The organism is Dinoroseobacter sp. S375 (assembly GCF_049800775.1).
Lineage (GTDB): Bacteria > Pseudomonadota > Alphaproteobacteria > Rhodobacterales > Rhodobacteraceae > Dinoroseobacter.
Genome location: NZ_JBNAFR010000018.1, coordinates 1 through 55,966 on the forward strand (window position 1 = coordinate 1; position 55,966 = coordinate 55,966).

The 55,966-nt window shown below is 66.9% G+C and carries 53 protein-coding genes; 30 read left to right on the forward strand and 23 right to left on the reverse strand.

The features are described 5' to 3' along the window. Nucleotides 1-2 precede the first annotated feature (2 nt). Nucleotides 3-155: a PfkB family carbohydrate kinase gene (locus ACP150_RS21635; protein ID WP_424968858.1), complete on the forward strand. Its 153-nt coding sequence runs from the start codon at nucleotides 3-5 to the stop codon at nucleotides 153-155. A gap of 86 nt (nucleotides 156-241) precedes the next feature. Here ACP150_RS21635 and ACP150_RS21640 read toward each other — a convergent pair whose 3' ends face one another. Further along, nucleotides 242-2,605: a hypothetical protein gene (locus ACP150_RS21640; RefSeq protein ID WP_424968806.1), complete on the reverse strand. Its 2,364-nt coding sequence runs from the start codon at nucleotides 2,603-2,605 to the stop codon at nucleotides 242-244. A 365-nt stretch (nucleotides 2,606-2,970) separates the two neighbouring features. Here ACP150_RS21640 and ACP150_RS21645 point away from each other — a divergent pair, with 365 nt between their 5' ends. Genes ACP150_RS21645 through ACP150_RS21670 form a run of 6 tightly spaced genes read left to right on the forward strand, consistent with a single transcriptional unit; the run spans nucleotide 2,971 to nucleotide 8,915 of the window. Then, the gene (locus ACP150_RS21645; protein WP_424968807.1) at nucleotides 2,971-5,832 is read left to right on the forward strand and encodes a monovalent cation/H+ antiporter subunit A; all 2,862 of its coding nucleotides are present in this window, start codon (nucleotides 2,971-2,973) and stop codon (nucleotides 5,830-5,832) included. Nucleotide 5,833: 1 nt separating this feature from the next. After that, nucleotides 5,834-6,229 (forward strand): Na+/H+ antiporter subunit C, encoded by a 396-nt coding sequence (locus ACP150_RS21650; protein WP_424968808.1) that lies wholly within the window; start codon nucleotides 5,834-5,836, stop codon nucleotides 6,227-6,229. Further along, the gene (locus tag ACP150_RS21655) at nucleotides 6,226-7,764 is read left to right on the forward strand and encodes a monovalent cation/H+ antiporter subunit D (RefSeq protein WP_424968859.1); all 1,539 of its coding nucleotides are present in this window, start codon (nucleotides 6,226-6,228) and stop codon (nucleotides 7,762-7,764) included. The genes ACP150_RS21650 and ACP150_RS21655 overlap by 4 nt, the downstream gene beginning before the upstream one ends. A gap of 3 nt (nucleotides 7,765-7,767) precedes the next feature. Continuing rightward, nucleotides 7,768-8,259 carry a Na+/H+ antiporter subunit E gene (locus tag ACP150_RS21660; protein WP_424968809.1) on the forward strand — a complete coding sequence of 164 codons (492 nt, stop codon included), beginning with the start codon at nucleotides 7,768-7,770 and terminating at the stop codon, nucleotides 8,257-8,259. After that, on the forward strand, nucleotides 8,256-8,525 hold the full coding sequence (locus tag ACP150_RS21665) for a K+/H+ antiporter subunit F (RefSeq protein WP_424968810.1): 270 nt from the start codon (nucleotides 8,256-8,258) through the stop codon (nucleotides 8,523-8,525). Before ACP150_RS21660 ends, ACP150_RS21665 begins: the two co-directional genes overlap by 4 nt. A 9-nt stretch (nucleotides 8,526-8,534) precedes the next feature. Further along, the gene (locus ACP150_RS21670) at nucleotides 8,535-8,915 is read left to right on the forward strand and encodes a Na+/H+ antiporter subunit G (protein WP_424968811.1); all 381 of its coding nucleotides are present in this window, start codon (nucleotides 8,535-8,537) and stop codon (nucleotides 8,913-8,915) included. Here the strand turns inward: ACP150_RS21670 and ACP150_RS21675 are convergent. Then, entirely contained in the window at nucleotides 8,912-10,405 is a 1,494-nt protein-coding gene (locus ACP150_RS21675) for an NAD(P)-binding protein (protein ID WP_424968812.1), read from the reverse strand. The two genes, ACP150_RS21670 and ACP150_RS21675, sit on opposite strands and share 4 nt — an antisense overlap. Nucleotides 10,406-10,681: 276 nt before the next feature. Between ACP150_RS21675 and ACP150_RS21680 the strand changes: the two genes are divergently transcribed. The 7 genes from ACP150_RS21680 to ACP150_RS21710 all read left to right on the forward strand — a co-directional run bounded on the left by ACP150_RS21680 (nucleotide 10,682) and on the right by ACP150_RS21710 (nucleotide 18,675). Next, on the forward strand, nucleotides 10,682-12,523 hold the full coding sequence (locus ACP150_RS21680; protein WP_424968813.1) for a hypothetical protein: 1,842 nt from the start codon (nucleotides 10,682-10,684) through the stop codon (nucleotides 12,521-12,523). Nucleotides 12,524-12,571: 48 nt separating this feature from the next. Next, nucleotides 12,572-14,314 (forward strand): serine hydrolase, encoded by a 1,743-nt coding sequence (locus ACP150_RS21685; protein WP_424968815.1) that lies wholly within the window; start codon nucleotides 12,572-12,574, stop codon nucleotides 14,312-14,314. A 34-nt stretch (nucleotides 14,315-14,348) separates the two neighbouring features. After that, complete coding sequence (locus tag ACP150_RS21690; RefSeq protein ID WP_424968816.1) at nucleotides 14,349-14,720, forward strand: glycine zipper family protein; 372 nt, start codon at nucleotides 14,349-14,351, stop codon at nucleotides 14,718-14,720. Then, nucleotides 14,704-15,804, forward strand: coding sequence for a serine hydrolase domain-containing protein (locus ACP150_RS21695; RefSeq protein WP_424968817.1), 1,101 nt, complete (start codon nucleotides 14,704-14,706; stop codon nucleotides 15,802-15,804). The genes ACP150_RS21690 and ACP150_RS21695 overlap by 17 nt, the downstream gene beginning before the upstream one ends. After that, nucleotides 15,801-16,466, forward strand: coding sequence for a hypothetical protein (locus ACP150_RS21700; RefSeq protein WP_424968818.1), 666 nt, complete (start codon nucleotides 15,801-15,803; stop codon nucleotides 16,464-16,466). The genes ACP150_RS21695 and ACP150_RS21700 overlap by 4 nt, the downstream gene beginning before the upstream one ends. A gap of 22 nt (nucleotides 16,467-16,488) precedes the next feature. After that, nucleotides 16,489-17,727: a helix-turn-helix domain-containing protein gene (locus ACP150_RS21705; RefSeq protein WP_424968819.1), complete on the forward strand. Its 1,239-nt coding sequence runs from the start codon at nucleotides 16,489-16,491 to the stop codon at nucleotides 17,725-17,727. A gap of 147 nt (nucleotides 17,728-17,874) precedes the next feature. After that, nucleotides 17,875-18,675, forward strand: a complete 801-nt coding sequence (locus tag ACP150_RS21710) for an endonuclease/exonuclease/phosphatase family protein (protein WP_424968820.1) — start codon at nucleotides 17,875-17,877, stop codon at nucleotides 18,673-18,675. On the opposite strand, the gene queF is transcribed toward ACP150_RS21710, so the two are convergent. From queF to ACP150_RS21730, 4 genes are all read right to left on the reverse strand, one after another. Then, entirely contained in the window at nucleotides 18,672-19,133 is a 462-nt protein-coding gene (gene queF, locus ACP150_RS21715) for a preQ(1) synthase (RefSeq protein ID WP_424968821.1), read from the reverse strand. The two genes, ACP150_RS21710 and queF, sit on opposite strands and share 4 nt — an antisense overlap. An 82-nt stretch (nucleotides 19,134-19,215) precedes the next feature. Beyond that, nucleotides 19,216-21,432: a PAS-domain containing protein gene (locus tag ACP150_RS21720; protein ID WP_424968822.1), complete on the reverse strand. Its 2,217-nt coding sequence runs from the start codon at nucleotides 21,430-21,432 to the stop codon at nucleotides 19,216-19,218. 146 nt (nucleotides 21,433-21,578) lie between these two features. Beyond that, nucleotides 21,579-22,781 (reverse strand): winged helix-turn-helix domain-containing protein, encoded by a 1,203-nt coding sequence (locus ACP150_RS21725; RefSeq protein ID WP_424968823.1) that lies wholly within the window; start codon nucleotides 22,779-22,781, stop codon nucleotides 21,579-21,581. Nucleotides 22,782-22,856: 75 nt separating this feature from the next. Next, entirely contained in the window at nucleotides 22,857-23,642 is a 786-nt protein-coding gene (locus ACP150_RS21730) for a response regulator (RefSeq protein ID WP_424968824.1), read from the reverse strand. A 276-nt stretch (nucleotides 23,643-23,918) separates the two neighbouring features. Here ACP150_RS21730 and ACP150_RS21735 point away from each other — a divergent pair, with 276 nt between their 5' ends. Then, a complete protein-coding gene (locus tag ACP150_RS21735) occupies nucleotides 23,919-24,287 on the forward strand; it encodes a hypothetical protein (protein WP_424968825.1) in 369 nt (122 codons plus the stop codon). Between the two features lie 86 nt (nucleotides 24,288-24,373). Continuing rightward, a complete protein-coding gene (locus ACP150_RS21740) occupies nucleotides 24,374-25,087 on the forward strand; it encodes a hypothetical protein (RefSeq protein ID WP_424968826.1) in 714 nt (237 codons plus the stop codon). Nucleotides 25,088-25,459: 372 nt separating this feature from the next. Here ACP150_RS21740 and ACP150_RS21745 read toward each other — a convergent pair whose 3' ends face one another. From ACP150_RS21745 to ACP150_RS21755, 3 genes are all read right to left on the reverse strand, one after another. After that, nucleotides 25,460-25,846, reverse strand: a complete 387-nt coding sequence (locus ACP150_RS21745; protein WP_424968827.1) for a type II toxin-antitoxin system VapC family toxin — start codon at nucleotides 25,844-25,846, stop codon at nucleotides 25,460-25,462. Next, on the reverse strand, nucleotides 25,843-26,073 hold the full coding sequence (locus tag ACP150_RS21750; RefSeq protein ID WP_424968828.1) for a type II toxin-antitoxin system Phd/YefM family antitoxin: 231 nt from the start codon (nucleotides 26,071-26,073) through the stop codon (nucleotides 25,843-25,845). The genes ACP150_RS21745 and ACP150_RS21750 overlap by 4 nt, the downstream gene beginning before the upstream one ends. Before the next feature lie 141 nt (nucleotides 26,074-26,214). Next, nucleotides 26,215-26,916 carry a GntR family transcriptional regulator gene (locus tag ACP150_RS21755; protein ID WP_424968829.1) on the reverse strand — a complete coding sequence of 234 codons (702 nt, stop codon included), beginning with the start codon at nucleotides 26,914-26,916 and terminating at the stop codon, nucleotides 26,215-26,217. A gap of 344 nt (nucleotides 26,917-27,260) precedes the next feature. Here ACP150_RS21755 and ACP150_RS21760 point away from each other — a divergent pair, with 344 nt between their 5' ends. After that, complete coding sequence (locus ACP150_RS21760) at nucleotides 27,261-28,322, forward strand: hypothetical protein (protein WP_424968830.1); 1,062 nt, start codon at nucleotides 27,261-27,263, stop codon at nucleotides 28,320-28,322. Nucleotides 28,323-28,593: 271 nt separating this feature from the next. Here the strand turns inward: ACP150_RS21760 and ACP150_RS21765 are convergent, their stop codons facing one another. Continuing rightward, entirely contained in the window at nucleotides 28,594-29,706 is a 1,113-nt protein-coding gene (locus tag ACP150_RS21765; RefSeq protein ID WP_424968831.1) for a ParB/RepB/Spo0J family partition protein, read from the reverse strand. Next, nucleotides 29,703-31,007: an AAA family ATPase gene (locus tag ACP150_RS21770; RefSeq protein WP_424968832.1), complete on the reverse strand. Its 1,305-nt coding sequence runs from the start codon at nucleotides 31,005-31,007 to the stop codon at nucleotides 29,703-29,705. The genes ACP150_RS21765 and ACP150_RS21770 overlap by 4 nt, the downstream gene beginning before the upstream one ends. 468 nt (nucleotides 31,008-31,475) lie before the next feature. Between ACP150_RS21770 and ACP150_RS21775 the strand changes: the two genes are divergently transcribed. Beyond that, complete coding sequence (locus ACP150_RS21775) at nucleotides 31,476-32,156, forward strand: DnaA N-terminal domain-containing protein (protein ID WP_424968833.1); 681 nt, start codon at nucleotides 31,476-31,478, stop codon at nucleotides 32,154-32,156. Nucleotides 32,157-32,274: 118 nt separating this feature from the next. Then, complete coding sequence (locus tag ACP150_RS21780) at nucleotides 32,275-33,099, forward strand: VPLPA-CTERM sorting domain-containing protein (protein ID WP_424968834.1); 825 nt, start codon at nucleotides 32,275-32,277, stop codon at nucleotides 33,097-33,099. A 138-nt stretch (nucleotides 33,100-33,237) separates the two neighbouring features. Here the strand turns inward: ACP150_RS21780 and ACP150_RS21785 are convergent, their stop codons facing one another. The 5 genes from ACP150_RS21785 to ACP150_RS21805 all read right to left on the reverse strand — a co-directional run bounded on the left by ACP150_RS21785 (nucleotide 33,238) and on the right by ACP150_RS21805 (nucleotide 39,681). Further along, nucleotides 33,238-33,822 (reverse strand): ferric reductase-like transmembrane domain-containing protein, encoded by a 585-nt coding sequence (locus ACP150_RS21785; protein WP_424968835.1) that lies wholly within the window; start codon nucleotides 33,820-33,822, stop codon nucleotides 33,238-33,240. A gap of 6 nt (nucleotides 33,823-33,828) precedes the next feature. Next, nucleotides 33,829-34,317 carry a twin-arginine translocation pathway signal gene (locus ACP150_RS21790; RefSeq protein WP_424968836.1) on the reverse strand — a complete coding sequence of 163 codons (489 nt, stop codon included), beginning with the start codon at nucleotides 34,315-34,317 and terminating at the stop codon, nucleotides 33,829-33,831. A 274-nt stretch (nucleotides 34,318-34,591) separates the two neighbouring features. Then, nucleotides 34,592-35,881: an aspartate aminotransferase family protein gene (locus ACP150_RS21795; RefSeq protein ID WP_424968837.1), complete on the reverse strand. Its 1,290-nt coding sequence runs from the start codon at nucleotides 35,879-35,881 to the stop codon at nucleotides 34,592-34,594. Nucleotides 35,882-35,885: 4 nt separating this feature from the next. Further along, nucleotides 35,886-36,989 (reverse strand): mandelate racemase/muconate lactonizing enzyme family protein, encoded by a 1,104-nt coding sequence (locus ACP150_RS21800; protein WP_424968838.1) that lies wholly within the window; start codon nucleotides 36,987-36,989, stop codon nucleotides 35,886-35,888. 217 nt (nucleotides 36,990-37,206) lie between these two features. Continuing rightward, nucleotides 37,207-39,681, reverse strand: coding sequence for an FAD-dependent oxidoreductase (locus tag ACP150_RS21805; protein WP_424968839.1), 2,475 nt, complete (start codon nucleotides 39,679-39,681; stop codon nucleotides 37,207-37,209). Nucleotides 39,682-39,754: 73 nt separating this feature from the next. Between ACP150_RS21805 and ACP150_RS21810 the strand changes: the two genes are divergently transcribed. From ACP150_RS21810 to ACP150_RS21830, 5 genes are all read left to right on the forward strand, one after another. After that, nucleotides 39,755-40,645, forward strand: a complete 891-nt coding sequence (locus tag ACP150_RS21810; protein ID WP_424968840.1) for a MurR/RpiR family transcriptional regulator — start codon at nucleotides 39,755-39,757, stop codon at nucleotides 40,643-40,645. Next, complete coding sequence (locus tag ACP150_RS21815) at nucleotides 40,642-41,730, forward strand: aromatic ring-hydroxylating oxygenase subunit alpha (RefSeq protein WP_424968841.1); 1,089 nt, start codon at nucleotides 40,642-40,644, stop codon at nucleotides 41,728-41,730. Before ACP150_RS21810 ends, ACP150_RS21815 begins: the two co-directional genes overlap by 4 nt. Continuing rightward, a complete protein-coding gene (locus tag ACP150_RS21820) occupies nucleotides 41,723-43,180 on the forward strand; it encodes an aldehyde dehydrogenase family protein (protein ID WP_424968842.1) in 1,458 nt (485 codons plus the stop codon). The genes ACP150_RS21815 and ACP150_RS21820 overlap by 8 nt, the downstream gene beginning before the upstream one ends. A 40-nt stretch (nucleotides 43,181-43,220) precedes the next feature. Next, entirely contained in the window at nucleotides 43,221-43,607 is a 387-nt protein-coding gene (locus ACP150_RS21825; protein ID WP_424968843.1) for a carboxymuconolactone decarboxylase family protein, read from the forward strand. Nucleotides 43,608-43,671: 64 nt separating this feature from the next. After that, complete coding sequence (locus ACP150_RS21830) at nucleotides 43,672-44,199, forward strand: lysozyme inhibitor LprI family protein (RefSeq protein ID WP_424968844.1); 528 nt, start codon at nucleotides 43,672-43,674, stop codon at nucleotides 44,197-44,199. Nucleotides 44,200-44,213: 14 nt separating this feature from the next. On the opposite strand, the gene ACP150_RS21835 is transcribed toward ACP150_RS21830, so the two are convergent. From ACP150_RS21835 to ACP150_RS21855, 5 genes are all read right to left on the reverse strand, one after another. After that, entirely contained in the window at nucleotides 44,214-44,942 is a 729-nt protein-coding gene (locus tag ACP150_RS21835; RefSeq protein ID WP_424968845.1) for an amino acid ABC transporter ATP-binding protein, read from the reverse strand. Then, on the reverse strand, nucleotides 44,939-45,595 hold the full coding sequence (locus tag ACP150_RS21840) for an amino acid ABC transporter permease (protein WP_424968846.1): 657 nt from the start codon (nucleotides 45,593-45,595) through the stop codon (nucleotides 44,939-44,941). The genes ACP150_RS21835 and ACP150_RS21840 overlap by 4 nt, the downstream gene beginning before the upstream one ends. Nucleotides 45,596-45,598: 3 nt before the next feature. Next, the gene (locus ACP150_RS21845) at nucleotides 45,599-46,315 is read right to left on the reverse strand and encodes an amino acid ABC transporter permease (protein WP_424968847.1); all 717 of its coding nucleotides are present in this window, start codon (nucleotides 46,313-46,315) and stop codon (nucleotides 45,599-45,601) included. A 63-nt stretch (nucleotides 46,316-46,378) separates the two neighbouring features. Beyond that, the gene (locus tag ACP150_RS21850; RefSeq protein WP_424968848.1) at nucleotides 46,379-47,245 is read right to left on the reverse strand and encodes an amino acid ABC transporter substrate-binding protein; all 867 of its coding nucleotides are present in this window, start codon (nucleotides 47,243-47,245) and stop codon (nucleotides 46,379-46,381) included. 28 nt (nucleotides 47,246-47,273) lie between these two features. After that, nucleotides 47,274-48,221, reverse strand: coding sequence for a pyridoxal-phosphate dependent enzyme (locus ACP150_RS21855; protein WP_424968849.1), 948 nt, complete (start codon nucleotides 48,219-48,221; stop codon nucleotides 47,274-47,276). 100 nt (nucleotides 48,222-48,321) lie between these two features. Here ACP150_RS21855 and ACP150_RS21860 point away from each other — a divergent pair, with 100 nt between their 5' ends. Next, nucleotides 48,322-49,197, forward strand: a complete 876-nt coding sequence (locus tag ACP150_RS21860) for a LysR family transcriptional regulator (protein ID WP_424968850.1) — start codon at nucleotides 48,322-48,324, stop codon at nucleotides 49,195-49,197. A gap of 33 nt (nucleotides 49,198-49,230) precedes the next feature. On the opposite strand, the gene ACP150_RS21865 is transcribed toward ACP150_RS21860, so the two are convergent. Continuing rightward, complete coding sequence (locus tag ACP150_RS21865) at nucleotides 49,231-49,905, reverse strand: GntR family transcriptional regulator (RefSeq protein ID WP_424968851.1); 675 nt, start codon at nucleotides 49,903-49,905, stop codon at nucleotides 49,231-49,233. A gap of 192 nt (nucleotides 49,906-50,097) precedes the next feature. On the opposite strand from ACP150_RS21865, the gene ACP150_RS21870 reads away from it, so the two are divergent. The 4 genes from ACP150_RS21870 (at nucleotide 50,098) to ACP150_RS21885 (ending at nucleotide 54,163) form a co-directional block, all read left to right on the forward strand. Continuing rightward, nucleotides 50,098-51,174 carry a Gfo/Idh/MocA family protein gene (locus tag ACP150_RS21870; RefSeq protein ID WP_424968852.1) on the forward strand — a complete coding sequence of 359 codons (1,077 nt, stop codon included), beginning with the start codon at nucleotides 50,098-50,100 and terminating at the stop codon, nucleotides 51,172-51,174. Nucleotides 51,175-51,263: 89 nt separating this feature from the next. Next, complete coding sequence (gene dctP, locus ACP150_RS21875) at nucleotides 51,264-52,277, forward strand: TRAP transporter substrate-binding protein DctP (protein WP_424968853.1); 1,014 nt, start codon at nucleotides 51,264-51,266, stop codon at nucleotides 52,275-52,277. A 33-nt stretch (nucleotides 52,278-52,310) separates the two neighbouring features. Beyond that, a complete protein-coding gene (locus tag ACP150_RS21880; RefSeq protein ID WP_424968854.1) occupies nucleotides 52,311-52,871 on the forward strand; it encodes a TRAP transporter small permease in 561 nt (186 codons plus the stop codon). Further along, nucleotides 52,868-54,163, forward strand: a complete 1,296-nt coding sequence (locus ACP150_RS21885) for a TRAP transporter large permease (protein ID WP_424968855.1) — start codon at nucleotides 52,868-52,870, stop codon at nucleotides 54,161-54,163. The genes ACP150_RS21880 and ACP150_RS21885 overlap by 4 nt, the downstream gene beginning before the upstream one ends. A gap of 9 nt (nucleotides 54,164-54,172) precedes the next feature. Here ACP150_RS21885 and ACP150_RS21890 read toward each other — a convergent pair whose 3' ends face one another. Further along, nucleotides 54,173-55,084 carry an HpcH/HpaI aldolase family protein gene (locus ACP150_RS21890; protein WP_424968856.1) on the reverse strand — a complete coding sequence of 304 codons (912 nt, stop codon included), beginning with the start codon at nucleotides 55,082-55,084 and terminating at the stop codon, nucleotides 54,173-54,175. Here ACP150_RS21890 and ACP150_RS21895 point away from each other — a divergent pair. Further along, nucleotides 55,083-55,966, forward strand: an 884-nt coding sequence (locus ACP150_RS21895) for a sugar kinase (RefSeq protein WP_424968857.1), incomplete at its 3' end; no start/stop codon positions are given. The genes ACP150_RS21890 and ACP150_RS21895 overlap by 2 nt on opposite strands.

Here is a 55,966-nt window from a genome sequence, read left to right on the forward strand (position 1 = left end):
CGGTGGACAGCACCGGGGCTGGGGATTGCCTTGCGGGTACGTTCCTCGCCGGTCTGGTGGCCGGGGCGGATCCGCGCGCGGCGGCGGAGCAGGCGGTGCGGGCCGCCGCCGAGACGGTGCGCGCCTATGGCGCGACCGCCGGGCCCTTGGCATAGGGCGCCTCGGTACGGGGCGCGGGCCGGGGATCCGGACACTATATATATACATGCCAAACACGGCGATGCCCGCTCCGGGGGTCGGATCAGATCAGCGGGCCGCCGAGACTGCTCCAGGCGTCCTTGGGCGGGGGCCATTGGCTGGTCTCCCAGCGCATGTGGAAGGCATTACCGCTGATCCCGGTGCACACCACCTCGATATGGTCGCCATTCACGATGGCGGTAGGGCTGTCGATGACCTGCCCGCCCAGCGGGGCCCAGTCGCTCCAGGTCCCGCCAGTGCCCCGGATCGCGAAGACCCCGCCGGAAATCCCCGTGGCGAAGATCACCACGTGATCGCCCGTGCTGACGGCGCAGGGCGGGCCCATGATCTGGCCCCCGAGATCTGTCCAGCCCGTGGCCGAGGGGCGCCACCCCCCGCTGCCCAGGGTCTTGGCAAAGAGCTTGCCGCTGATCCCGCGGCCGCAGACGAGGATCCCGCCATCATGGGCGCAGCCATGGGGATCGGCGCTGAGCTGTCCGCCAAGCTCGGTCCAGCTCGGCTGGCTCTGGGTGAGGGCGTCCTTGGGGATCACGGCATGGACCGGCGTGCCCGCCGCCCGGCGCGTCACCACATGGAGCCCGTCGGGACCGGGGATACCATGGGGACGTCCCTCGAACGGGCCGCCCAGCCGGTGCCAGCCGAACAGGGACGGGGCCCAGCCTGTGCTGCGGCTCTGCTTGACGAAGATATCGCCGGAGATGCCCCGCACCAGCGCTTCGTTGAACGCGCCGCTCTTGCTGGGCGCGACCTCGCCGAGGATCTCGCCGCCCATGTTCTGCCAACTGGCGGGCGACCATGTGCCATCGGCGGCCATGCGCTTGTAAAAGGGCGCGCCGCTGACCCCGCGCACCCAAACCGACAGCTCGTCGCCCGCCTGGGCGACCGTGGGGCGCTCGGTGATCTCGCCCCCCATATCCCACCACTCGGTACGCGCAGGCAGCCAAGCGCTCCCGGTCCGGCGCTTGTGGAGGGGCGAACCATCGGCCTTGCGCGCAAAGACATGCAGATCGCCGCCGCTTACCCGCGCCACATCGAGCCGGGGCGCCCGGTTCCAGCTGATGCGGATCCGCGCCTCCTGCCCGGTGATGTCGAGCACCTCGATCTCCAGCCCGTTCTCATGCCCGCCGTAAAAGGCCGTGTCGCTGGCCTCCAGCTTCTGACCCGTCCGCAGGGAGCGCAGCTCGGTCGCCTCGCGCGACTGGCCCGAGATCAGGGTGACCTGCGGTTCCGCCTCGCCCGGCGCGCCGCCTTTGATGTCGGTGCCGTTCACGTGATAGACGAAGACCCCGTTTTCCAGCGGATTGCGCAGGTTGCGGTCGAACCGGATCGCGCTGCCATCGGGTGTGCGGCCATTCCGGGTGCGGTATTCGACGATGAAGAACTCGCCGGGGCGACGGTTCTTTTCGGGGCGGATCACCAGCGCATTGCCCGGCGCGCCATAGGTTGGGCGCAGCGTGATCTCGCGGCTGGCAAAGGTCGGCTCGACAAGCTGCGGGTCCGTCCAGTTGAGGAAGAACTTGAGAAACCCGTCGAAATGGGGGCTGTCGAAATGCAGGGCCATGATGCTGGCATCGCCGAGATAGCCGAGCGCATCCTCCTGCGTCACGCGCGTGCCATCCACCCGTCGGTTGTAATAGTCGCCGATCCCGAAGAAGAGATGCCCAAGCTCATGGGCATGGAGCTGCGCCGAGGACGCGCCCGGGCCTTGGGAGCTGAGCACGATCTCCTGAAAGGGCATGCCGGGGGCGAGTTCGGTGGCCACGGGCAGGGTGCGTTTGACCGCGCGGTTGACCTGGCTTGAGCAGACATAGACCGAACCGCCGCCCCCGGTCGGAAAGGCCCAGTCGGCGATCTCGGTCAGGCTTTCGGGGTCGTCCCAGTCATGGTCCGGCCCCGCCTCGATCTCGGTGATGAGATCCGCGATGATGTTGCGGCGATGGATGTTGCCATACTCACGCAGCACGGGATTGCCGTTCCCGGTGCCAAAGCGGGCCGGGTCGCGGCCATGGATCCGGAAGGCGGCATAGCCTGTGTAGCTCTCGGGGGACATGAAGTCCCCGGGATTCTCGAGCACCCCGCTCGCCGCGTTGTACCGCGGTTGGATCCCCTCGAGATTGCCGCGCCAGTCCCGCGGATTGGGCAGGATCCCCGAGCGGACGCGGTACTCGAAATCGAGGCGCTCAAAGCTGTTTTCGCGGTAGAAGGCCCGGGCCAGATCCATCGAGGCGCGGGTCGATTGCACCAGCGTGCGAAGCGCGGTCAGCCCGCCCATCCCGTCGGAATAGAGATAGGTCAGAACAGGCAGGCGGATGAGACGGGTTTGCCCCTGCTGTGACAGCCGGTTGCGGCTGCGGTCATGGGCTTCTTTCTTGGAAAATCCGGCAATATCGGACTCGATAAGGCGCATAAGGCTCACCTTTCAAATTGGTACATATTTAAAATCGGCTCTCGTCGGGATCCCGGAAATATCGGGCCCGTGGCGGGACAGTGCCCGGTCCCGCATGGCTTGGCAACTGTTTCTGTATGCATAACAAAACCGTGAAAACGGCGGGATCACATGCCGCTTGCACCGGGCCCCGGTGGGGCCTGCTGCGATCGGCCGCGGCGACCCAGGCACCCACCGCGCCGGGGGGATCCGCAGGCCCGGCGCGATCCCCGGACTGGGGCGAATTGTGCCATCTAAGGTCTCTCGCTAAGGGGGATGCTTTGCTGTATTGCTGATCGGAACGGCGCCACCCAAGGCGCAGACTGCAAGATCCGTAAGGGCATATTATGAGCCACGGGGGCCCTCTCCTTTTCATTATCGCATTGCTGCCATTCATTGGCGCCCTCATGCCCGGGGTGATGATCCGGGCCGGGCGAACCGCATGCGCCTCTTTCACGGCCGTTCCCACGGCGCTCGCCTTTCTCATGCTGCTATCGCTGGCGCCCCAGGTGCTCGACGGGCAGGTGATCCAGGCCGAGGTGCCATGGTTGCCCCAGCTGGGCCTGTCGGCGTCGTTCTTCCTTGACGGGCTGGGCCTGCTCTTTGCGCTGATGATCACGGGCGTGGGCCTGCTGATCATCCTCTACGCGCGGTTCTACCTGTCGGGCGACGACCCGATGGGGCAGTTCTACACCTATCTGCTGCTCTTTCAGGGCGCGATGCTGGGGATTGTCCTGTCGGATAACATCCTGCTCCTGCTGATCTTCTGGGAGCTGACCTCCCTGAGCTCCTTCCTGCTGATCGGCTATTGGAAACACCTCCCCGAAGGCCGGCAGGGCGCGCGCATGGCGCTGACCGTCACCGGCGCGGGCGGGCTCGCGATGATCGGGGGTATGCTGATCCTCGGGAATATCGTCGGCAGCTTCAACCTGACGGACATTCTCGCCGCCGGAGACCAGATCCGCGCGTCGGAATGGTATCTGCCCGCGCTGATCCTGATCCTGCTGGGGGCCTTCACGAAATCCGCGCAATTCCCCTTCCATTTCTGGCTGCCCCACGCCATGGCCGCGCCGACGCCGGTTTCGGCCTATCTGCACTCGGCAACCATGGTGAAGGCGGGCGTCTTCCTTATGGCGCGCATGTGGCCCGCGCTGGCGGGGACCGATGCGTGGTTCTACATCGTGTCCACCACCGGGCTGATCACCATGGTGCTGGGCGCGGGGATCGCGCTCTTTAAGGATGACCTCAAGGCGCTGCTGGCCTTCTCGACGGTCAGCCATCTGGGCCTTTTGACCATGCTTCTGGGCTTTGGCACCCAGGCCGCGGCGGTGGCGGCGGTGTTTCACATCATCAACCACCTGACCTTCAAGGCGGCACTCTTCATGACCGCGGGGATCGTGGATCACGAGACCCATACCCGCGATATCAAGCGGCTGGGCGGGCTCAGGCACCTGATGCCGATCACCTTTGTCATCGGCACGGTCGCGGCGCTCTCCATGGCGGGCATCCCGCTCTTCAACGGGTTCCTGTCCAAGGAGATGATGCTGGAGGAGGCCGCCCATACGGGCTGGGCCGGGAGCCATTACGCGGTGCCGGTGCTGGCGACGCTGGGCGCGCTGTTGTCGGTGGCGTATTCCTTCCGCTTTATTGCCCATGTCTTCCTCGGGCCGGTGCGGGACGACTACCCGCACAAGCCCCATGACCCGCCCTTTGGCATGTGGGCCTCGCCCGCGCTTTTGGTGGTGCTGGTGCTGGTGATCGGCATGGCGCCCTTCCTCGCCGAAGGCATCGTGACGGCGGCAGCCAATGCGGTGACCGGCGCGGATCTGTACCCGCATCTGAAAATCTGGCACGGGTTCACCCCGGCGCTCTGGATGTCCTTTGCCGCGACGCTCGGCGGTCTCGCTCTGCTCAGCCAGCATGGCAAGCTCGACCCGATCTGGCAGGCCGCGCGCCGCCCCGAGGCCAAGGCGATCTTCGACCGTCTCATGGCCGCGGTGCAGGGCGCCTCGGCCCGCCTGACGGAAGTGACCCATAACGGCGCCATCAGCCGCTATCTCGCGATCTTCACGCTGGCCTCGGTGACCATGGGCTGGATCGCCTATTCCGGCAGCGGCCTTTCGGCCCCCACGCGGGAGCTGTTGCCCGTGCCGCCGGTGATTGCCATCGGCTGGCTGATGCTGATCGTGGCCACGGCTTGCGTCGTGAGCATGCACCATTACCGGTTCCGCGCGCTGGTCCTGATCGGGATCATCGGGCTGTCGATCTCGGCGGGCTTTGTCTATCTCTCGGCCCCCGACCTCGCCCTGACGCAGATCTCGGTCGAGACAGTGACCATCATGCTTTTGCTGCTGGCGCTGCATTTCCTGCCGAAAGTGACCCCCAAAGAAAGCCCCACGGGCCTCAAGATCCGCGATGGCATCATCGCCGTGGCGGCCGGGCTCGGGGTCGGAGGTCTGGCCTTTGCCTTCCTGCAGCGGGACATCTCGACCATCTCGGATTACCACATCGCCAACAGCTATGAGGGCGGCGGCGGCACCAATGTGGTCAACGTGATCCTCGTGGATTTCCGGGGCTATGACACCTATGGCGAGATCATCGTGCTGGGGATTGCCGGGCTCGTGATCTATGCGCTGATGCATGCCCTGCTCAGCGGACCCGCCGCGCGGCGGCTGCGGAATGCCGACTATGATCAGGACCGCTCCCGCGATCGCCACCCGATGATGATGGTCGTGGTGACCCGGGTGCTGATGCCGATCGCGGTGGTGGTCGGGCTCTATATCTTCCTGCGCGGCCATAACCAGCCGGGCGGGGGCTTCGTCGCCGGTCTGGTCATCGCCATCGCGCTCTTGATGCAGTACATGGCCTCGGGCTTTGCCTGGACGCAGGAGCGCAAGCGGATCGAGTATCACACCATGATCGGCTTCGGCGTGGTGATTGCCGGTCTGACCGGGGCAGGGGCCTGGCTGGTGGGGCGGCCCTTCCTGACCAGCGCCTATACCTATGTCCACCTGCCGCCCATCGAGGAGTTCGAGCTGGCCACCGCCATGCTGTTCGATCTCGGCGTGTTCCTGACGGTGCTCGGGGCGGTGATGTTGATGCTCTACAGCCTCAGTCGGATCGCGCGTTTCGCGGGCGAGACGGTGAATGTGGAGCCCATGGATTACGACCCGGCGGACAATGCCGCCGAGAGCGAGGTGGAACGCTGAGATGGAAGTCATTGTCGCCAGCACGGTTGCGGTTCTGACGGCAGGCGGGGTCTACCTGCTGCTGCGGTTGCGCACCTTTCCGGTCATTCTGGGCCTCGCGCTGCTGTCTTACGCGGTGAACGTGTTTCTCTTTGCCAGCGGACGGCTGGCCATCGACCAGTCGCCGATCCTGTCGAAATACGGCGAGGCCACCTATACGGACCCGCTGCCGCAGGCGCTGGTCCTGACGGCCATCGTGATCTCCTTCGGGATGACGGCGGTGCTGGTGATGATCGGGCTCGCCGCCTATCTGGAGGCGGATTCGGACCGGATCGACATCCATGACGAGGCTGATGCCGCCGCCACCCCGGACCCCGGTGAGACGCCGGAATCCCTCGAAGCGGAGGGCCGGTTCTGATGCATTGGATTATCCTGCCCGTCATCCTTCCGGCGATGCTCGCGCCGCTGATCGCTTTCGTGATGCGCTATGACATGCCCTTGGCGCGCACGGCCTCCCTCGCCGGGACGGTGACCCTGCTCGCCGTGGCCCTGGGGCTGGCCGGCATGGCCGCCGATGGCACGACCCATGTCTACCGGCTGGGCGACTGGCCTGCGCCCTTCGGCATCGTACTGGTGCTGGACCGTCTTTCGGCGCTGATGGTGCTGCTGACGGCGGCGCTGGCGCTGATCGTGCTGATCCATGCGATCACCACCGGTTGGGACGCGAAGGGGCGGCATTTCCACGCCCTGTTCCAGTTCCAGCTGATGGGGATCTGCGGCGCCTTTCTGACCGGCGACATCTTCAACCTCTTCGTGTTCTTCGAGGTTCTCCTGATCGCCTCCTACGGGTTGATGATCCATTCCGGCGGCAAGGAGAGGATCCGCGCGGGCCTGCAATATGTGGTGATGAACCTCGCGGGCTCCACGCTGTTTTTGTTCGCGCTCGGCACGCTCTATGCCTCCACCGGGACCCTGAACATCGCCGATCTGGCCGTGCGCATCCCCGAGATCCCGGCCGAGGAGGCTGCGCTTGTCCGCGTGGCGACCATCCTGCTGCTGCTGGTCTTCGCGGTGAAGGCGGCGCTCTTTCCGGTGCAGTTCTGGCTGCCGGCGACCTATGCCAATGCGCCCGCCCCGGTTGCGGCCCTGTTCGCGATCATGACCAAGGTCGGGGCCTATGCGATCCTGCGGATCCACACCACCGCCTTCGGCCCGGGTAGCCCGGGGACCGAGGATCTGGCCGGGACATGGCTCTTTCCCGCGGCGATCGTGACCATCGCCATCGGCGCGTTCGGCGTGCTGGGGGCCAAGCGCCTGATGCCGCTGATCGCCTTCTCGGTGGTCGGCTCCATGGGCACGCTTCTGGTGGCGGTGGCCGCGTTTTCGCCCGGGGCGACCTTCGCAGCACTCTATTACATGGTGCACTCGACCTTTGCCGCGGCCTGTCTCTTCCTGATCGCTGATCTGGTGATCACCCGGCGCAGCCAGGACAGCCTGACACCGACAGCCCCCACCATGCAGAACGGCCTCTTTGCGGCGCTGTTCTTCGCGGCGGCCATCGGCATGGCCGGGATGCCCCCGCTCAGCGGGTTTCTAGGCAAGCTGCTGGTGCTGGACGCCCTGCGCGCGCCGGGGGTGATCGGCTGGGCCTGGACCGCGATCCTCGCGGGCTCGCTCCTGACGATTGTCGGCTTCGCCCGCGCCGGTAGCGTGATCTTCTGGAAATCCACGGCCATCCCGCTGCCCGAACCGATCGAAGGCGCCCCCCCGGTCGCGGTGCCGCCCCGCGCCACTGCCGGTGAGCTGGCCCCGACCATGATCGCGCTGGTCGCACTTGCCGGGCTTGCGATCTTTGCCGGGCCGGTCTCGAGCTATCTCGAGGCCACCACCACGCAACTGTTCGACCGGTCGGGCTATGTCGGCGCGGTGCTCGGCACCGGGGAGGAGGGTTAACCCATGCTTGCACGCCTGATCCCCCATCCCCTGCTGAGCATCACCCTGGCGCTGGTCTGGCTGGCGCTGGTCAACACCTTCACCCTGGGCAACCTGATCCTCGGCATCGCCTTCGGCATCATCATCCCCATGCTGACCGCCGCCTACTGGCCGGATCGCCCGCGCATCGGCAAACCGCTCAAGGTCATCGAGTATCTGCTGGTGGTCCTCTGGGATATCGTCGTGGCGAATGTGCAGGTGGCGATGATCATCCTGTTCAAGCGCGAGCGCGAGATCCGCTCCCACTGGATCCCGGTCCCGCTGGAACTGACCTCCGCCGAGGCGATCACCGTGCTGGCGGGCACCATCACCATGACCCCGGGGACGGTCTCGGCCACGCTGTCGGCGGATGGGGCCTGCATCCTCGTGCATTGCCTGCATTCCGACGACCCGGACGCGGTGCGGGACGAGATCAAGGCCCGCTACGAGGCGCGCCTCAAGGAGATTTTCGCATGATCGAATATGCTCTGCTCTTCGCGGCCCTGTGCTATGGCGCGGCACTTCTGCTGGACCTGTGGCGCATCGTGACGGGCCCCTCTTCCGCGGACCGGATCCTCGCGCTGGACACGATGGTGATCAACATCATCGCGCTGCTCGTGCTCTACGGGATCTGGCGCGGCACGGCGATCTATTTCGAGGCCGCCATGCTGATCGCCATGGTGGGCTTCGTCTCGACCGTGGCCTATTGCCGGTTCCTGCTCCGCGGCGACATCATCGAGTGAGGTAGACAGATGGATTTTCTCGCAGACCTCCTCATCGCCGCCGCCCTCGTGATCAGTGGCGTGTTCGGCTTCGTCGGCTCCTACGGGCTGATCAAGCTGAAGGACACGGTGCAGCGCCTGCATGCGCCGACCAAGGCAACGACCCTCGGGGTGGGCGGCGTGCTCGTGGCCTCGATGATCTATTTCGCCAAGACCGGCTATGTCTCGGTGCACGAACTGCTGATCACGCTGTTCCTGTTCCTGACCGCGCCAATCACCGCGAATTTCATCGCCAAGACCTATATGGCGCGCAATCTGCGCGAAAAAGAGCTCCCCGAGAGCACGGGCAGCTTTGGCTGGTCGGTCTATGACGACCCACCCGAGAGCAGACCGGACAACCCGACCTCCTAGATCGGGCCCGCGTCGATCCCGTAACGCGCCGTCACCAGCTCGAGCACCTTGCGGCAATGGGCGAGATCCGCCTTGGCCGTGGCCCGCATCTGCGCCAGCGCCAACAGACGCCGGGGCAGGGGATACCACCGGTCGAGATCCAGCCCGCAGCGATCCAGCAGCATCATCGGCAGGGTCTGCACCGCCAGCACCTGGTTGTGATAGGCCTGCGCCGCCGAAGCCCCGACCCAGGCCTTGCGATCGGCGCGAAACAGCCCCTCCAGATCGAGCGCGTAGAAGCCCGCCCCGCGCAGCTGGTCGCGATAGAGCAGATGCGCCCCGAAGAACCCGGCGACACTGGTCAGGAAGTGGAACGCATGGCGCGTGTTGATCGACAGGATCGCGCCCTGCGGGGACAGGACCGGCATCACGGGTGGCATCTCGGCATCGCGAAAGAAACTGCCCCCGCAATTGACAAAGATGCTGCCCGGCGGCACCGGCAGGGACGCGCCCTGCCGCAGGCGGATCTCGGGCCCGGTCGCCCCGTCCACCACATCCTCCAGGTAATCCGCATGGGTCGCGCTCAGCCCGGACTGGATGCGCGCCTGCTCCTCCTCCGATTGCAACCCGTAGAGGAACACCTCGTTGGGCGTCTCCGGGTCGGTCGAATGGGTCTTGCGGATATGGGCGATCAGCGCGTCGTCCTGCGTCCCGTCATAGGTCAGCGCCACATCCCGAAAGAGCCGCGAGACCAGCGCGCCGGAGGTCCAGCGCTTGATCCCCATGGGCAGGTAGCGTGTCCGGTTCAGGAAGTTCGTGCCCCGCCCCTTGTAGAGTGTGATCTGTCGCGCCGGGTCCGCCGCCAGCGTGGCCAGCACCGTGTCCATCCCGGTCTTGCCCCCGCCCACCACATGGACCGGCGCGCCGGGATGGGCGGCGAGGGTCGCGGCCAGCTCCTGCGGGATGATCGACACGACCTCCGCCGAGCGCAGCGCCAGAGGCTGGGCCAGACCGTAGTTCAGACCCGCCGCATGGATCGCCCGGGTGGCGCGGACCGTGACCTCCTGATCCGGCGCGCCCAGCGGGTGATAGCGGATCTCGGCCATCGGGCCCTGGGCCGTGCTGACCTCGGCACATGCGGTCGCCACGCAGCCAAAGGCGGTCTGCAAGCCGACCTGCGCCGCGATGGGGGTCAGGGCCTGACCCAGATGGGTCTGCACCTCGTCCCGCTTGGCGAGATAGCTGCGCGGTTTGCGCCAATCCCATGCCATGTCTCCCACGGCGAACATCGGGTGGGGCTGATGCAGGCGCACATAGTCATAGGCCGTGTTCCACATGCCCCCGGCATCGGGTTTTTCATCCACCAGCAGGACGCGCGCGCCCTTGGGCAGGTACTCCGTCGCCGCATAGAGCGCGTTCAGCCCGGCAATCCCGGCGCCGATCACCACAAGCGCATAGGTCTCCTGCGCGCTTGCCTCCGCACCCGGTGCGGGTGATGTCTGATCCAGCATTTTGTCCCCTCGACCGCCTCGCGTCTCAATTCCGCAAGGGCATCATGGCCGAAACGGGCGGCTGACAACAGGGGGGCATAGGGCGGGCACATCGCCCGCCGCTGGACGTACGGTCGGGTTTCACAACATAACCTTGCTTACCTGCTTCTCATGCGGCGCGCCGTGACCGTGCGGCTGCCTGCATCCTAAGCAAATCTCTATCTTTTGCGCGCAAGGATCCCTACCCATGACAGACCCCCGCGCCCCGTGCGTCTCAACCGATTGGATCCCTGCCCCGTGTTCTCTCTGCTTCGCTGCCTGACCCTCTGCCTCTGCGTTCAGTTCGCCTCCACCGCCTTGGCCGAGCCGGTCTTTGTCCAGATGCCCGATCCCGTGGCCTCGGCGACCCCCTTTGCGCCCCTGCGCGACGCGCCGTCCGCCCGTGGCAAGGTGGTCGCGAAGCTCTGGCCCCTGCAGGAGCTTCGGGCCCTGCGCAAGGTCGGTGACTGGACCGAGGTGCAGGCGGGCGCGCATATGCAGGGCTTTCTGCGCAGCGATCGGCTGGGCACCGAGGCGCCCGCGCCTCTGAGTGTGGTCGCCTTCACCCCGTTTGCCGGGCGCAAGACCTATCTGCGCGCGCAGCCGTCGGACAGTGCCCTGCCCGTGGCCGGGGATCCCCTGGCCGCGGACAGCGTGTTGCAGGTGCTTGCCCGCGACAAGGACTGGACCCTCGTGCGCAGCTCCCTTGGGGTGGTCGGCTGGGTGCCCATGGCGGTGGCGCAGGTCGCGGCGAACCCCGCGCGGTTCGCGCTGACGGGGCCGACCGAGTTTCACCCGCGCTTCGCGCCGCTCACCGTCCCCGGGCAGGTCTGGCTCGGCGCCTTTCGCGGCAAAACGGGTCCCCACGCCTCGCGCGACGAGATCCGCGCGGCCCTGGCCGCCGCGATCGCTGATGCGCCGGCACTGGCACCGCTGGGGGACCGGGATGTGCTTGTTCTGGCCGATGGCAAACGGGTCTATGGCCCGCTCCTGCCTGACGAAGCGCGCCAGATCCTCGCCCATCCGGCGTTTCGGGCCGCGTTCAAATCCCAGCCGCTGACCTATGAAGGGCCCGAGCTGGCCGCGCCGGTGCGCTATCAGGCCCGCAACCTCACCCGGTTCGGCACGCCCGAGGGGGTGGATCCGGCCTATCCGGTCTATGATTTCTCGGGCGGGTGCAGCTTTGCCTCCACCGCGCCGGAGGACGGCGCTTATCTCAACACCTTTACCGATGTGCTCTTCACCAAGGAGATCTCCGTCTCCTGGCAGGAGGCCCTGCGCCTCATCTGCGGATCCTTTGCGGCGGCGGGGCAGGACCTCGCCCATATCACCTTTCTCGATGCGGATCCGCAAACACCCCAGAGCGTGCTGATCCGCGAGAACCGGGTCGCGTTCCGGATCGCCCATGGGGACTGCACCTATGATTACGCGCTGGACATGACGCAGGTTCTGGCCCGGAGCCGTCAATCGGCCAGCGGCCCGGACTGCCCGGTGGTGCTGCGGGACCTGCGGCTGGCGCGGACGACCCGGCTGGTGACCGAGGCCCACCGGGCGCTGGAGGTCGTGTTGCGCGGCACACGGGAGGGCGGCGTCCGCTTCACCCGCCCCGAAGAGGTGCTGCGCGGGACCTATGCCTATGACAACCGGGTGGAGATGCGCGCGGCCGCGGGGCATGACACCAGCCTGGCCGCCGCCTGCAAGATCCGGATCTCCATCACGCGCGAGCCCCGCACGCGGACGACCAAGCTGTCGGACGAGATCACAGTGCGCAACAATGTCCATCACATCACCTATGACATCGATCTCCACGGGAATCTGGTGGTGGCCATGGTTGGGGCGGAGGAGTTTCAGCTCTTCGGGAGCTTGCAAAAGATGCGCCGGGGGTTTCGCAAGAACCGGGGCACCGGGCCGGAGGCCAGCTATCGCGAGCTGTCGAAGATCGCGTTTCCCTTTGACGACCGCCATGGCGCCGAGATCGCGAAGCAGGTCTGGACCCGGCTGGCGCGGCGCGGCCCCGCCGTGCCCAGGACCGACCGCGCGCGAAGTCCGACCCAATTGGCGCGGACGTCCGGACGCGCTGGATCCGTCGAGAACGCCTGAAAACACCGTCATGTGCTGCTCCAGACACTTTTTCTGGAAAGGCTTCCCATGACCGTCTTCAACCCCTCTGCCCTGACCGCCACACCCGACGCGGTGGCCCAGGCCCTCACCCTCAACGGCGCGCCCGCCGCCCTCGTCAGCGTCACCGATGGCGCGTTCAGCGCCCATGGTGTCAGCGGCCTGTCAAACGTCGAGACCGGCACCCCGGCCCAACCCGGCCAGACCTTCGAGATCGGCTCGCAGACCAAGATGATCACCTCCGCCGCACTGCTCAAGCTCGCCGAGGCGGGGCTGGTGGATCTCGACGCGCCGCTGGGCGACTACCTGCCCGCCGAGATGCTCGACGGGATCGCCAACGCGGCCGAGGCCACCCTGCGCGAGGCGCTCTCCATGCGCAGCGGCATTCCCAGCTACACCGATCTGGAGGATGAGGACGGCAACGAGCTCTTTGATCTGATCACCGCCGAGAACCCCGACACCGTGATCGGAACCGACGTGGCGCTGGATCTGGTGCGCGGGATCCCGGCCGATTTCGCCCCGGGCGCGGAGTATGCCTATTCGAACACCGCCTATGCCCTGCTCGGCAAGGTGATCGAGAGCGTGACGGGCGAAAGCCTCGGCGCGGCGCTGGAGGCGCTGGTCTTCGCCCCGCTCGGGATGGCGGACACCAAGCTCGACGATCACAGCACCGACGCCGCCCGCCTGTCGAGCTATCTCGAGGGCGACGCGGGCCCGATCGATGTCACCTATGTGCTGCAGAACCAGTATGCCGAGGGTGGCGTGATCTCGACCACCGCCGATATGACCACCTTTCTGCAGGCGCTTCTGGTGGATCAGACCCTGCTCTCGCCCGAGGCTCTGGGCCAGATGCTCACCTTCGGCGAGACCGACACGGACGGGATGGGTTTCGGGCTGGGCCTGATCGTGCTGCAGGACGCAGCATTCGGCACGCTGGTGGGCTTTGCCGGCGGCACCCTCGGCACCGACAGCGCCACCTTCCTGCATCTGGAGACCGGGCGCATCCTCTCCACCGCCGTGACCACCGTGGATCTGGATTTCGGCGCCCTCTCCGGCCTGACCGCCGCACTGGAGCTTGTGGCCGAGGACCCCGCCTGGGCGCCGTCGGACGCAGACGGCCCGCTTGAGGTCCAGGGCGTCTCCGCCGCGGATCTGCTTGTGACCGAGACCGAGGACGGAGCCGACATCGCCGCCGAGGGCGCCGCCCTGCACGTCGAGGCCCCGCTCGACGCTCTGAGCCGCGCGGATTTCGCCTTCGAGGACGGCTCGATCCTGCTCACCGGAACCGACGGGGCCGACCGGATCGCCCTGCGCAAGAGCGACGCGGCCTATAACGCCGACAACCAGCTTCTGGGGCTTGAGGGCAATGACCGCCTGCGCGCCGGGTCCGGCGATGACCGGCTGGTCGGAGGCCGCGGGGACGACCGGCTCAAGGGTCTGGACGGCGATGACCGGCTTGAGGGCGGCAGCGGCGATGACCGGCTCAAGGCCGGGGCGGGCGCGGATGTCCTGATCGGCGGCGCGGGCGATGACCGCATGGTCGGCGGTGCGGGCGCGGATGTCTTCGTCTTTGGCGACAGCACCGGAAATGGCCGCTTTGAAACCGACCGGATCCGGGATTTCGACGCCAGCGCAGACGCGCTCTTTCTCGGCGGCGCCGAGATCACCGAGATCCATGAACGGCAGACCCATGTGGTTTTCATCTTCGACGGCGATGGCGACGCGCTGATCGTGCAGGGCGTCTCCGATGCCGATGCCATCACCTTTCTCTGACCTCCCACACACACTCTCACACAGGACAAAAACCATGACATATCTCTCCTCCTCCCTCTGCGCCCTTCCCCTGCTTGGCCTTCTGGCGGCCTGTAGTGGCACCGGATCGGACTATGTCCCGCTCACCGATGGCGCGCCCGCGCCCGGGTTTGAGGTCGATCTCGCTGCATGCCAGGAGGTGGCACGCCAGAAATCGTTGGTCGATGCGGAAACCCGTGAGGACGCACTGATCGGCGCGACGATCGGGGCCCTTGCCGGGTTGGCGGATGAGGACGGTTCGGGGCTGGGCGGCGCGCTTGTGGGCGGGGCCGTGGGTGGCACCGCCGGCGCGCTGGAGCGCCATGACGACCGCGCCGAGATCGTCACTGCCTGCATGAAAGGGCGCGGCCATGCGGTTGTCGGTTGATCGGCGCATGGTCTGCGCCGGAGGTCTCACCTATCTGGCCGGGCTCTGGCCCGGCCGCCCCGCCGCCGGACGCGATCCGGTTGAGCGGGCCGTGACCCGGGCCGCCGCCGATCCGGCGGTGCCCGGGGTGATCCTGCGCCACGAGACCGCGCAGGGCGGACGCAGCTGGACCGCCGGGCGGCAACGCCGCGATGGCGGCCCGGCCCTGCGCCCGGCCACCCCGTTTCACATCGCCAGCATCGGCAAGCTCCTGACGGCCACGGCGGTGCTGCAACAGGCCGAGCGCGGCACGCTCGATCTCGAGGATCCGGTGATCGACCATCTGGGCGCGGCCAGCCTGCGCGGGCTGGCCGGGGACGCGGCCCCTGCCCTTACCCTGCGCCACCTGCTCGGCCATCGCAGCGGCCTGCCCGATCTCGACAACGACCCGGGGTTTCAAAACGCAGTCCTCCATGACCCGCAGCGGATCTGGACGCCGCAGGACCTGCTGGAGGTCGCGCGCGGCCTGCCCCCCACCGGACGCCCGGGCGCACAGACCAGCTACAGCTCGACCAATTACCACCTGCTCGGGCTGGTGCTGGAACGGGTGACGGGCACCGCCTATGCCAACCTGATCCGCCGCGACATCCTTGCGCCGCTCGGTCTCGGGCGGACATGGCACAGCGTGCAGCACTGGCCCGCCGCGCGCGCCGCACAGCTGCCCCCCTTGCACCACTATGCCGGGACGGTGGACCTGACGGAGCATCACCCGAGCTTCGAATTCGCCGATGGCGGCTTTGTCTCGACCGCGACGGATCTGACCCGCTTTGGCCGCCTGCTGGCCCAGGGCGCGCCCTTTGCCGATCCCGGCACATGGGCCCGGATGATCGAGGCCGAGACCCCGCGCCCGGACGGGCTGCACCAGGCGCTCGGCCCCATGGTCGCCTGGCAGGGCGGCGCACCCCGGGTCGCGCTCCATGGCGGGTTCTGGGGGCTGGGCCTCAAGCTGGATGTCGCGGGCGCATGGGCAACCGTCGCGGCCACCGGACAGGCAGAGGCCGACCCCTGGCCCCTCATGGCGCTGACACCGGAGGGGGTGGGATGAGCCCCCGTCAAACCGCCGGTCTGGGCGCGCTCTTCGTGGCGGGATGCTACCTGACCGGGATCGCCTTCGTGCTCGGCCCGCTGGCGCCATTGGGGCTTGGCACCGGGGCGATGGATGGCGCGGCCGTGCTGCAGCTGACCCGGCAGAGCCCCTGGCTCCTGCCGCTCTGGATGACGGTGATCTATGATCTGAGCGCCCTTGGCACCGCGCTGGCCGGGCTGGGGCTTGCACGGGCGCTGGCGCGCGACCTGCCCCATCTCGCCCTCGCCTCGGCGGCGACCGCGCTGATCTGGACCGGGCTGACCCTCGCCAGCGGCATGGTCGCCCGGGCCGGGCTGGCCGAGCTTGCAGCACTCGCCCCCCAGGACCTGCCCCGCGCGCTGGAGACCTGGCGGATCCTGCACCTGATCGAAACCGGGCTTTCCGGGCGGACCGAAGCGCTTGGCGGGCTCTGGATCGGGCTGGCGAGCCTCGCGGCACTGCGGATCGGCGCGCTTTCGGGGGTGGCGGGCCTTCTGGGGGCGGGCGTGGCGCTGGCCGGGCTCGCGACCTACCTGCCGCCCCTGTCGCAGGGCGGTGGGATGGTCTTTGGCCTCGGGGCTATCCTATGGTGTGGCTGGGCCGGGGTGGAATGGATCCTGCCGCGCCCCGCCGAGACCTGACCCCGCAGCCAACGGACCACCCGTGACCGACGCCGAGATTGCCGATCTGATGTGGAGCAGCGCCGCCCTGGGGGTGGCGTTCTTCGCGTTCTGCGCCGTGCTGGCCCGGCGGATCCGCACGGGCGGCCCGGCGCTCTATCTCGATGCGGTGGCGGTGTTTCTTGCGGTGCAGGTCACGGATATGGCCGATGATCTGGTCTTCGGGCCGCCGATCCACGCGCCGCTCTGGGCCTATGGCTGGCAGGATGCGCTGCTGCCGCTCTTCATGATCTCGCTGTGGTTCTTCGTGCGCGGGCTGACCGAGCCCGCATTGCGCCTGCGCCCGCGCGATGCCTGGCATCTGCTGCCCCTGGGGCTGGGGCTGGTCTTTCTGCTGCCCTTCTTGTCCCTGCCGGGTCCGGAGCGCGCCGGGCTTTATGTGGATACCGATCTGGGCGAGACGCGCGTGCTCTGGGCCGAGCTGGGCGTGCTCGCCTTCTGGGTCGGGTGGATCGGGCTCCTGATCGGCTACGGCTTTGCCTGCGCGCGCCGCCTGACCCGCCACAAGCGGACGATCCGGGCGCTGTTTTCCGATCTCAGCGGCAAGTCGCTCTGGTGGCTCGATGCGCTGGTGGCGATGATCCTCGGCCTTGCCTGGGTGGTGATCGCCGACGAGGTGCTGATCCTCGCCTTCGATGCCGGGTTCCTCGAAGGGGCCGCCGAAGGGGTGCATGAAATCCTGTTGGGGCTGATCTTTGGCCTCTTCGGGATCCAGGCCAAACCGCCCCTGCCCGACTGGTCCGCCGAGGTCGTCGCCAACGAGACCGCCCCGGCCCCACCGCCGCCCGCCACAGGGGACGAGACCGGGGCCGGAACCGGGGCCCCGCCGGGCCGCTATGCCCGCTCCGGCCTCGGGCCCGAGGACCTGACCCGGCTCGCCGCCCGGCTGCAGACCCGCATGGAGGCGTCCCGCCTGTGGGAGGATCCGATGCTCACCCTCAAAACCCTGTCCGAGGCCACGGCCATCCCGCCCATGCATCTTTCGGAGGTGCTCAATACTGAGATCGGTCAGAGCTTTTTCGACTATGTGAATGCCCACCGGATCGAGGCCGCCTGCAGCTTGCTGGCCGAAAGCGAGCTCGGCGTGCTCGAGATCAGCGAGGCGGTGGGCTACAATTCGAAATCCACCTTCAACGCGAATTTCAAGCGGATCACGGACAAGACCCCGACGGAATGGCGCCGCGCCCTGCGCGCCATGACCCGCCCGGCCGCGCGTCCCTGAGATCGGTGGCGTGGGTCCGCACGCGGACCCGCGCTGTCCGATCCCGGATAAACGGGCCCGGGGTCACGCCCCGCCGCACCCCGCCACCCCTTGCCGCCGCGCGCGGGACGCGCGACTGTCAGGCTCTGGGGAACAGGGGGTCGCGCGATGCGGATCATGTGTCTGAACGGCTGGGGCGGCACGCTCCACGAGGAGCTGCTGCCCTATCTGGCCCAGAGCGCGCCCGACATCCTGTGCTTGCAAGAGGTCGTCCACAGCCCCGCCACCGACAAGGACTGGCTGACCTATCGCGATGGCGACCATGTCCTGCCCCAGCGTGCCAATTTCTTTCGCGACATCTGCCGTGCCCTGCCGGACCATGTGGCGGTGTTCTGCCCCGCCGCCCAGGGCGTGCTCTGGGACGGCGACAGCGCGGTCCCGTCGCAATGGGGGCTCGCCACCTTCGTGCAGCGCAGCCTGCCGATCATCGGCCAGGTGCAGGGCTTCGTGCACAAGGACTACGCGCCGGATGGCTATGGCGACCATCCCCGCTCGCGCAGCGCCCATGGGGTGCGGGTCCATGACCCCGCCGCCGGCCGCGCCCTGAGCGTGACCCATATGCACGGGCTGCGCGACCTGCGCGGCAAGATGGACACGCCCGCCCGCGCCGTTCAGGCCGCGCGGCTCCGCAGCCTGTCCCACCAGGTCTCTCGCCGCGGGGAATTGCGGGTGATCTGCGGCGATTTCAACGTCGAGGCCGACAGCGCGACCCTGCGCCATCTGGCCGAGGACGGGTTGACCGAGCTCGTCACCGCGGGTGGCTTTCCCGGCACGCGCAGCAGCCATTACACCAAACCCGGGCGCTTTGCCGATTACATGCTGATCAGCGAACCGGAGGCCGTGCGGGACTTCGAGGTGGTCACCGACCCCGAGGTCTCGGACCACTGCCCGCTGGTACTGACCCTCTAGCCGCGCCCGCGATAGGGCGGCACGCCCTGATCCGGGACCCAGACATCCTGCGGCATGGCCCCGGTCTGCCAGAAGACATCAATCGGGATGCCGCCGCGCGGATACCAGTAGCCGCCGATCCGCAGCCATTGCGGGTCGAGGAAATCGACCAGACGGCGGGCAATCGAGATCGTGCAATCCTCGTGGAAGGCCCCGTGATTGCGGAACGCCCCGAGAAAGAGCTTGAGCGATTTCGATTCCACCAGATACGGGCCGGGCACATAATCGATCACCAGATGCGCGAAATCGGGCTGGCCGGTCATCGGGCAGAGCGAGGTGAATTCCGGCGCCGTGAAGCGCACGCAATAGGCCACATCCGCCTGGGGGTTCGCCACCCTCTCCAGCTCTGCATCTTCGGGGGAGGTCGGAAGTTTCGTGTCGCCACCCAGCTGGGTGAGGCCGCTGTAAATCGTTTCCACATCGCGCTCCATCGGTTTCGCCGCGCTGATACACGCCCGGTTTCCGCCGATGCAAGCCCGTTCGGGCGGTGCGGCGCCGGGGTCAGACCCCGGGCGGGGCGATCGGCAGGCGGATCTCGAATTGCGCCCCGCCCAGATCGCTGTCGGTGATGGTGATGCTGCCGCCATGGCTGGTCACGATCCGGTGGCACAGGGCCAGACCCATCCCCGTCCCCTCGCCCACCTCCTTGGTGGAAAAGAGCGGCTCGAAAACCCGGTTGCGCAGGGCCTCGGGAATGCCCGGCCCATTGTCGGAAATCTCGATCAACGCCGCACCCCCCTCGGCATCCGGACGGCTGCGCAGGCGCAGATGCCCTGGCCCCGGGACCGGCTGCACCGCGTGCTGGGCATTGATCAGGATGTTGTAGATCACCTGGATCAGGCTGTCGGGATCCCCAAGGATCGGGGCGAGATCCTCGGCCAGAAACACCTCCACCCGGGTCTCTGCCGACAGCCCGCTCTCGGCCACATCAAGCGCGCTCGCGACGATCTCGTTGACCGAGCAGGGCGTCTTTTCAAAGGGCCGCTCCTGCGCCATGTCGAGAAACATCTCGACGATCTTGGCACTGCGATTGGCGGCCTCGGCGATCCGGTCCACCCGGCGCTGCAGCACCGGGTCCGCGATCTGACCCTCCAGCATCTGGGCATAGCCCACAATGATCGAGAGCGGATTGTTCAGCTCATGGGCCACCCCGGCCAGAAGCTCGCCCAAGGCCGAGAGCCGCTCTTTCTGGTGGGTGATCTCGCGCTGGCGCGCCAGTTCGGCCTCGATCGCGCGCTGCTCGGTGATGTCGATGAACGACACCAGAAACCCGTCGAGCCGCGTCTTGTGACAGGACGCCACCACATGACGGCCATCGCTGAAGGCCACATGCACATCCTTGCGGTAGGTCAGCACCGTATCGCGCCAATAGGCGATGAACTCATCGACCGTCCGCCCCTCCGACAGCACGAAATGCCCCGCCGCCGCCTGCTTGCGCGTGGCCTCCAACACATGGTCCCCGACCCGGATCCGCGGCTCCCTGGTCGAGAACAGCTCCGCCCATTTCTCGTTGCCAAAGGTGATGCGGAGATCCTTGTCAAAGAGCACCACGGCGATATCGAGGGTCTGCACCGCGTCGGTCACCGCCGCCAGATTGCGGGTCTCGGCATCCTTGAGCGCGGTGATATCCGTCACCACCACCACGCAGCCGCCATTCTCGACGCGGCCCCGTTCCACGAGGAATTGCTGCCCGGATTTGAACCGCACCTCGAAGGGTTTCAGGGTCTCGCGCTGCTGCAGGATCGCGGCGCGAAAGGCCGCGCCCAGATCCTCGGCGCGGGCATCGTTATCCACCGAAACCAGCTGCGGCGAGAGATAGGCCATCCGCGCCTCGGGCGGCATGGCGATCAGTTCCGCAGCACTCAGGCCGTAGGGCGCGGCAAAAGCCTCGTTGCAATGGGTGAACTGGCCGCTGGCATCCTCGATCGCCACCCCCACGGGCAGGCGGCTCATGGCGCCCACGATCAGCTGCTCGGCCTGCCGGTCCTCGGTGACGTCCTGCATGGTCAGGACCCGCCCGCCCAGCTCGGTGTCATAGACATTCCCCAACAGGGCCGAGCCATGGTTGTTGGGCACCGGGAAATCCCGGGCATTGGTGTCGATCAGCTGATCCATCGCGTCCAGCAGATGCTCTTCGGCCATCCCCTCGGGCAGCGGGAAAAGCCCGGTGCGGATCGCATCCCTGTGGATCTGGCGCATGCTCCGCCCGGCAATCAAGAGCTCATCCCGGGGGTCGCCATGGGCGCGGAACTTCTTGTTGGCAAAGACCAGCCGCTGAGCCTCGTCGATCAGGGCGACACCGAAATTCACATTGTCGATCGCATCGGCAAAGAGCGCCCGCGCATCCCGCGTCTCGACCGACGGGGCCGGGGTCGCCGCCAGAACGAGCGTCGCACCGCCATCCGCCCGCGCATGGAGCTTGAGCGTCAGCTCCCCCTGCTCCGGCAGGGGCAGCTCTGCGATCAACCCGGTCTTTTGCCGGTCTTGCGCCTGCGCGAGGGTCTGGATCAGCCCGTCCCCCTCCGCCGCGCCGAGCAGCGCGGCCAGCGCCTCCGCCAAGGCCGCAGGCGTCGCCACGGCCTCGGCAAAGGGGGCGTTGGCCAGGGACAGCGCGCCCGCCGGGTCATAGACCGCCACGCCATGGTCAAGACAGTCGAGCGCCTCGGCCAAAGGGCCGTCCATCCCGGGGGCCGCGCGGGTGCTGTGCAGATCATCCATGACATGCCTCGATCCTGTTGGCGGCGGATCCCGCCCGGCGCCAAGCCAAGCACGGAACGGGCGCGCGGGGGACCGGGCTTTTTGTAACAATTGTGTCTGACACCCGGTGCCCTCCCCGTCCCCTCTGCAGTCTATCCCTATGCGATCTATGCCGCCGGCCGCAGCCAATCCTCGGCGCAGACCACCTCGGACAGCCCGGCCAGATGACGCACGCGGTTCAGCTCTGCCATCAGCCCCGCGATCCGGGCCCGCCCCATGCGCAGCCCCGCCTCGGGCCAGACCGCGCGCAGCTCCAGCACCTCGCCCACCCGCTTGGCCTCCAGCCGCCCGATCAGGCGATCCCCCTGCATCACCGGAAAGACGTAATAGCCATAACGCCGCTTGGCCTCGGGCACGAAAATCTCGATCCGGTAGTGAAACCCGAACAGCCGCTCGGCCCGCGCCCGGTCCCGCAGGGCCGGATCGAAGGGCGACAACAGGCGCACCCGCCCCGACGGCTCCGGCAGGTCGGCGGCCTGATCAAGGGCGGCCTCGGTGGTGAAGCTGCGCCGCCGCGCCCCGTCGGCCATCTCGATCTCCGCCTCGCGGATCCGGCCCGCCGCCAGCGCCTCGGCGCACCAGACCTTGGCCTCCTCCCGGGTGACGATCTCGAAAAACGCGGCCAGCTCACCGCTCGTGGCAAAGCCCAACCGCTCCAGAGCGGCAGCCATGGCCCATTCGACGGTCTCGTCCCGCGACAGGGTCACACCGCGCAGCTGCGACGGGATCACCCGTTCGGCCAGATCGTAGTATTTGCGAAACCCCTGCCGGTGACAGATCGCGAGCTTGCCGGACCGCCAGAGGAATTCCAGCGCGGTCTTGGACGGATGCCAATCCCACCAGCCCGTCGACCCCCGCGTCTCGCCCTCGCCCACATCGCGCGAACACAGCGCGCCGCGATCGGCCACATGGCGCAGGATCTGGTCCAACTCCTGGGTCCAGCCGGGCCGCCGCGCCTCGGACCAGCGGGCCTCCATCCGGGCGCTGTCGCGGGCGAATTTGAGCCGCCACATGGGGTAAAAGGCCATGGGGATGACCGAGGCATCGTGGGTCCAGTGCTCAAACGCCGTGCGATGCCGCGCCACCAGATCCTCCAGCGCGCGGGGCCGGTACTGGCCGCGCCGGGACCACAGGATCAGGTCATGGGCCCGGGCCAGCGTGTTCACGCTGTCCACCTGCACAAAGCCAAGCGCATCGAGCACCCCGTCCAGATCCGCGCCCCGCCCCGGGCCGGTCCCCGGGCGCAACAGCAGATGACGGTCGAGAAAGAGACGCCGGGCGCGGGTATTGTCGAGAACAGGTCGGGTCATGCCAACGGTCTAGCGCCTCGCGCCCCCGCAGGTCCACCGCATCGCGGCCCGATGCGCGGCCAACCCGGTGACGCGCTAGTCGAAGATATAGCCGATCCCCCGCACCGTGCGGATCGTCTTGGGCTTGGCAGGGTTGACCTCGATCTTGCGGCGCAGGCGCGACACCCGCAGGTCGATGGACCGGTCGAACGGCTCCCATCCGCGCTTATGCGCGCCTTCGAGGATCTGGTCCCGGCTGAGCGCCCGCCCCTTGTTGTCGAGAAACAGCTGCAGCAGATCGAATTCCATGGCCGTGATCGGGATCTCCTCCCCCTCCGGACCAAAGAGCCGCGCGCTCTCCAGATCGACCTGGCACTGCCCGAAGGGCACCATGCCCCCGGCCCGGGCGGTCGCGGCGGCGGTGACCGGGGCCTGCTGGCGACGCAGGGCGGCCTTGATCCGGGCCTCGAGCTCGCGCAGGTCCACCGGCTTGCCCAGATAGTCATCGGCCCCCATCTCGAGCCCGACAATCCGGTCCACCACATCCCGCGCCGCCGTCAGCATGATCACCGGCACCGAGGAATAGACCCGCATGTCGCGCAGCGCCGAGAGACCGTCCTGCCCCGGCATGTTGATATCCAGCAGCACCAGATCCGGATCGTCCCGCTTGAGGCTGGAGGTCATCTCGTTGGCATTGGCCGCCTGCAGGATGTCATAGCCCCGCTCCGTGAGGTATTCCGCCACCATCTCGCGCAGGCGCGGCTCGTCATCACAGAGCAGGATCTTGAGCGGGGCGTCGGTCATGCGCGCATCCCCCTCCTGCATGTCATCCTCAAGACCATCATCGTCATCACACCCTGCTTGCAGCTCCGGAACAGCCATCCGGATGCGGAATTGCCCCCCTCATGTCACACCCCCCAAGTGAACCATGGAACGCCCCGGGGCGAGAGGGCCTGATTTGTATCATTTGTGTCAAAGATAACGCCTTTGCGCGGAAACAGACACAACAGTTACCGGCCGCGAAATCAGAGAGATAAGCCCGACCGATAGATCAACGCCATGGCCAGATTGGGCCTGTGAACCTGCGGACCGTTTCTTCTCCGCGCGGCCTTCCGGCCGGGCGGGATCCCCGCAAACAGCCTTATAAAGGATAGTGACATGCCAGTGACCGGTTATATCAAGATCAAGGACATCCCCGGAGAGTCCCTCGGCGCGCGCGCCACCGGAACAGAGATCGACGCCCCCGAAGCACCGGGCCCGATGACGGCCGCGCTCCTGCTGCCTGCGGTGCAGCAACTCGCCCTCGACCATTTCGAGTTCAACGACACGTCGGAGAGCCCCTATTGCGTCGATCACGACCCGTCGCCGCCGAGCGGGGAAGACCTGCTGGCCAGCGCCGAGGACGAACCCTGTGACCCGTTCCTGTCCGAGTTGTCGGCCGGCACCGCCGAGCCCTGCGAGCCCTTCATTGCCGAGCTGACCTTCGGCACATGCGAGCCGCTCATCATGGAAGACGCGCTCTTCTGATCCCGCGCGCCGCGCCCCTGCCCGGTCGCGGCCTCTCCCAGTTCCGCCCTGCCCTCGCGCAGCGGCCCAACCCCAAAGGACATGCCATGAAACCCCTTCCCCTGATCGGAGCACTGCTCCTTGGCCTGCTGCCCCTCGCGGCCCAGGCCGCCCCGGTCTTTTACAGCGACCGGACGAGCTTCACGAATGACGCAAACCCCAATGGCAGCGAGAATTTCGAAGGCGAAACCGCCGGGACAAGCTTCGAGAACACGCCCCTCAATACCGGTTTCATGACCCTGACCGGCGGGCCGATCCCGATCTATCCCGATCAGGGCGAAGCGAATATCATCGCGCCCGGCGGCTCCTGCTCGGACAATTCCGACCCCAATGGCAGCAACTATGTCTGCGCCTATGCCGATGTGTTTTCCAGCATGCGCGTCGATTTCGTGGCCCCGGTCACCGCCTGGGGCGCGGATTTCCGCGATATCGGCGATGGCAGCCGCAGCACCACCGTGGATTTCCTCGACAGCGACGACGCGGTGATCGCCAGCTATGAGTTCACCAACAAGGGTGAGGGGCAAGCCTTCTTCTTTGGCGCGGTGCTGGAGGATGACGCGGCCATGAGCCTTGTCTTTCGCGCCACTGCTCCGAAGCAGCAGACGACCGACCTCTACGGGTTCGACAATGTGCTCTTCACGGTGCCGCGCGACGTGCCGCCGGTCCCGCCGGTGCCCCTGCCCGCCTCCTTCATGCTCTTGCTGAGCGCGCTTGCGGGCGGCGCCGGTTTCTCGCGCCTGCGCCGCGCCAGAACTGCCTGACACGGGGCCTTGGGCGGGCATCACCAGCGGCCCGGTCGCCATCCGGACCCGGGCCCCTCCTGTTTGAGAGCCCAGTAACGGGTGTCGGTGGCGCGGTCCGAGACCTCGGACCGCGCGGACCCGAGCCGCGGCGCACGTCGTTCAAGGAAGGGCAGGTCGCGCTCCGCAGACCCGTCCTCCGGTCCCTCGATCAGCGCAGCGGCGACACATCCAAACTAAGCGGTTTGGGCCAGGGGGAGCTGCATTTCCCCTGTAAAAGATCCGCTTTTGGCTCAGAAGCCCAACTTTGAAGCCACCTCTGGTGGCGCAGCATCACGAATGGCACGGTCCCAGTACCCCCAAAGCCGCCATGACACCCGTCTCAGGCCCCGCTCAGACCAGCACGGCTGGTCCGCCATAGGCCGCGACCTGTTTGTCCGCCGTCAGCAGGATCATCCCCTCCGCCGTGGCCTGCAGGACGAGCATCCGGTCGAACGGATCGCCATGGAGCGTTGGCAACGTGCCCAGCCCAAGGCAGTGCCGCCCATCCATGGGCAGCTCCTGATAGCCATTGGCCAGCAGGCCCGCGCGTAGCGGGCCGGGGTCGAGGGTGAAATCCGGACGGCCAAGACCGCGCTTGATCGCGACCTCCCAGATCGAGACCGCGCTGAACCAGAGCGTATTGGCCGGGTCCTTGACGATGCGGTCGGCCTTGGCCGACATCATGTCCTCGCGCAGGGCCGCCCAGATCAGCAGATGCGTGTCGAGCAGGTAGTTCACCCTTCGAACATCTTGCGGATCTCTTCCGCGCCCATGGTGTCGAAATCCTCGGGGATCTCTGCATGACCGGCCATGAAGCCCGTGCGGCGGGACCCCTGCCCCTCCAGCGCCGTGACCTTGACCAGCGGCGTGCCAGCCCGCGCGATGACGAAGGGCTCTCCGCTGCGCGCGGCCTCCACGAGGCGCGACAGGTTGGATTTCGCATCATGCATGTTCACGGTCTTCATCGGGACCTCCAAGGTTAGCCCACTAAACTTAGTCCACTGGGCTGACCGGGTCAATGGAGGGCGCAGACATGGGACGAGCGAGGGGCGTCGCATAGGTGGGCTTGGATTGGGCATCACCAGCGAGGCCCCCGGATCGCCGCATTACGCCGTAAAGAGCCCGGTGGTCTCCATCAGCGCGTCCCGAGACCAGTTGATATGCTCGGTCAGCGTGGCACGGAACAACGGCAGGTCATCCTGCCGCAACGCCTCGACAATCGCTTCGTGGTGGCGTGTTGCGGTGTCCCAGACCCAGTCGGCCTGCGGGAACCGGCTGCGCGCCGCCATCGCACAGACCTCGACCGGGTGATACATCTTGATCAATTGCGCATTGCCCGCCGCTTGCACCAGCAGCCGGTGGAAGACCGTGTCCCCGTCATGGCGCGACTCGAACTCTTCGGGCGCGCTGGCCGGGGCGCGCATCCGGGAAAGCTCCCGGTCGAGATCCTGCACAAGGGTCGCGCGCTGATAGGCATTCGCCATCTCCACGCCGCCGGTCTCGAGCAGAAGCCGCACGGCGAAGATCTCGCGCAGTTTGGCCTTGGTGAAGCTGGTCACGAATGTCCCGTGCTTCGGACGGACCGTGACGAGATCGAGCGACATCAGCATCATCAGCGCTTCACGCACGGGCGTCCGGCTCACGCCGCAAGCCTCGGCATAGGCGCTCTCGGAGATGCGGTCGCCGAACCCAAGAATACCTCGGGTGATATCCAGCCGGATCTTCTCGGCAATCATCTCGCGATCCGCCGAGCGACGTGGCTCAGGGGGAGGCGTACCGACCTGGGGTTGGGGCGTCTTCAGGGGCATAGGGCAGCCTATGCCGAAGCGGATCACTGATTCCATCCCCAATCCCCCAAACCGGCGCCCTGTTGCCGCCCTAGAGCGAAACAATAACGCCATTTTCTTTGTTTTGTTGTCACTTATAAGCCCGAAACCAGACTTGTCGCCTACGTAGTGAGCTCTTACACGCAATCTATGCTTTCTTATATACATCATAAAATTCGTTAAATATATATTAACAGCCCGCGCAGTCAGCACGGGCTCGGCGGAGCTGGTCGAACCTTCCCCGCCGCGGTGATCCGGAGCGCCGCCATTCTGCCGCGCTCCCAGTAAGGTTCCGTGCCTGGGTGGCACGGGCGTGGAGGATGGAATTGTCTAGCGAATTGAAGATCAAAGAGGTTGGCGTCAACAAGGTCAGCGCCGCAAGCGGGAATACCGGCGTCGTGGATCTCGGCGACCGGGGCAAGGAATACCATATCGATCTGGAGAGCCTCGACGCGCTCAACGTGCTCGACCACAAGCACAATGCCGATCTGCAAGCCGTCATGACCCTTGGCCAGGACGGCAAGAACTTCCAGAAGAAACAGATCGGCCTGACCGACAACGAGACCGGGGAACTTGACCCGGAGTTCGTCGCGCTGATCACCCTCGCGGCCAGCGGTGAGAGCGAGATGATCCGCTTTCTCGATGCGGGCGACGGCTTTGTCAGCATCGAGGTGGATGGCGATTGGTCCACGGATGTCTTCCGCTTCGAAGGCGACCAGATCAACAAGCTCCTCGCCGACCTGTCGGATTTCGAAGACGTTTGCGACGCGCTCGACAAGGGGCTCGACCTCAAGAACAAGACATCCGAGATCGGCGTCTACCTCTATGAGGATGACAAGGATCGAGCCTTTCACGGCAATGACGCCGATGTGGACAGCGCCGCCGTCAAGGCGATCCTCGGGGGCAGCTCCCTCGACCTGGACGAGGCGGTCGCCCTGACCGAATACGCCCTGAGCGAGGCGGGCCAGGCCGATGACGGCATCCGCATCGACTATACCGGCTCCAGCGTCATCCTGGAGATCGAAGCCAGCCGCGACACGGTGGACACGCTGGTCCTCAAGGGCGACGCCTTCTTCGAGGCGTTCAACACCACGGTCAATCTCAAGAACAACGCCTCGCAGATCGGGGTCTTTGACTACGACAATGGCAATGGCTTCTTCTCGGGCGATGACGGCAATGTGGACAGTTCCGCCGCCAAGGCGATCATCGGTGGCTCCAAGATCGACGCTGAAGAGGCGGATGAACTGGTGGCCCTTGCCCTGTCCGGAAGCGATCCGGATGTGCGCTATCTGGGCGGCGATGACGACTCCGCCATCATCGCCATCGAGGCCTCTGGCGACACCGTGGACACGATCCTGATCTCGGGCGACGCCTTCGATTTCGCCTGAGCATCAGCCACCACTCACATTGGCAGGGCGGTCCCCGTGCCCGCCCTGCCCCACTCCGCACGGGTGCAGCGCACGGCCCTGCCCCTGACCCCGAACCGTTCACAGAGCGCGCCCGGGGCGCAAACCTTCCCCGCGGGGAAGGTCCCGCCCTGCCCCGCGCCCCCCCCACTCCAACAAAAAACCTTCCCCGTGGGGAAGGTTTCAATGGGTCGTCTCGCGATCAATCCGAACCGGAGGCGTCTTGGCCAGACCTTCCCCGCGGGGAAGGTTTTCAGTCGAGTTGATCCAGGAAGCTCTGTACCGCCTGCTCCAACTTGCGCCGGTCCACCGCCGAGAAGTCACGCGCCATGCGGATCTCGACCCGCCCGTTGGCGGCCGTGCATTTGGCACGGCCATGGGGCCGGGTCATCTGGAAGGTCGTCTTGGCCTTGGTGCCCTGCGCCGCAGGCGCGCGCGGCGCGGTGACGGGCCGCGCCACCGTGCCCCCGTCCCCACCGGCAAAGCGGCGCAGCACGGCCAGTTCCTCGACGATGGAACGGTTCTCCCACGTCTTCAGCTCGGCCCGGATCGCCCCCGGCGTGCCCTCCATCTCGTCGAAGCGCGCAGCCAGCTGCACCCCCAGCGCCCGCGGGATCTCGGCCGCGAACTGCAGGTCCTCGCCCAGCTCGCGCATGACCCGGATGAAGCTGCGGATATAGCTGCGCTTGGAGTAGCTGGCCGAGCGGAACAACTCGGCCACGGCCTTGTTCGGATCCATCTCGGCGGTCCCGGGATCGGCGGCATAGTTCAGGGCGAGCTGGGCCATCTCGGCAAAGGAGATGTCCTTGCGCACGAGGTTCTCATCCACCATCCGGCGATAGAGCGCCTCCAACGCGTCGCCGGTGGCCACGATCCCCGCCGGGATCGCGCCCCAGCGCTCGGCATCGCCGGTCTCGTCCAGCAGCGCGCGATAGGCCTGCACCCGGCGAAAGCCCTGGATCAGCTCGAACCGGCCATCCTCGCGCGGCTCGACCCGGATCGGGTTGGACAGACCCAGATCCCGGATCGAGGCGATCAGCTCCGGCAGGGTCTCATCCGCGCCGGGCAAACGGTCGCGCACCAGCTTGTAGGTCTCGATCTGGTCGAGCCGGATCCGATCAACCACCAGACCGGCCTTCTTGAGGCGCACGAACTCATGGGCCAGCGCGTCATTCTCGGCCCGGATTTCCGCCTCGAGCGCGGCGCGATCCCGGGCACTGTCCGAGGATTCCGCGATGGCCGAGGCCATAGGCCCCCGGCGCGCGGGTGCGCTCGGTTCGGAAACCTTCCCCGCGGGGAAGGTCGGCTCCGCTGTGGGGGCCTCTTCGGGCATGTCGATGTCGAACATCCGGCGCTTCTTGCTCATGACCTATCCTCCAGGTTCTCCCAGGCTGCCAGCATATGGCCGCGAAACTCCGTATAGGCGGCGTCGAAGGTCGCCCGGGCCCGGCGCCATGTGCCCCGGGTCATCTCGCGGTAATCGATCTCGTACACCGATGAGAGGAAGCGCCCGGATTGTTCCACTGCGCGGGTCATCTCGATCGGGCTCTCGGCGACCCGGTCGCCGAACACCTTGCGGAAGGCGTCGAACATGGCCCGGTGCAGCTCGTTCCCGGGCTCGTAGCGGGTCATCAGGAAGCGGATATCCTGAAACACTTTCGGAAGGGTGACCTGACCGTGCGCAAAGCTGTCGGCGCCATGGGCGAGATCCTCCAGCGCCTCGGCGAGCTGGCCGATGAAGGAGGTCGTGCTGTCATATTCCCAGTAGCCCGGGCCCGAGGGGATATAGAGCATGTCGGCGGCGAAGACCGCGTTCATGGACTGGTAGCCGATGGCGGGCGGGCAGTCGAAGAGGATCATGTCATAGCTGTCATCGGGGATCTGGTCGAGGAAGCGCGAGACGGCGGCGAAGAAGGACCATTCGGGGTTCAGGTGGCGGTACTGGGCCGAGGCGAACTCCACGAAGGCGGCATTGGCGCAGGAGGGGATGATGTCGATGGTCGGCCAGGCCGTGGGCTGGATGAAGTCGCCCATGCGCAGGGCGTCGAGGCCGAGGTCGCGAATCGCCGCCGGGATCTGGCGGCGGGGCAGGGCGGTGCCGCTCTCGGCCCCGGCGACGCTGGCATTCATCCGGTCGGTTTCGTGGATCAGGTCGCGGGCCATGATGCCCCAGACCGTGTGGTCCTCGACCACGTCGCTCAGCCCCATGGAGTGGCTGAGGGTCGCCTGAGGGTCAAAGTCGACCGCCAGCACCCGGTAGCCGTCCAGTGCAGCGGCATGGGCGAAGTGGAGCGCCACGGTGGACTTGCCCGCGCCGCCCTTGAAGTTCGCGATGGCCACGCGGATCGCGCGCTTGTTCGCCGGGCGCGGGGGCAGGAGGGTCTTGCGGTTGATCTTCATCCGGCGGCGCAGCTCGTTGATCTCGGCAAGGCTGAACCAGCGCTGGCGGCCATCCTCCTCGACTTCCCCGGAGGGAAGGTTGGGGTCCGCGGCGAGGCGGCCCCGGAAGGTCGACTGGTTGACCTTGAAGATGAGCTCCGAGACCTCCCAGCTGGAAAACCGGCGCAGGGTCTTGGTGTTCTCGGGCGAGAAGGTTTGCCGTCGGATCCAGCTCTGCATCTTCAGTGATTGCGCCTGGAGCCGGGCGAGATCCTCATGGGTATACATGGTGCGACACTCCGCGGACGTAGATTTTTGGCTTTTCCTCTTTTACGCCGAATTTGCAGAAGAGCAAAACACTTCCTACGCTGTTCTCAGGTTTTGGCGCGGATCCGGGTTTTGCGAGGCGAAACAGGGGACCCGGCGCGAATCGGGGGCAGGGAGCCGAGGGACGGGTCTCTTGATCTCGGGACCAGATTTAGGGGGACATGGCGCGTGGCTCCCCCGCCTATTGGGGGACATACGAGCCCGATTGGGGGACAGACAGTATGTCCCCCAATACCATTGATACCAATATTCTCTTTCAGAATGGGGAAGGGGTGGCGCGGTGCAGGACAAATCGGTTGACAGAATCGAAGTTGCGGACGCAAATAAGCCAAGCTGACGGAAAAGCGTTGAGATAAGCGGACCGCAGCCCCCGAGAGGCGTGAGCAGTCTTCGTCTCAGCATAGCAACGCCACCCCAAAGGAGGGTGCGATGTCCCTGAAGGCTCCGGTCGGGCGCGCGGCGTCGGCCAGGAAATATGATCTGCTGTCTGCGATGATGGCGTTCGGTTTGTCGGCGGGCAAGCATGAACGCCTTTTGGTCATGCGACTGATGGCGTTGATCACCACGCGCTACAATTGGCAGCGGGACGAGCTGGCCGTGGGGCAACGGGAGATTGCCCGGCTCTGGTGTGTGGACGAACGCACCGTAAAACGCGAGATGGCCAAGCTGCGCGCGCGGGACTGGGTCGTGGTGAAACGGCACGGGGCCCGAGGCCGGGTGACGGTGCATGGGCTCGACCTCGCGCAGATCCTGCGGGACACGCGCCCGGCATGGCCCCATATTGGCCCGGATTTCGAGGCCCGGATGAACGAGGGCACAGCCCCGGTGCCCCAGAGCAATGTCGTCCCCCTCCATGGTCTGCCGGAGATCACCGCTGGCGGAGAGGTCTGGCCCGCGATCCAAACCCAGTTGCGCGAGAGCCATCCCGCGCTCTTTGCGGCCTGGTTCAGCAAGCTTGACGAGGTGGAGCGGACGGGGGACTGCCTCACGCTCGCGGCGGCCTCGCCCTTTGTCGCGACGACCGTAGCGCGCGATTATGGGGAACACCTGTTGCGTGCTGCCCAGAGCGTGGACCGCGCCATCCGCCGGGTGGAGATTGCCCGGAGCTGAGCGCGACCCGCGAAAACAGGCTCTGCACAAGGGGCTTTGCGACACTTGGCGGACTGCGCCGCGCGGCGGGTTCATGGTAAACTCAACCCGTCAGTTTTTGATGTGCGGAGGAGTTTCCATGAGACGTTTTTCGACAATTTCACTCGGTCTGGCCTGTGCAGGGCTCTGCATGGCGAGCGCGCCCGCGCTGGCGGCGACCACCCTGACCGTGACTTTCTCCTCCCTTTATAACGAGGTGGCAGACCAATGTGTCTCCAGCGGGACGGAAGGCGGGATCGCCTATCAGAATCCCGGGACCTGCGCGGCTGCGGATCACGCGGTTCTGGGCGGCGGCAAGACCGATTTCCCGGGGCTCGTGCTTGAGGCCACGGGGCCGGTGGCCTCGTTTGACCTGCTGGCGATCGAGATCATCAATTCCTTTCCCGAGGTTCTGGGCGTGCCCAGGACGGTTCTGCCGAGCGGCGTCGATCCGACCACGGCGGCGGGATATGACTATGTCTGGAACAACAACCTTTGGAGTCCGGTGGCGGTCGACAATCTCCATATGCGCGGGCTGCGGGAGGGCACGGTGGTGGCGGAGGCGTCCTATTTCATTCCCGATACCTGTTTGCCCGGTCCTGGTGGCTGTCCATCGGTGACGTTGCCCAATGGCGACGGGCCGATTGCCGGCGTGTTCGAAGAGATCGACCGGTTGGAAATCGCGGTTTTGCCCGGTTTTGGCCCGGCGACGGAGTTCGGGATCCTTGGGGATGACACCTATTGGTACACCTGCCTTGGACCCTGCGGCCGGCTTGTGCTCGACAATGTGGCGTTGCGGATCACGCCCGTGGATGGCGGCGGGCCGGTGGATCCCGGGCCCACCCCGATCCCGCTGCCGGCAGGCGGTTGGTTGATCCTCGCCGGGTTGGGCGCCCTGCGCGCGGTGGGCCGATCCCGGGACTGATCCTAAGACTTGACCGGGTGCTGTGGCCGTCGGGGACTGCACGAAACAGGCTCTAACAGGGCGTTTAGGCGCGTTTGCCCTGTGGTCTGGGTGTGATCCTTTGGCGGCTCGGGCTGTCGCGTCCGGCGCGTGCCATGGTCAGCGGCGCGCGCCCCAGCGGGCGACAAGGGCTCGGGCCACGGTCAGCCCCACCAGCAGGCAGAGGCCGAGCTTGGTGAAAAGCTCCATCGTGCCGTCGATCAGCAGGGCATGGGCGATGGTGCCGCCCGCGATCAGCGCGGCGAGGGCGAGATGCGCGCGCCGCCAGAGCCGGGGATGCAGGTGCAGCCGCCGCCAGCTTGCGGCGAGCAGGGCGGTGGCAAAGATCCCCCACATGGCGAGCACCCCCCAGATCGAGAAGGGCGTCGGCGAGGTGAAGGTCAGCGCGTCGATCACATCGGGCGGTGAGGTGATCCAGAGCCCGACCACATGCAAGATCACCGCCGCCACGAGGCTGGCCCCGGTCCAGCCATGGATCCGCCGGGCATGGGGCGCGCTCAGCCCGGGCAGCAGCCCCAGCGCCAGCAGCGGTTGCACCAGCAGCAGGCCGAGCCCGATCACCCCGGCGAAGCCCGCCGCGATATAGACCGGCTCGCGCCAGGCGAGCAGCGGGCTGAGGGCGGCTGCGCCGAGGGGCAGGGCGAGGGCGAGCCCCAGCCCGCCCCAGATCAGCGCCGCGCGCATGGGGGCTCAGGCAGGGGTGAGGACGAAATGCGCCTCGAGCGTGGTGGCGTCCCGGCGCGACATGACCGGGCGCAGGAAGACGGTTTTGAACTCGGGGCTGTCATAGGCGAGATGGCCGTGGGGCTGGCCGAAGGCGGGGACGATTTGCGGCATCTCGAGGCGGAAGACCCCGTTGGCATCGGTCAGGGTGGCGCCGTGGCTGTGCCAGTCGCGTTCGTGTCCCTCGGTGGTATGGGCCCAGATCTGGATCCGTTGGCCTTCGAGCGGGGCGCCATCGCCGGCGCGGCGGACCGTGCCGGTCATCCAGAAGCCGCCGCCGCCGATCCGGTCGACGATGGGGGCGCCGGGGCGGTAATTGTTGGATCCCCCGCGCATGGAGCGGGTGGGGGCAAGGCCGCTGGCCCGGGCCGGGCTGCGCAGACCGGTGGTGCTCGTGGCGAGGGTCGCGCCGGCGGCGGCGATGAGGGTGCGGCGGGTGAAGGGGGTGTGGGTCATGGCGGGTCTCCTGTCGCGGCTGCGGGTCGGGGGCCTGTGTTTGTGCAATGGTAGCCTGTTTCGCGTCGAAGGCCAAAGGGTTGGGACGGCGGATCGGCAGGCGGGTGCCCACATCTTCGTGAGGGCGAGGCAGGGGGTGGCATGGCGCGCGCGTTGCGCGCGCGGACGCGCCGGTGGCATCGAGGGGCCTGCGCCCCCGCGGGGTTTGCGCGGGTGGCCCGGGCGCCCAGCGGGTCCGCGCCCCTGCATGCAGGGGCGCCTGGTATGCCCGTGGTCAGGCGGTGCCTGCCGCCTGTGCGGTGGCCTCGGCGGCGCGGGTGATGGCGGTGAGCGTCCTGGACAGGTCGAGATCGCTCAGGGCGAGGCAGGGATACATCTTGCCGGGGGACTTGAAGACACCATTCTCGCGCAGCACCCGATTATAGGTGACGTTCCGGTTCGGATCCCCGTGGCGCGCGGAGCGGTAATCGAGCGGCTCGGCCTCGGTGAAGAGCACATCGAACAGGGTCGGATCCCCGCAAATCCGGTGCGCCAGCCCGACGGCCTGCAGGGCGGTGCTCTGCATCTCCTGCAAGCAGGTGCCGAGGGCGCGCAGCCGGTCATACTGACCGGGTCGGCGCAGCACCTCCATGGTCTTCAGCCCCGCCGCGGCGGCCACCGGGTTGCCCGAGAGCGTGCCCAGCTGCATCAGCCAGTTCTCGGCTCCCACGGCCTCCTTGTCGAAATGGGACATCACCTCGGCCGAGCCGCCGAGGGCTGCAAGCGGGAAGCCGCCGCCGATGATCTTGCCCAGGGTGCAGATATCGGGCGTCACCCCGTAGCGGCCCTGCGCGCCGCCATAGGCCAGGCGGAAGCCGGTGACGATCTCGTCGAAGATCAGCAGCACCCCGTGGCGGTCGCAGAGCGCCCTGAGCCCGCGCAGGAAATCCGGCCGGGGCGGGATGATGCGTTGCAGGGGTTCGACAATGATCGCGGCGATATCGCCGTGCTCGTCCATCAGCGAGGCCACCGCCTCGAGGTCGTTGAACGGCGCGATCAGCATCTCTTCGGCGACCGAGACGGGGATGCCCGCGCTGTCGGGCACGGCCTGGGGGAAGTTGACCTCGCGGGCGGGGGCGAGGCTCATCTGTGCTTCGGCGGACATGCCGTGATAGCCGCCTTCGAATTTCAGGATCTTGCTGCGTCCGGTATAGGCACGCGCGAGGCGCAGGGCGTACATGTCCGCCTCACCGCCGGAGGTCACGAAGCGCACCTGCTCGCAGCAGGGCACCGCGTTGCAGATCGCATCGGCCAGTTCGATCCCGCGGGCGTTGTTGGCAAAGAAGGTCATGCCCCGGGGGAGCTGTTCGAGCACGGCCTCCATCACCTCCGGATGGCCATGGCCGAGCAGCATCGGTCCCGAGCCGATTAGGTAATCCACGTAGTCGCGGCCATCCTCGTCCCAGACCCGGGCCCCGTCGCCCCGGGCGATCACGATGCCCGGGTCGAAATTGCCAAACCCGGCGGCGGGCAGAACCTCGCGCGCGCGGGCAATCCAGTCGGCTTGGGAATGGGTGCGGTGCATGGGATCACTCCAGGATGAGGTCGGGGGCGCCGAGCAGGTCGGGATCGGGGGCAAGGCCGAGGCCCGGCCCCTCGGGCGGCGCGATGCGCCCGGCGGCCCGCGCGGGCCCTGCCGGGGCGAGGCGCGGGGCCACATAGCCCGAGAGGTCGCAGACATTGAGCAGCCGCGCCGGGTCGGTCGCCGCGGCCAGATGCAGGGCGGCGGCCATGGCGATGTCGCTGCCCCAGGTGTCCTCGATGCACATGACCGGGCCGAGATGCAGGCAGAGATCCCGCGCCCGGCGCAGGGCCGAAAGCCCGCCGAATTTCGACAGTTTCAGGGCCACGGCGTCCAGAAGGCCAAGCTGATGCGCCGCCAGAAGAGACCCGGTATCCCAGGCCAGCTCGTCGAGCTTCATGGGCAGGCCGGTGCCATCCCGGACCCGGGCGCATTCGTCGAGGGTTTCGCAAGGCTGTTCGAGCATCACGTCGAGATCGGCCACCGCCCGCCCGACCCGGGTCGCGCTCAGGCTGGTGGTGCCGCAATTCCAATCCCCATAGAGCACCGGGCCCGGCCCGATGGCGGCACGCACGGCGCGCAGGCGGGCAACATCCTCGGCCCAGTCGCCCCCGGCGCCGAGCTTGGCCTGAAACTGGGTGATCCCTTGGGCCTGCGCTTCCTGGGCGATCCGAGCCATCTCGTCCGGATCGGTGCAGGTGATGGAGTGATAGAGCGGCAGGTCCGCCTGCTGCCGCCCGCCGAGCAGGGCGTAAAGCGGCAGCCCCGCCGCCTGCCCCGTGAGGTCCCAGAAGGCGATGTCCAGCGCCGAACGGGCATAGAGATGCCCGGGCAGCCAGCGTGCCACCTGCGCGGTCAGGGCCTCGGCCCCCAGCGGGTCGGCGCCGATCAAAACGGGCGCAAGCTCGGCCAGCGCGGGCCCGACGCCGCGCGCATAGGCGGGCAGGTAATGGGGGATCGGACAGACCTCGCCCCAACCCGTACGGCCGTCATCCGTGTCAACGCCGAGCACCACGGTCTCCACGGTCGCACAGCTTTTACCCGCCGCCATGTAATAGGTTTCATGGGAGGTGAGCGGCACATGCCAGAGGCGGATCCGGGTGATCTTCATCGCGGGACGGGGCAGGGCAGGGCCACGCGGCCTTTTGCGAGACGGGCGGCGGGACGGACGCGGCGGCAAAGGCGTTGCATCGGGCGGCTTGGGGGCCATCCCTCGGGGCCAAACCGCAGTCGGAGGTGGGCATGGGGGAGGGTGCGCCCACCCGGTGTGTACCCGTGCGCCCGAACTGGTCCGGGGGCAGCCGGGGCGAGGAACAGGCGCGGGGCGCTCATTCGGCGGCCTCCAGCGCGGCATCCGTGCGGGGCAGGCGGCTGTCGGGGTCATAGGCGGGCGCATCCAGCACCCGCGCGGCGCGGGGCGTGCCGTGGATCACCACCTCAAGCGCGGTGCCCGGCGCGGCGGCCTCGGGGGTGAGATAGGCGAAGGCGAGGATCTTGCCCACAGTCGGACCATAGGCGACCGAGGCCGTGGCGCCCACCACGCGGCCATCCCGCAGCACCGCCTCACCGCCATGGCCGTCGATCTGGCCATCTGGATCGATCTCCAGATAGGCGCAGCGCCAGCGGACGGTGTCGCGGTTCAGGGTCTTGTCGCGCCCGAGATAGTCCTTGTCCGTCCGGGCAAAGCGCAGCACATCCGTCTCGGCCAGGGTCACTTCGTTGGTCAGCTCGCCCGCGCCCTTGAAGCCCTTTTCCATGCGCATGGCGTTCATGGCAAAGCTGCCGTAATCGGCGATGCCATGGGGTGTTCCGGCCTGCCACAGAGCCTCATAGACCTGTAAAAGAGCCGCTTTGGGCATGTGCAGCTCCCATCCCAGCTCGCCCGCATAGGACATGCGCAGGGCCCAGAGCCGCTGGCCCGCCACCGCGATCTGCTGGGCCGAGAGCCAGCGGAAGGACGCATTGTCGAGCGGCGCATCGGTGCAGGCGGCGAGCACATCGCGCGCCCGGGGGCCGTTCAGCGCCAGCGCGCCCCAGTCTTCGGACAGGGAGGTGATCGTCACCTCCGCCCCGTCGCGATGCTGGTCCAGATGGTCGATCAGGCGTTGCTCGAAAAATGCGGCGCAGACGAGGTAGAATCGATCCTCCGCAAGGCGGACGAGGGTGGTTTCGAGCTCGATGGTCCCGGCGCGGTTGAGCATATGGGTCAGGGTGATCGAGCCGGTTTTCCGGGGCATTCGGTTGGCGGTCAGCCGGTCGAGCAGGGCCTCTGCATCGGGGCCCGCGACCTCCAGCTTGGTGAAGGCGGTGACATCCATGATCCCGACGCGCTCACGGACGGCGCGGACCTCTTCGGCGACGATCTCGTCCACCTGAGTGCGGCGGAAGCTGTAGTGATCCACCGCCGGGACGTCGCCGCGCGCGAACCAGCGGGGGCGCTCAAACCCGTAGACCTCTTCATGGACGGCGCCCTTGGCGGCGAGGGTTGCGTGCAGGGGGGAGGGTTTGACGGGCCGTCCGGCGAGACGGTTGAAATGGGGAAAGGGGATCTCGTGGCGCAGGCAGTAATCCTCGCGCGCCTTGATCACCTGCCATTCCTTGGTGGCGTAGGGGCCGAAGCGGCGCGGGTCATAATCCCGCATCGAGATCCCGGCGGCCCCATGGACCATCCAGCGGGCCAGTTCGCGGGTCAGGCCCGGGCCCCAACCGATGCCGATCTGGGTGCCGCAGCAACACCAGTAGTTGCGCACCCCCGGGGCCGGTCCGATCAGCGGGTTGCCGTCGGGCGGGTGGCTGATCGCGCCATGGACATCGCGGGTGATGCCGAGCTCGGCAAAGATCGGCATCCGGTTCAGGCTTTCCTCGAGATAGGGCATGACCCGGTCGTAATCGGCCTCGAACAGCCAGTTTTCATACTCCCACGGGCAGTGATCGTGCCAGACAGAGTTCGGATTTTCCTTTTCGTAGATCCCGATCAGGCCCTTGTTCTGCTCCATCCGGATATAACCCGAGACCTTCTTGTCATCGCGGATCACCGGCAGTTCGCGGTCGAGATCGCGGAACTGGGGCACCTCGTCGGTGACAAAGTAATGGTGGGTCATGGAGGTCATGGGCAGTTGCAGCCCGGACCATTCGCCCATCTGGCGGGCATAGGTGCCGCCCGCATTGACCACATGCTCGCAGCGGATCGTGCCGCGGGGCGTCTCGACCAGCCAGGATCCGTCCCGGTCCTGGGTGATGTTGGTGGCCCGGCATTGGCGGATGATCCGGACACCCTTGGCGCGCGCGCCGGCGGCCATGGCCATGGTGACATTGGTCGGGTCCACATGGCCGTCATCGGGGGTGTGCAGCGCGCCGCGCACCCCGTCGAGATTGTAGAACGGGTGCAGCGCGGCCACGCGATCCGGCCCGACAAGCTCGATATTGAACCCCAGGGCACGCCCGACCGAAAGCGTGTGGCGCAGCCAGTCCATCTCGTCCTCGGTATAGGCCAGCCGGAACGATCCGCAGCCATGCCAGGTCACGGCCTGACCGGTTTCAGCCTCCAGCGCGCCGGAATAGAGCCCGATATTGTAATCCACGCAGGTGCCGAGGCTGAAACTGCTGGTGGAGTGGGTGATCTGCCCCGCCGCGTGCCATGTGGAGCCCGAGGTCAGCTCGGCCTTTTCCAAGAGCACGGTCTCGGCGCCCCAGCCCTCATGGCCCAGGTGATAGGCGAGGCCGACGCCCATGACGCCCCCTCCGACGATGACCACGCGGGCGTGGGTGGGGAAGACCTGTGTGGGGAAGGCGGTCTCACTCATGGTCGCGTCCTTTTTCCGGCGCTCTGGCGAATTTCCTCGACAGGGCTAGAGAACATATGTACCAGAGTCAATCATGAATGGGACAGATGTATCATCCAGCGTGCTGGACCGCCTTTCCGCCGAATGGGACGCCCTGACGCCCGAAGCGCAGAAGGCCGCACGCTACGTGCTTGAGAACCCCGCCGATGTCGGGGTCTCGACCGTGCGCGAGATCGCCGAGGCGGCGAAGGTGAAACCGAACACCGTGGTGCGCATGGCGCGGCAGGTCGGATTCGAGGGCTACGAGGATTTCCGCGCCCCGTTCCGCGATGCGATCCGGCAGGGGGCGGTCAGCTTCCCCGACCGGGCGCGCTGGCTGCAGGAGATCCGCAAATCCGGGGATCTGGGCGGGCTCTATGCGGATATGGTCGAGGGGACGATGCGCAACCTCGAAGAGACCTTTGCCGGGATCCGGGCCGAGGATCTGAACCGCGCCGCAGAAGAGATCTGGAACTCGCGGCAGGTCTTCACCCTCGGGGTGGGCGTGAACAACGCCAATGCGCGCAACTTCACCTATCTCGCCTCCACGGGGATGACCGATTTCCACGCGATCCCGCGCCCGGGTTCGACCGCGGTCGATGATCTGGCCTGGGCCAACGGGCGCGACGTGTTGATCGCCATGACCTGCCGCCCCTACCGCACCGAGGTGATCGAGGCCGTGCGCATCGCCAAGGATCAGGGCGTGCGGGTCATCGCCCTGTCGGACAGCCCCGCCAGCCCGATCATCCGCGCCGCCGATCATGGCTTCGTGGTGGCGGCGGACACGCCGCAGTTTTTCCCGTCCTCGGTCTCGGCCATCGCCCTGCTCGAAACCTTGCTGAGCTTCGTGATTGCCGTGGCCAGCGACGAGATCGTGGACCGGGTCGACCAGTTCCACCGCCGCCGCCACGAGCTGGGCATCTATGACGGGGAGGGGCCCGCATGACGCACGGCCCGGGGCCGACACGCTCGCTGGAAGCGCGGTATTACACGGATCCGGCCGTGTTCGAGCAGGAAAAGACCGGGGTTCTGGCCCGCACATGGCAGTTTGCGGGCCATGCCAGCCAGCTGGAGGCGGTCGGGGATTACTTCACCTTCGAGATGGCCGATGAGAGCCTGTTCTGCATCAAGGGGCGGGATGGGCAGATCCGGACCTTCTACAATGTCTGTCAGCATCGCGCGCATCAGCTGGTGCAGGGCGCAGGCCGCACGCGGGTGGTCGTCTGCCCCTATCACGCCTGGACCTACGAGCTGACCGGGGCCCTGCGCGCCGCCCCGAACGCGAAATCCGTGCCCGGCTTCGACGCCAGCAAGATCTGCCTGACCGAGATCCGCACGGAGGTCTTTCTCGGCTTCATCTTCGTCAATCTCGACCCCGAGGCCGCGCCCATGGAGGACTGGTTCCCCGGCGCGCGGGTCGAGCTGGAGGCGTTCATCCCCCATTGGGCGACCCTCAAGCCGCTGGAATGGGTCGAGATCCCGGAGAACTGCAATTGGAAGGTCTCGGTCGAGAATTACTCGGAATGCTACCATTGCAGCCTGAACCACCCGACCTTTGCCACCGGTGTGATCAAGCCCGAGACCTATGACATCCAGCCCCAGGGCCACTGCCTGCGCCACCGGACGGAATGCACTTCGCTCGACCAGCTGAGCTACGATATCGAGAGCGGCCACCCCAACCATGACAAGTATTCGAGCTGGTTCCTCTGGCCGATGTTCTCGTTCCAGGTCTATCCGGGGAACCTTTTGAACACCTACCACTGGCGGGCCTTGGGGCCGGAGCGGGTGGTGGTCTGGCGCGGATGGTACTCGGTCGAGGGGCGCGATGATGAAACCGTGCGGCGCATGGCTCAGCAGGACCGCGCCACCACGGTCGAAGAGGATATCCATCTGGTCGAGAGCGTGCAGCGCGGGCTGAAATCCCGCGGCTATGTGCCGGGGCCGCTGGTGGTCGACCCGGCCTCGGGGGTCAATTCCGAGCATTCGATCCTGCATCTGCAACGCTGGATGCGGGAGGCGGTGGATGGCTGATCCGCAACTGGCGCCGCTCTGGGACAACTTCATCGACGGGCGCTGGTCGCCGGGCGGGGCAGGCCGGATCGTGGTCAGCGATCCGGCCACCGGTGCGCCCCTCGCCGAGCAGGCGCTGGCCGATGCGGGGGATGTGGACCGCGCGGTGCAGGCCGCGCGCCGGGTCCATCTGTCCCGTGCCCTGAGCGATCTGCGCCCGATCGCGCGCGGGCGCATGGTGCAGGCCATCGGTCGCTTCCTGCTCGCCCATCGCGATGAGATCGCCCGGGCTCTGACCCTCGAGCAGGGCAAACCCCTGTGGGAGGCCCGGATCGAGGTCGAGAGCGCGGCGCTCTATTTCGAGTATTACGGCAATCAGGCCAGCACGGTGGAGGGCCGCTCGGTCCCTCTCGGGGGCGGCTATTACGACTGGACCGAGATGGAGCCTTACGGCGTCTCCGCCCAGATCATCCCGTGGAACTACCCGCTCGAGATGGCGGCACGCTCGCTCTCGGCGGCGCTGGCCACGGGCAATGCCTGCGTGGTCAAGACACCGGAGCTCACCCCGCTCTGCGCCACCTATCTCGCCCGCGCCGCCGAGGATGCGGACCTGCCCCCCGGGGCGGTGAACATCCTTTGCGGGCGCGGGGCCGAGGCGGGGGCTGCGCTGGCGGCGCATCCTCGGGTCAACCAGATCGTTTTCACCGGCTCGGTGCCCACGGGCATCGCCATTGCCCGCGCGGCGGCGGAGAACGTGGTGCCCTGCGTGCTGGAGCTGGGCGGGAAATCCGCCGCCATCGTTCACGCGGATCACGACCTCGCGGCGTTTGAGACCGATCTGCGCTGGGGCATCTATTTCAATGCCGGTCAGGTCTGTTCCGCCATGAGCCGGGTGATCGTCCATGAAAGCCGCGCCGATGAGCTGATTGCGCGGGCCGAGGCGGTGGCGCAGTCGCTGTCCACCGGGCCGGGGATCGACCGGGCGGAGGCGGGGCCGAGCATGGGGGCCATGGTGTCCGAGCCCCAGTGCGACCGCGCCGTGGCCATGGTCGAAACCGCCCAGACCGAGGGCGCGCGGGTCGTCACGGGCGGGCGGCCCCTGAACCGGCCCGGGGCCTTCATGGCGCCCACGGTGCTGGCGGATGTCCGCTCGGAGATGGAGATCGCGCAATCCGAGGTGTTCGGCCCGGTCCTGTCGGTGCTGACCTTCCGCGACGAGGCCGAGGCGCTGGAGATCGCCAATGGCACCGAATACGGGTTGGTGGCGGGGGTCTTTACCCGCGATCTCGACCGGGCCACGCGCGCCGCGCGGCAGCTCCGCGCCGGGCAGGTCTTTGTCAATGAATGGTATGCGGGCGGGGTCGAGACCCCCTTTGGCGGCGTGGGCAAATCCGGCTATGGCCGGGAAAAGGGCCGCGAGGCCTTGTGGAACTATGTCCAGACCAAGAATATCGCGATCAAGCGGGGCTGACCCCGCACCGCCCCTTTTCCCCAGATCCTCCGGAGACAGCATGGACGAAGACCTCTTCCTCAAGGGCCTCGAGCAGCGCAAGGCCACCCTTGGCGCGGCCTATGTCGAGAAAAACCTCGCCGCCGCCGATGACTTCACCCGCCCCTTCCAGGAGGCGATGACCGCCTGGTGCTGGGGCTTTGGCTGGGGCGACGAGGTGATCGACGCCAAGACGCGCTCGATGATGAACCTGTCGATGATCGGCGCGCTCGGCAAGATGACCGAATGGGAGATCCATTGTCGCGGAGCGCGCACCAATGGCGTCAGCCAGGACGAGATCCGCGCGATCATCCACGTGATCGGGATCTATTGCGGCGTGCCCCAGGCGCTGGAATGCTTTCGCGTGGCCCGCAAGGTGCTCGAAGAAGAGGCCGACGCGGCCCCCTGAGGCCCTTGCCCCCGGCCCCGGCACCCGCAAGACTGGGCATAACCACGCAGAATTGGGGTGCAGGATGAGATATGTGATCGCGATGCTGGCCTGTCTGGTGGCGCCGTTGCCGGCGCTGGCCGATGAGGTTCCGACCGAAACCGTTGCCGAGATGGGCGAGATGCTGGACGCCTGCTGGCAGGATGAGACCTGCGCGCCGGACGGGGCGCTCAATTTCTGCGGCGAGGCGATCAATGCCGGGGGGTCGCCCAATGCCTGGGCCTTCTGTCAGCAGGTGGTCTATGAGTGGTGGGATGCCAAGCTGAACGCCACCTATCAGGCGCGCATGACCCAGCAGGAGGCGTATGACGCCGACCAGGACGGCACGCCCTATCAGGACGGCCTGCGCGACATGCAGCGGGCCTGGATCCCGTTCCGCGATACCGCCTGCGAGTTTGCCGCCCGGGGTCAGCCCGGAGGCTCTGGCGCGATCACCGACCATATGGAGTGCCTGATCCAGATGACGATCACGCAGCTCCAGTTCATCGAGCGGCCCCTTTTCTGCATCAGTGATCCCGCGCGTTGCGCAGAGCCGCACGAGATCCGGTTCTAGGGGCGCGCGCGCCCTCAGTGATTGAGGATCTTGGACAGGAAATCCTGCGCCCGGATGCTCTCGGGATTGCCAAAGAACGCTTCGGTGGCGCGATCCTCGACGATGGCGCCTTCATCCATGAAGACCACCCGGTCGGCCACCTTGCGGGCAAAGCCCATCTCGTGGGTGACGACCATCATGGTCATGCCGTCCTGCGCAAGCTCGACCATCACGTCGAGCACCTCGTTGATCATCTCGGGATCGAGGGCTGAGGTCGGCTCGTCAAAGAGCATGGCAATCGGGTCCATGGCCAGCGCCCGGCTGATCGCCACGCGCTGCTGCTGACCGCCCGAAAGCTGGCCGGGGAACTTCTCGATATGCTCCTTGAGGCCCACGCGGTCGATCAGGGCCTCGGCCTTGGCATTGGCCTCGTCCGAGGACCGGCCCAGCACCTTTTCCTGCCCCAGACACAGGTTCGCGCGCACGGACATATGGGGGTAGAGCTCGAAATGCTGGAACACCATGCCGATGCGCGAACGCAGCTTGGTCAGGTTGGTGCGCTTGGCGGTCACGTCGGTCTCTTCGACGCGGATCGTGCCCTTTTGCACCGGCTCCAGCCCGTTGACGCATTTGATCAGGGTGGATTTGCCGGACCCGGAGGGCCCGCAGACCACCACCACCTCGCCCGTGTCGACCTTGGTGGTGCAGTCGGTCAGGACCTGAAAATCCCCATACCATTTCGAGACGTTATCAATGGTAATCATGCGGTTTTGGCCTTTTGAAGCCGCCGGACGAACATGGACCCGGCGAAGCAGATGATGAAATAGACGATGGCGGCGAAGATATACATCTCGACCAATCGCCCTTCGGTGCGGGCCACGATGGACGAGACGGTCATGAAGTCCCGCAGCGAGACGACGAAGACGAGGCTGGTGTCCTGAAACAGGATGATGCCTTGGGTCACGAGGATCGGGATCATGTTGCGGAAGGCCTGCGGCAGGACCACGTAGCGCTGGATCTGCCAGTAGTTCAGCCCGGTGGCCTGACCCGCATGGACCTGCCCCTGTTTCACCGACTGGATGCCCGCGCGGATAATCTCCGAGTAATAGGCGGCCTCGAACATCACGAAGGCAATGAGCGCCGAGTAGAACCCGCCAATCGGCCGCCCGATGGCCAGCGGCACCAGAAAGTAGAACCAGAAGATCACGAGGATCAGCGGCACGGACCGGATCAGGTTCACATATGTGGCCGCGAAGAGCGATAGGGGCAAGAACCCCGACAGGCGCATCAGCGCGAGCCCCGTGCCCAGCACGATCCCCCCGATGATCGCAAGGAAGGTCAGCCAGAGCGAGAGCTGCAACCCCTGCCAGAGAAACGGCAGGTTGTTCCAGATGACGGCATAATCAAAATCACCCATGGATCAGCCCTTTCCTACGAAGCCGGGGATCTGGGTGAACTTCTCCAGCGACTGGGCGATCACCGTCGCCATCAGGGCGATGCAGACATAGATCACCGTGGCCGCCGTGAAGGCCTCGAACCCCTGAAAGGTGAACTCCGCGATCTGTTGGGATTGCGCCGTCAGCTCCAAGAGGCCGATGGTCAGCGCGAGCGAGGAGTTCTTGAAGATCGTCAGGAATTCCGAGGTCATGGGCGGCACGATCAGCCGGAAGGAGATCGGCAGCAGCACGTAGCGATAGGTTTGCGCGGTCGAGAACCCGTTGGCATAGGCCGCCGCGGTCAGCCCCTTGCCCACGGCCTGGATCCCGGCGCGGACCTGCTCGGCCACGCGGCTGGCGGTGTAAAGCCCCAGCGCCACGACCGCGGTCACGTATTCCGGGTTCGGCATGTCGCGCTTCATCCAGCGGCCGATATCGTCGGGCATGATTTCGGGCACGGCGAAGTACCAGATGAACATCTGCACCAGCAGTGGGACATTGCGGAACAGCTCCACATAGCAGGTGCAGATAAAGGCGATGGGCTTGTTCGGCAGGGTGCGGCCCACGCCGATCACGATGCCGAGGCTGAGCGCGATCACCCATGCGGCAAGGGCAACCGCGAAGGTCCATTGGACCCCTGAGATCAGCCAGCCGAGATAGGGATCAGCCCAGAGGACCGACCAGTTCCAGTTATATTCCATGGATGTGTTTCCGGGGCGAGGAAAAGAGCGAGGCGCACGCGGGGCGCGCCTCGCGACAGGGTCTTATTCCGGCAGGGCGTTCAGGGCGAAGGACGCCTGCAGCAGCGGGGTTGCGGGCACGCCGAGCGGATCGAACCACTTGGAATAGATCTCCATGATCTCGCCGGTGCGGAACACTTCGGCCAGCGCGGCCTTGCCCACCAGTTCAAAGGCGCTGTCATTGCGGCGCACCATCAGACCGTAAGGGTCATAGGAGAGGAAATCGCCCACGACCGCGAAGTCTTCGGGGGTCTTGGACTTGGACATCAGACCATAGAGCAGGATGTGGTCGGTGGCATAAACATCGACCCGGTCGGTTTCCAGCGAAAGCATCCCCTCGGCATGGTCCCGCACGGGCAGGACCTTCACGTCTTCAAGACCGAGCGTCTCGATGGCGGCTTTCACGGCCAGCTCATTGGTGGTGCCCTGCGCCAGGGCCACGGCCTTGCCGCCCAGATCCGCGACCGAGGAAATGCCGCTATCCTTGCGAACCATCAGCTTGGTGCCGGTCACGAAGGTGGTGGCGAGGTACTCGACCTGCTCCTGCCGGGACAGCTTGTTGGTGGTCGAGCCGCATTCCAGATCGATGGTCCCGTTCGCCATCAGCGCCAGGCGCGTCTTGGGGTTCACGGGGACGTAGCGGACCTCAAGCTCCTTGCCGACGGTCTCGGAGACCTTCTCGACGATCTTCATGCACAGATCGATGGAATAGCCGATCGGCTGCTGGTTCTCGTCGAGATAGGCAAAGGGCACCGAGCTTTCGCGGTGGCCCAGCGTGATTACGCCGCTCTCGGCGACCTTGGCCAGCGTGCCGGTGAAATCCTCCGCCGCGGCAGGGAGGCTGGCGGCAAGGCCGAGCGCCCCGGCCAAAGCGAGTTGGGTCAGTTTCATGGAGTGTCTCCTTGTTGGATGAGAAGGGTCATGCCTGAGCCTCAGGCATATCGAAGGGGGGCGGGCCCCCGGTCTGGGCCGGGTGGCCGCCGGTGGGCAGAAAGAGGATGTCCGACAGGCCGTCGAACCGGCCCGCGCGGGACTGCGCGATCAGACCTGCCAGGGCCGGGCCCGACGCCTCGGGGTCGAGGGTCAGACCCTCGAGCCGGGTCAGAAGCTGGCCCGCCTTGTGGCTGGCAAGCGCCGGCGGGGCCGGGTGGAGCCGCAGGGCCCGGCGCGGGATCACCACGCCCGCCCCCAGCAGATCCGCCGTGGCGGTGGCGAGGCCGTGGATCCGGTCTGTCTGTGTGTCTCGATGGGCCCGCACGCTGATCCCCTGCAGATCGATTTCGCTGCCAGTGGAGCACAACCCGACCAAGAGGCCAGCCTGACGGCCGCCGCTCTGCGTGGGATGGATCAGCGCGTCGAAGCGGATGCCCGAATCCTGGGCCTGTTTGCTGAGTTCCGCCGCACATGCCACATAGCCGAGCGCGCCCAGAGCGTTGGATCCGCCCTCGGGGATCAGGTAGGGCTGTGCGCCCTCGGCCCGCAGGCGGGCGGTCAGCGCCGTCGCCTCGGCCGCGGTGGGGGCCACGTGGCAGTCCAGCCCGAGCTGCGCCGAGGCCGCCTCGGTCTGGCGCAGATGGGCGGTCCGGGCCGCGCCATGGGTCACGACGCAGCACGCGCCGATCCGCAGGGCTTCGGCCAGCAGAAATTCGAGGGTGCGCGGCGCACCGCCGCCTGGAACGGAACCCGCGCGATCCTCACGCTTGATCCAGACCCGCGGCCCGCCGAGATGCTCGGACAGCCGGTCCAGCGGCAGGATCGGCGTCGGGAACTGCCCCAGCCGCACCCGGGGATGCACCTCCAGGGCGCGCTCCAGCATGGCGATCTGGGCCCGGGTCTCGGGACCTTTGGTGAGGTCTGCGACGGTCAATTCTGTTCCCAACTCGTACCTGTGAGAAGGCTAGACCGAGAATTCCCGCTGGAAAAAGTGCCGACTTGGCATAGTAGCCATACCATTGGTAAGGGTAGCCATGGATACCCGCCTGCTCGAAGACGCGCTCGCCCTGATCGAAGAAGGCACGATGAGCGCGGCCGCCCTCCGCCGCAATGTCACCCAGCCCGCCTTTTCGCGGCGGATCAAGGCGCTGGAACACTGGCTCGGCGCGCCGCTGGTCGAACGCCATGTGAACAAGGTCGTGCTGACCGAGGCGCTGCTGGCACGCGAGGTCGAAATCCGCGCCATCCTCGAGACGCTGAACCAGTTTCGGCGCAGTTCGGGGAGCACGCGGCGGAGCTTCATCGCGGCAGCCCAGCATTCGCTCGCCACTTCGGTCTTCCCCGAGATCTATCCCCGCATCCAGGCGCTGGATGGGATCGACCGGGTGCGCCTGCGGACCCGTAATCAGGACGAGATCATCGCGCTCTTTCTGAAATTCGAAGTCGATCTGATCCTGAGCTACCAATATGAGGGCGCGCCGCGCCTGCCCTTTGACGAGACGGTGATCCGGCGGACCTGGCGGCGGGATTCCCTTGTGCCGGTGGTGGGCGGGGCGTTGCGCTTCCTGCTGGCCGAGGACCAGACCCTGACCGAGCCGGTCCCGGCCCTGCGTTATCCCGCCGAGAGTGAATTTGGACGCATCATCGGGGCCTATGCCCCGGCGCGGGACCTGCTGCGGGACGAGGTGGTCGTGGTCGAAAGCGCATTCGCCGCCAGTGTCGTCTCACTGATCAAGCTCGGGGCCGGGGTGGGCTGGGTGCCGCAATCGCTGGTGCGGGACGAGATGCGGCGCGGCGAGGTGGTGCCGATCTCGGCGGCCTATGGCCGGATCCCGCTGGACGTGGAGCTCTCGACCCATCGCACGAATGCCATGGGACGGCTTGTGCTGGATACGCTTGTGCCCGCCTGAGGTCATGCGGGCCACGGGCGGCCTGTTCGGCGTCTAGGCGTCGGGCGCGGCGTCTGCCATCGCGCGCAGGGTGTGGTCGAGCCCGTTCATGATATGCGCCGTCAGCACGGATTTCGCCCGACCTGCATCCCGGGCGAGGGCGGCGTCGAGCATGGCCTGATGCTCGGCCATGGCGGCCTCGCCCCGATTGGTCAGCACCAGCATCTGGTAGCGCAGGTACTTGTCATAGAGGATCGCGTGCAGGCTCAGCAGGTTGCGGGACTCGCAGGCCTCGATCAGGGCGAGGTGAAACTCCCAATCATAGCGCTTCCAGAGCTCGGTCTTGGACAGATCCCCCGCACCGATCTGCCGCTCGATCAGGTGCAGCTTGTGATGGGCGGCGACCAGACGCCCCTCCCATTCCGTGTCGCCCCGGGCGAGGGACTGTTCCAGCGCATCGCATTCCAGCAGCACCCTCAGATGCGCGATCTCTGCCAGATCCTCGGGGCTGACCGGGGTGACGAGGAACCCGCGCTGCGCGGGGGCGTCCACGAACCCCTCGCTGGCCAGCCGGTTCAGGGTCTCGCGCAGGGTCGAGAGGCTGGCGGCGTAATCCGCGCGCAGGCGTTCGAGCTTGAGCTTGGCCCCGGGGCGGAGCACGCCGAAGATGATGTCATGCTTGAGCCGCTGATAGGTGGTCGCGCCGACGGTGGCGGAGGTGGCGCCCATGCCCTGTCCCCTTCGCTGGAGGTCTTCTCGGAAACCTTAGGCAAAACGCGAAACATATTCAACTCGGCCAAAAATCCGGAAACTTTCAAAATATCATATAGAATTGCCAGACCCCGAGAATCCGGGTAGCGTCCCTGCGGAGCCGCCAGACAGAGCCGCAAAGGCCGGGCGGAACAGGGAGGAACAGCGCCTATGCCGCAAGCCGTGCCGCTTGCCATAGCAGGCTTCGGTCTGGTCGGTCGCCGTCATGCGGAGGCCATCGCGCAATGCGGGACGGCGGCGCTCGTGGCGGTGATCGAGCCGGAGCCGGCGGCGCAGGATGCGGCCCGCGCGCTCGGCTGCGCGGTCTATGCGGATCTCGACGCGTTTCTGGCCGCCGGGGGCGCGGCGGGGCTGATCCTGGCGACGCCCAACCCGCTCCATGTGGCGCAGGGGCTGCGTGCGGTGGCGGCGGGGTGTCCGGTGCTGGTGGAAAAGCCGATCGCGACCCGGGCCGAGGATGCGGTGCAGCTTATCGCGGCGGCGGAGCAGGCGGGCGTGCCGCTTTTGGTGGGGCATCACCGGCGCTACAATCCGATCATTCAGGCCGCGCAGGAGGCGATTTCCCGGGGCGATCTGGGTGAGATCCGCGCGGTGCAGGCGACCTGCTGGTTCTACAAGCCCGATGCTTATTTCGACGTCTCGGACTGGCGCAAGCGCCCCGGGGCCGGGCCGGTGGCGGTCAATCTCGTCCATGACATCGACCTGCTGCGCCATCTGTGCGGCGAGGTCGTCTCGCTGCGGGCGGTCGCGGCCCCGGCGCGCCGGGGCTTTGAGAACGAGGATCTGTCCAGTGCGCTTTTGACCTTTGCCAATGGCGCGATCGGTACGGTGAGCGTGTCGGACAGCATCGCCGCCCCCTGGAGCTGGGAGATGACGGCGCGCGAGCATCCGATCTATCCGCCCACCTCGGAGAGTTGCTACATGATCGGCGGGTCGCGCGGGGCGCTCTCGCTGCCGGATCTGCGGCTCTGGCATCACGGCGCGGGCGAGCCGGACTGGTGGGCGCCGATCTCGGCCACCAGCCTGATGCGCGCGGCCACGGACCCGCTGGTCAACCAGATCGCCCATTTTACCGATGTCATCGCCCATGGCGCGACCCCGCTTGTGTCGGGGCGCGAGGGGCTGCGCACGCTCGAAGTGATCGAGGCGATGCAGCTGTCCGCCGCCGAGGGACGGGACATCGCGCTTCAGCCCGCCGCGCCGAGGGAGGTGGCGCAGGCGGGCTGATCCGCGCGCAACGCGAAAGAGCTTGATGAAACGGGGGGATCGCAGATGATTGACCCCCACGGGACAACGAAAACGATAGGGAGGATATCATGTTTTCTGGGATCACGAGACGGGCGGCGCTGAGCGCGGCCCTTGCGGCGGGAATGGTCGCCGCGACCACGGGTGGCGGGCTGGCCGATGGCCACAAGATGACCTTTACCATGGCCACGGCAGGCTCCGAAACGGATCAGCGGTCGCAGGCCATGGCGCAGGTCTTTGCGCCCATGGTCGCCGAGTTTGCCGAGTTCCAGCCCGGTTATAACGCGACGCTTTTTGCGCAAGGTACCGAGCTTGAGGCGATCAGCCGGGGCAACCTGACCATGTCCATCGCCTCGGCGCAGGAGCTGGCGCAGTTCTTCCCCGAGTTCTCGATCTTTGCCACGGGCTATGTCCATCAGGACGCCGCCCACCAGGTGCGCGTCTTCAACGACCCGCTGATGGATCCGTTCAAGAAGACGGTCGAGGACGAGCTGGGCGTCAAGCTTCTGTCGGTGATGTATCTCGGCAAGCGCCATGTGAACCTGCGCCAGACCCGCGAGGAGCTGGACGTGCAGACTCCCGAGGATCTGGCCGGGGTGAACCTGCGGATGCCGGGCACGGATGCGTGGCAGTTCCTCGGCAAGGCGCTGGGGGCGGCCCCCACGCCCATGGCCTTCACCGAGGTCTATACGGGTCTTTCGACCGGCGCCGTGGACGGGCAGGACAACCCGCTGCCCACGGTGGTGGACGCCAAGTTCTATGAGGTGACCAAGCAGATCGCGCTGACCTCCCATCTGGTGGACCTGAACTACATCGCCTTCTCGAAAGAGGTCTGGGACGGGCTCTCGGCGGAGCAGCAGTTGCAGGTCCAGCGGGCCGCCGATGCCGCCGCCGCCTGGGGCCGGCTGAAGCAGCTCGACAAGGAAAACAACCTGGCCGACTTCATCCGCAGCAAGGGGGTCGAGATCTACACCCCGGATCTGGACGCGTTCCGCACCCATGTGCAGGCCCAGTATGTGGGCAGCGAAGTGGCATCGAGCTGGCCCGACGGCGTGCTTGAGAAGATCAACGCGCTCGGCAACTAAGCGCCGCGCCCGACACACTCGCGGGAGGACCCCATGCGTTTCATCACCAGATGGTTCACCCGCGGGACAGAGTTCATCGCCGCCGCGCTTCTGGCGGCGATGTTCATCACCTTCCTGCTGCAGATCTTTTCGCGCTACGTGCTGGTGCAGCCCTTTGGCTGGACGCTGGAGCTTTGCTTGATCCTCTGGGTCTGGATCGTGTTCTTCGGCAATGCCTTTCTGGTGCGCGAACGGGATCAGGTGACCTTCGACATTCTCTATCTCGCCGCCCCGCGCCGGATCCGCCGGGTGCTGGCCCTGATCGCGGCGGGGTCGATCGTGGCCGGGCTGATCTGGTCGGCCTATCCGACCTGGGATTACGTGGACTGGATGAAGATCCGCAAGACCACCACCGTGCGCAACCCGTTCACCGGCGACAAGATCCCCATGCGGACGATCTTTTCCGTCTATATCGTGTTCATGGCGGCGGTGGGCCTGCGCTATGCGTGGCGCTTTGTGGATGTCTGGCGCAACGGGCCCCCGGATGCGGATCACGAGCTGCCCGGCCACGAGCATGGCCCGCCCGCGATCCGGCAGGGGGATGAAGCGGTATGAGCCTCGAGCTCGCCCTGTGCCTGATCGCGCTGTTCGGCCTTGCGGGGATCGGGACGCCCATCGGCTATGCGATCATGCTGGCCTCGCTGGTCTATCTCGGCATGTCCGGCAAGGATCTGGCCCTGACGGGCGAGAAGATCCTGCAAGGGCTCTATGGCAGTTTCATCCTGCTGGCGGTGCCGCTTTTCATCGTGGCGGCCAATATCATGAATGCCGGCTCGATCAGCGACCGGCTGCTGAATTTCTGCATCGCGATTGTCGGGCGGTTCCGGGGCGGGCTGGGCCATGTGAATGTCATGGCTTCGCTGATCTTTTCCGGCATGTCCGGCTCGGCGGTGGCCGATGCGGCGGGGCTGGGCAAGATCATCATTGGCATGATGACCAAGGAGGGCCGCTACAGCCGCGGCTATGCCGCCGCGATCACCGCCGCCACGGCGACCATCGGCCCGATCATCCCGCCCTCGATCCCCATGGTGCTCTATGCGCTGGTCTCCAACAGCTCGATCGGCGCGCTGTTTCTGGCTGGCATCGTGCCGGGGCTGGTGATGGGCGGGGTGCTGATGGGGATGAATTACCTGATCTCGACCCGGCGCGGCTTCGCCCGGGAAGAGCCCGTGCCCCTGCGCGATCTGCCCCGGGTGACGGGCAAGGCCTTCCCCGCGCTTTTGATGCCGGTGATCCTGCTCTACGGGATCTATGGCGGGGTGACGACGCCCACCGAGGCCGCCGCCGTCGCCGCGTTCTATGCGCTGATCCTGGCGGCGTTCTTTTATCGGGCGCTCTCGATCAAGACGCTTTACGAGATCTTCGTGGACAGCGCCCGGTCCTCGGCGGCGGTGGGGATCGTGATCGGCGGGGCGCTGATCCTGAATTTCATCGTGATCTCGGAAAACATCCCCGCCATGCTCTCGGCGGCCTTGACCGGGCTCGAGATCCACCCGCTGATGTTCCTCTTGCTGGTCAATGTGCTGGTGCTGCTTCTGGGTTGCGTGCTGGATGCGACGACGATCATTCTGGTGATCGTGCCGCTTTTCATCCCGACCTGTCAGGCGCTGGGGATCGATCTGGTGCATTTCGGCGTGCTGGTGGTGGTGAACTCGATGATCGGGCTGATCACGCCGCCCTATGGCATCCTTCTCTTCGTGATCAACGCGGTCACGGGCATTCCGCTCAAGGAGATCATCGCCGAGATCTGGGCCTTCCTCGCGGTGCTGGTTGCAGCGCTCGTCTTCCTGATCCTGTCGCCGGATGTGGTGCTCTGGCTGCCGCGTGTCTTCGGCTACCAGGGATAGGGCGCGGGGCTACGGGAACTGCGCGCGCAGGGCGGCGGTGGCCTCGGCCAACAGCACCAGATCGACCCCCACGGCGGTGAACTGCGACCCGCCCGCGATGTAGCCTTGCGCGGCCTTCGGGTCGAGCGCCATGATCCCCTTGGGCACGCCAAGCTTGGCCAGCCGGGCAAAGGCGTCGTCGATCGCGGCCAGAACCTCCGGATGGTTGAACTGGCCCGGATAGCCGAGGCTCGCGCTCAGATCCGCAGGGCCGATGAAGACCGCGTCCACGCCCTCGGTCGTCGCGATCTCTTCCAGCGCGTTCAGCCCCGCGACGGTCTCGACCTGCAGCACGAGGCAGAGCTCGGTCTCGGCCTCGGTGAAGTAGCGGTCCACCTGGCCATAGCGGGTCGCCCGGGTCATCCCGGCCATGCCGCGGATCCCGTGGGGACCATAGCGCATGGCGGATACCGCGTCCCGGGCCTGGGCGGCGGTCTCGATATAGGGCACCAGAAGGGTCTGCGCGCCCATATCCAGAAGGCGTTTGAACAGCACCGGGTCATTGGCCGCCGGGCGCACGATGGCCGAAACCTCCGGGCTCTGGCCGATGGCCTGCAGTGCCGGCAGGACCTCGACCGTTTCGACCGCCGCATGTTCGCAATCCACCAGCACCCAGTCGAACCCGGCCCCGGCGAGCATCTCGGGGATGGTATTGCCACCCACGGTGTTCCAGATCCCGAGCTGATGCGTCCCGGTGGTCAGGGCTGCTTTGAACCGGTTCTTCGGCATGTCCATGGGGCGTGGCCTTTCCTGAGACAGGGCGGAGCCCGACTGTAGACCCAAGGGGCGGGGCGTGACCAGCGCCTTGGGCCGGGCGGCAGCGACCGGCGGGGCGGGGAGGGCACTGGACTTGCGCCGGACCACCGCGTCAAATGCGGCCATGGCAGATGCGGATATCCTGACCCTTGGCGAACCCCTGATCGAGATGGTGCGCCTGCCCGGCCCGCCCTCGGATGCGCCCGATGCGTTGGGGCTCTTTCAGCAGGGGGTCGGGGGCGACACGCTGAACGCGGCGGTGGCTGCGGCGCGGGCGGGGGCCCGGGCCGGGCTGCTGGGGGCGGTCGGGGGCGATCTGCTGGGGGATGCGGTGCGCGGGTTCTGCGCCGAGGAGGGGGTCGCGACCACCCATCTTCTGTGCCGGACCGAGGATCCCACCGGGCTCAACGTGATCGATCCGGACCCGGCGGGGCGGCGGTTTGCCTATGCGCGGCGGGGCTCGGCGGCCAGCTTCTACGGGCCGGATGACCTGCCGGTTGCCGCCATTGAGGCGGCCCGGGTGCTGCACGTGTCGGCGGTGAGCCAGGCGATCAGCCGCCCCATGCGCGAGGCGGTGCAGCGCGCGGCTGAGATCGCGCGGTCGGCCGGGACGCTGGTCTCCTATGACCTGAACCTGCGGCTCAGCCTCTGGTCGCTGGAGGAGGCGCGAGCCTGCATGACGGCATTTCTGCCCATGGCGGATATCGTCCTGCCCTCCGAGGATGAGGCCGCGCTGTTTCTCGGCCATGAGGATCCGGAGGCGACGCTGGCCTATTTCGAGGCGCTGCCGGCCGGGCATGTGGTGTTCAAACGGGGCAGGGAGGGGGCGATCCTGTGCAGCGGCGGGGCGCGGCATGTGATCCCGGCCATCCCCGTGGAGGCGGTGGACAGCACCGGGGCTGGGGATTGCCTTGCGGGTACGTTCCTCGCCGGTCTGGTGGCCGGGGCGGATCCGCGCGCGGCGGCGGAGCAGGCGGTGCGGGCCGCCGCCGAGACGGTGCGCGCCTA

Bases quoted from the DNA above. Each gene is read 5' to 3' on its own strand.
- ACP150_RS21640 (WP_424968806.1), bottom strand. From the start codon at position 2,605: ATGCGCCTTATCGAGTCCGATATTGCCGGATTTTCCAAGAAAGAAGCC.
- ACP150_RS21645 (WP_424968807.1), top strand. From the start codon at position 2,971: ATGAGCCACGGGGGCCCTCTCCTTTTCATTATCGCATTGCTGCCATTC.
- ACP150_RS21650 (WP_424968808.1), top strand. From the start codon at position 5,834: ATGGAAGTCATTGTCGCCAGCACGGTTGCGGTTCTGACGGCAGGCGGG.
- ACP150_RS21660 (WP_424968809.1), top strand. From the start codon at position 7,768: ATGCTTGCACGCCTGATCCCCCATCCCCTGCTGAGCATCACCCTGGCG.
- ACP150_RS21665 (WP_424968810.1), top strand. From the start codon at position 8,256: ATGATCGAATATGCTCTGCTCTTCGCGGCCCTGTGCTATGGCGCGGCA.
- ACP150_RS21670 (WP_424968811.1), top strand. From the start codon at position 8,535: ATGGATTTTCTCGCAGACCTCCTCATCGCCGCCGCCCTCGTGATCAGT.
- ACP150_RS21675 (WP_424968812.1), bottom strand. From the start codon at position 10,405: ATGCTGGATCAGACATCACCCGCACCGGGTGCGGAGGCAAGCGCGCAG.
- ACP150_RS21685 (WP_424968815.1), top strand. From the start codon at position 12,572: ATGACCGTCTTCAACCCCTCTGCCCTGACCGCCACACCCGACGCGGTG.
- ACP150_RS21690 (WP_424968816.1), top strand. From the start codon at position 14,349: ATGACATATCTCTCCTCCTCCCTCTGCGCCCTTCCCCTGCTTGGCCTT.
- ACP150_RS21695 (WP_424968817.1), top strand. From the start codon at position 14,704: ATGCGGTTGTCGGTTGATCGGCGCATGGTCTGCGCCGGAGGTCTCACC.
- ACP150_RS21700 (WP_424968818.1), top strand. From the start codon at position 15,801: ATGAGCCCCCGTCAAACCGCCGGTCTGGGCGCGCTCTTCGTGGCGGGA.
- ACP150_RS21710 (WP_424968820.1), top strand. From the start codon at position 17,875: ATGCGGATCATGTGTCTGAACGGCTGGGGCGGCACGCTCCACGAGGAG.
- ACP150_RS21720 (WP_424968822.1), bottom strand. From the start codon at position 21,432: ATGGATGATCTGCACAGCACCCGCGCGGCCCCCGGGATGGACGGCCCT.
- ACP150_RS21725 (WP_424968823.1), bottom strand. From the start codon at position 22,781: ATGACCCGACCTGTTCTCGACAATACCCGCGCCCGGCGTCTCTTTCTC.
- ACP150_RS21730 (WP_424968824.1), bottom strand. From the start codon at position 23,642: ATGGCTGTTCCGGAGCTGCAAGCAGGGTGTGATGACGATGATGGTCTT.
- ACP150_RS21735 (WP_424968825.1), top strand. From the start codon at position 23,919: ATGCCAGTGACCGGTTATATCAAGATCAAGGACATCCCCGGAGAGTCC.
- ACP150_RS21740 (WP_424968826.1), top strand. From the start codon at position 24,374: ATGAAACCCCTTCCCCTGATCGGAGCACTGCTCCTTGGCCTGCTGCCC.
- ACP150_RS21750 (WP_424968828.1), bottom strand. From the start codon at position 26,073: ATGAAGACCGTGAACATGCATGATGCGAAATCCAACCTGTCGCGCCTC.
- ACP150_RS21755 (WP_424968829.1), bottom strand. From the start codon at position 26,916: ATGCCCCTGAAGACGCCCCAACCCCAGGTCGGTACGCCTCCCCCTGAG.
- ACP150_RS21765 (WP_424968831.1), bottom strand. From the start codon at position 29,706: ATGAGCAAGAAGCGCCGGATGTTCGACATCGACATGCCCGAAGAGGCC.
- ACP150_RS21770 (WP_424968832.1), bottom strand. From the start codon at position 31,007: ATGTATACCCATGAGGATCTCGCCCGGCTCCAGGCGCAATCACTGAAG.
- ACP150_RS21775 (WP_424968833.1), top strand. From the start codon at position 31,476: ATGTCCCTGAAGGCTCCGGTCGGGCGCGCGGCGTCGGCCAGGAAATAT.
- ACP150_RS21780 (WP_424968834.1), top strand. From the start codon at position 32,275: ATGAGACGTTTTTCGACAATTTCACTCGGTCTGGCCTGTGCAGGGCTC.
- ACP150_RS21785 (WP_424968835.1), bottom strand. From the start codon at position 33,822: ATGCGCGCGGCGCTGATCTGGGGCGGGCTGGGGCTCGCCCTCGCCCTG.
- ACP150_RS21790 (WP_424968836.1), bottom strand. From the start codon at position 34,317: ATGACCCACACCCCCTTCACCCGCCGCACCCTCATCGCCGCCGCCGGC.
- ACP150_RS21795 (WP_424968837.1), bottom strand. From the start codon at position 35,881: ATGCACCGCACCCATTCCCAAGCCGACTGGATTGCCCGCGCGCGCGAG.
- ACP150_RS21800 (WP_424968838.1), bottom strand. From the start codon at position 36,989: ATGAAGATCACCCGGATCCGCCTCTGGCATGTGCCGCTCACCTCCCAT.
- ACP150_RS21805 (WP_424968839.1), bottom strand. From the start codon at position 39,681: ATGAGTGAGACCGCCTTCCCCACACAGGTCTTCCCCACCCACGCCCGC.
- ACP150_RS21810 (WP_424968840.1), top strand. From the start codon at position 39,755: ATGAATGGGACAGATGTATCATCCAGCGTGCTGGACCGCCTTTCCGCC.
- ACP150_RS21815 (WP_424968841.1), top strand. From the start codon at position 40,642: ATGACGCACGGCCCGGGGCCGACACGCTCGCTGGAAGCGCGGTATTAC.
- ACP150_RS21820 (WP_424968842.1), top strand. From the start codon at position 41,723: ATGGCTGATCCGCAACTGGCGCCGCTCTGGGACAACTTCATCGACGGG.
- ACP150_RS21825 (WP_424968843.1), top strand. From the start codon at position 43,221: ATGGACGAAGACCTCTTCCTCAAGGGCCTCGAGCAGCGCAAGGCCACC.
- ACP150_RS21830 (WP_424968844.1), top strand. From the start codon at position 43,672: ATGAGATATGTGATCGCGATGCTGGCCTGTCTGGTGGCGCCGTTGCCG.
- ACP150_RS21835 (WP_424968845.1), bottom strand. From the start codon at position 44,942: ATGATTACCATTGATAACGTCTCGAAATGGTATGGGGATTTTCAGGTC.
- ACP150_RS21840 (WP_424968846.1), bottom strand. From the start codon at position 45,595: ATGGGTGATTTTGATTATGCCGTCATCTGGAACAACCTGCCGTTTCTC.
- ACP150_RS21845 (WP_424968847.1), bottom strand. From the start codon at position 46,315: ATGGAATATAACTGGAACTGGTCGGTCCTCTGGGCTGATCCCTATCTC.
- ACP150_RS21850 (WP_424968848.1), bottom strand. From the start codon at position 47,245: ATGAAACTGACCCAACTCGCTTTGGCCGGGGCGCTCGGCCTTGCCGCC.
- ACP150_RS21860 (WP_424968850.1), top strand. From the start codon at position 48,322: ATGGATACCCGCCTGCTCGAAGACGCGCTCGCCCTGATCGAAGAAGGC.
- ACP150_RS21865 (WP_424968851.1), bottom strand. From the start codon at position 49,905: ATGGGCGCCACCTCCGCCACCGTCGGCGCGACCACCTATCAGCGGCTC.
- ACP150_RS21870 (WP_424968852.1), top strand. From the start codon at position 50,098: ATGCCGCAAGCCGTGCCGCTTGCCATAGCAGGCTTCGGTCTGGTCGGT.
- dctP (WP_424968853.1), top strand. From the start codon at position 51,264: ATGTTTTCTGGGATCACGAGACGGGCGGCGCTGAGCGCGGCCCTTGCG.
- ACP150_RS21880 (WP_424968854.1), top strand. From the start codon at position 52,311: ATGCGTTTCATCACCAGATGGTTCACCCGCGGGACAGAGTTCATCGCC.
- ACP150_RS21885 (WP_424968855.1), top strand. From the start codon at position 52,868: ATGAGCCTCGAGCTCGCCCTGTGCCTGATCGCGCTGTTCGGCCTTGCG.
- ACP150_RS21890 (WP_424968856.1), bottom strand. From the start codon at position 55,084: ATGGCCGCATTTGACGCGGTGGTCCGGCGCAAGTCCAGTGCCCTCCCC.